Origin of the sequence: Winogradskyella ludwigii, from assembly GCF_013403985.1 — a bacterium.
Classification (GTDB): Bacteria; Bacteroidota; Bacteroidia; order Flavobacteriales; family Flavobacteriaceae; genus Winogradskyella; species Winogradskyella ludwigii.
This window is the reverse complement of sequence record NZ_JABFDF010000006.1, coordinates 230,686-288,356: the sequence shown is the minus strand read 5'-3', so window position 1 is coordinate 288,356 and position 57,671 is coordinate 230,686. Positions and strand designations below refer to the sequence as shown.

The window sequence follows — 57,671 nt, the reverse complement described above, 5'->3', positions numbered from 1 at the left end:
CCAATAAGTGTTATGCGATGGCGCAACAAGCTAGACGTTTACATATTCCGATAACAACTTTTATGATTGCTGAAGATCCGTATTTAATGCAATTTATTAGAAAATTTACGCAAGCCAATAGAGGTAAAGCATTCTACACAGGATTGAAAGGTTTGGGTGAAATGATTTTTGAAGATTACGAGAATAACAGAAAGAAGAGAATTAAAGGATAATTGAAAAAGAAAAAAGAATAGAGAGATAAGAATTAGAGAGCATATAGGTAGCTAAGTCTATTTTCTTTTATCTATAATCTCTTCTCTAAAAAATAAACATGAAAAAAGAAAACATAAGTACACTCGGAGAACTAAAAAAAGCAGGATATCAATCAAAATCTATAAAAGATGAATTGAGAGATAATCTTATTGAAAATATAAAAAATAAGAAAACCACGTTTGAAGGGATTCACGGTTATGAAAATACCGTAATTCCAGAATTAGAACGTGCTATTTTGTCGAGACATAATATTAATTTATTAGGATTAAGAGGACAGGCAAAAACACGTTTAGCAAGAATGATGGTGAATCTATTGGATGAAAATATTCCAGTCGTAGAAGGTTCTGAAATTAATGACGATCCATTAGCTCCAATTTCTAGGTTTGCAGTAGAACTGATTGCAGAAAAAGGAGATGATACTCCAATTACGTGGTTACACAGAAGTGATCGTTTTGCCGAGAAATTAGCAACACCAGATGTTACTGTTGCTGATATTATTGGAGATGTAGATCCGATAAAAGCAGCCAATTTAAAATTAAGTTATGCAGATGATCGCGTGATTCATTACGGAATGATTCCACGTGCCAATCGTTGCATTTTTGTAATTAATGAATTGCCTGATTTACAAGCTCGAATTCAAGTCGCCTTATTTAATATTTTACAGGAAGGAGATATTCAAATTAGAGGATTCAAATTACGTTTACCTTTAGATATGCAATTTGTGTTTACCGCAAACCCTGAAGATTATACCAATAGAGGAAGCATTGTAACTCCTTTGAAGGATAGAATTGGTTCTCAGATTTTAACGCATTATCCTGAAGATGTAGAAACGGCAAGAACAATTACAGCACAAGAGGCGAAGTTAGATTCTAGACAATCAGAATCTGTTTATGTCCCAGAATTAGCAAAAGATTTACTAGAACAAATTAGTTTTGAAGCTAGAGAAAGTGAATATGTAGATGTTAAAAGTGGAGTAAGTGCACGTATGAGTATTACGGCTTTCCAAAATTTATTAAGTACCGCTGAACGACGTGCTTTAATTGCAGGAGATGATGCAACGGCAGTCCGATTGGCGGATTTTACAGGAGTGATTCCTGCAATTACAGGAAAAGTAGAATTGGTTTATGAAGGAGAACAAGAAGGTGCCGATTTTGTGGCTAACGCTTTATTGGAAGCCGCAGTGAAAACGTTATTTCCTAAATATTTTCCTAAAGTTGAAAAACTAGAAAAACAAGGAGATGAAACTCCATATGATGATTTAATCTCATGGTTTTTCAATGGAGACGGTTTTGAATTGTTAAATGAATATGACGATAAAGCTTACAAAGCAAAATTAGATGAGGTTACTCCTTTAGATGCTTTAATTGCAGATTATCAACCAGAAATTGATCCAAGAGATGTCTATTTTGAAAAAGAGTTTATTCTTTGGGGATTAACCCAATTTAAAAAACTGAGTAAGTATAGTTATTCTGAAGGTATGCAGTTTAAAGATCCTTACGGAAGTTATATCAGTGGCCTATAAGTGAAATAAATATTTAATTTCAGACCTGTCAAGTTTTTTAAACTTGACAGGTCTTTTTTTTGTCAAATTTCAATGATTTTGGCATCGTGTAATGCTTACTTACTAAGCGTCTTATTTTTCTTAATTTGTTTTGGTTTCAGCCATAGCCAAAAACCACTCAGAGAAATAAATAATAAACCCAACGCAATTAAGGTAGAGTAGAAGAGTTTTGTTGGTGTTCCGTTTGAATTGAAAAGAAAGTCGATAATAGAACCATCATGAATCATTTCAATAATATCTGCCGTTCTTGTTTTTTGAGAGATAATTTTACCTGTGTAACAATCGATTTGTAATTCTGTAAAATGATTTTCAAACCGTACTTTTGCTATACCTTTTCTTGGTCTATAATCAACTCTATTAATTTCATTTGAAAGTTTTAAGCTGTCAATATAATTTATAGCTCTTGTTTCAATTTCCGATAGAGGAATTAGTTGTCTTCCATTTGAGTCAATAGTTGTGGTTGAAGGTTTTAATTGTAATTCATCTTTCCAAGTTAAGAGCAGTCCAGTAACACTCATTACAATTATAAAAAGTAAAAGCGGAATAGCCACAAAGCGGTGTGCTTTACGATACCATCTTGCAGATTTAGCTAAGGCTTTATTTTTTTCTTTCACAGTGTAAGTTGAAAATACGAATCTAAATAATTTTATCTAACATCACGACTTTTAATATTAGCATCACATAGTTTAATTATCTCTGCGATTCTTTTTTGTTGCGTAGTTTCTCTTTTTGCTTGATTTAACCAATACAAATAGCTTTTTCTATAGCTAGGAGCAAAGTTGAGGTAGTTCTTAAAAGCATTTTTGTTGGCATCAAAAGCGTGTTGAAGATTGTTAGGAATAACTCCGTTTTCTACATCATCTAATGCTATCCAACTACCATTCTCTTTGGCTATTTTAATAGATTGATGTCCGCTTTTGTGGATTAAGTTTTCTTTATGTAATTCGATAATATAATTTTTGTTAACAGCACTCCAAACACTTTTTGCTTTTCTTGGACAGAAATATTGTCTGCGTTTTCCATCTCCTAAACTTTTAACGGTAGAATCTATCCATCCAAAACAAAGTGCCACTTTTACGGCTTCTTCCCAACGCATAGAATCATTTTTATGATCTACTTTGTAGAATATTAAATAGATACCATTGAAAGAGTCGTGATTTACTAATAACCATTCTCGCCAATCCGTGTCTGTTTTAAAATAAAGTTCGGGTAAATCCATATTCACTTCCCGAGAAAGCGGGAATCTTTTATTTTTAGATTTGATAGATTTTTTTAAATTTTGTTTGAATTAACGTAAAAATCTCTATCGATTTTGAAGTCTTTAGAATTTACTTTTTTAGTCTGCCATTCCGTTTTAGGGAATAACCATTTGGGTTTACCATCTATTTCAACTTGAATAGGCATATCAAAATGATCAACAATGTCTGTCCAACGATACTTTAGTTCTCCCTTTTTTATTTCATATTCCAAGGTCGGAATCTTAGTCGTTCTTAAATACTGATTAAAAAATGCCGTTAAATCAATACCAGATTGTTCACTTAAGTAATCTTCAATCTGTTTTGTAGTTACCGTTTGATGATAAAATTTGGAATTTAAACCTCTTAAAATTTGTCTCCATTTTTCATCATCTTTAACTAATTGACGAAGTGTATGTAACATGTTTTCACCTTTGTAATACATATCGCTAGAGCCTTCGTTATTTACATTGTATTCTCCAATTAAAGGTTTATCGTTTTGAATGTTTGAACGCGTTCCAATGACATAATCTGCAGAGGCTTCTTTACCATAATAGTAATCTAGAAATAGGTTTTCTGAGTATGATGTGAAAGCTTCGTGAATCCACATATCTGCAATATCTTTATTGGTAATGTTATTGGCAAACCATTCGTGTCCAGCTTCATGTATAATAATAAAATCGAATTTTAAACCCCATCCTGAGCCAGATAAATCTCTACCTAAATAGCCTTGTTTATACTGATTACCATAAGTGACAGAACTTTGGTGTTCCATGCCTAAATAAGGGACTTCAACCAATTTAAAACTATCCTCGTAAAATGGATAAGGTCCAAACCAATATTCAAAAGCTTCCATCATTTTTGGTGCATCTTTAAAATGTTCTTTGGCTTTTTCGAGATTACTTTTTAGAACATAATAATTCATGTCTAAATCGCCTTTTTCACCTTTATAAACTTCAAAGAAATTGGCATAATCTCCAATATTCACATTAACCCCATAATTATTAATTGGGTTACTAACAAACCAATGTGACGTGACTGTATTATTGTCGTTTTCTACTAACGCTCTAAGACGACCGTTAGATACATTCGTTAAACCTTTAGGGTTCGTAACACTAATAAGCATACTATCCACTTCGTCATACATGTGGTCTTTGTTTGGCCACCAAACGCTAGCACCTAAACCTTGGCAAGATGTGGCAATAAAATGCTTCCCGTTTTGATCTTTTTTCCATGAAAATCCACCATCCCAAGGAGCGCGTTTAGCTTCTTTTGGATGACCGTTGTAATAGACGTCTATTGAATTGATATCTCCAATAGTTTGATTTTTTAAAAGCGTAATATAATGCGCATTGCCTTCATGTTGTATTTTTAATTCTTTATCATCTTGAAGCACTTTGATGATTTCTAAGGGGTCTTGCAAATCAATTTGCATCACCTGAAACGGTTTCAAAACTTTATATTGGATGGTGTTTTTACCTGAAATAAATTTGTCTTCAGGTTTTACTTCAATATCTAAATGATAATAGGTTAAATCCCACCATTCGCGTTCCGGAGTAATGCTTCCTCTAAGTGTATCTTGTTGGGTGAATTCTCCCTTATCTTGAAGCAATTGGGCTTGTATGGTCGAAAATGTCAATACAAATAGTACGAGTAACTTAGTTTTCAATTTTAATTCGTTTTTAATTTCAAGTATTTATAAAACATAAATCCTGCCAATATTAAATTTAATCCAAGATATAAGGAGCCAAAAATAATAAGGTTGTTATAATTTTGATTAGCGACTTCAAATTCTGATAATTCTGAAACCAAAGCTAATACCATAAATAAGGTAAGCATCATAACCACAGCAGAAATAACTAATCCAAGTATTGCATTTTTTTTGATAATTTGATAAATAAGAAGTGCTAATAAACCCATAGCAATTGGATTTAAAAGATTAGGGGTTAAAACCCAATAATATATAACGGAAGCCATTAAAAATAATTCTGGTATTATTGGTTTAAGCTGACTGATTTTCATTGGTGTTTATCTTAGAATTTTATTTGGAAAAACAACAACACTTTCATGGCCATTTGCACCAACAGCTGCAACTCCAAAATAGAAATTATCTATAACAATGCCTTCTAAAGTAAACTCATTAATATCTTCTATATAACGACTGTGATCCCAAGTTGAAGAGGTTGTATCTCTCCAATAAATTTTATAACCTTTAGCTCCTTCAACTTTACTCCATTTTAATTTTACAGAAGCTTCTACAATACCTCCAATACTAACTTCTGTTGGAGATGGTGGAGCAGAAGCAAGGTTGGCCATGGTAATGGCGTTGACAGTTGTTAGTTTTTTGCAATATGGAAAGTTAACATGTTCAAAGGTATCTCCATAATCAATTCCATTTTCCGTTCTAATATCTTGATGTTGTTGTGTGTAATTTTCATGCGCTTCCATAATTCTAATACCAGCAAAGCCAGCATCATTAAAAGGTTTATGATGTCCTCCTCGACCAAAACGGTCTAAACGATACACCATCATAGGATTCATTTCGGGCATGTAAGTTTTAGTAGTTTTATAAATATAACGCGCTAATTGACGCGAGATACCATCAACTTCTCCTCCGTAAAAACGTCTGGCTGTTGTTTGGCTTGCTAATTTTTCAGGATCAGTAATGGATGTTGTAATCGGTTCTGAAAATATTCGGAAAGTTCTATTGTCAATCACACCATCAACACCAGTAATATTTCCAATCATATCATTATTTAAAACTCCAATGATGTCCCAATTATTGTCTTTTGCATATTTTGCCAATCCTTTTCCTCCAAATAAGCCTTGTTCTTCACCTGAAAGTCCAACGTAAATAATACTATTTTCAAATTGATATTTTGATAATACTCTTGCGGTTTCTAATGCACCTGCCATTCCTGTCGCATTATCATTAGCTCCTGGAGCATCTGAAGTAAAATCATTAGACCCCGTTACTCTAGAGTCTATATCACCACTCATTATAATAAAACGATTTGGATATTTTGTGCCTTTTTGTATCGCTACCACATTCACCACCATCACATCTTTAACGATACGTTGGTTTTCTCCTTTTTTTACAAAATCTTTTTGATAGAAAACCTCTAAGCAATCGTCACAATCTTTAGAGATGGTTTCAAATTCCGATTTTATCCAACGTCGAGCCGCACCAATTCCCCTTGTTTCAGAAATAGTGTCACTAAGTGTATGTCGTGTTCCAAAATTAACAAGTGTTTGTACATCTTTACGTAAATTACCTTCAGAAACGGCCGCTATGATATCATAGATCTTTTGGTCAGTTTGAGCATAAGTTGTTGATGTAAAAAGGATTATAAAAAGTAAAAATAGATATCTCATAATTTTTTAAAAGCTAAGTTTTAAAGTTCCGAAAATATTGGCATCAATCCAACCGCGATTTTTATCTTCCCCTTCTACAAAGACAGAACCAATAAAATTTTCTCGCGTTTTACTAGTATCATTATCGCAATAGGCTAAAGCGAATCCCATAACTTTGCCAATTTCTAATTTTAGTGGTGTATTTTCAGCATCGTCTTTGTAAGTATCATTGAATAACGAAATTTTAACTTCCCAAAGTGTTGTGTTCCCTTTTGTAATATGTTTCGATTCTATATGGGAATTGTACAATTTTCCTGTTTTTTCAGTAGACATATCTACAACATTGCCATCTAAAGCTATATGATAAGCAAAGGCATTGTGGTTAAATTGGTGTTCTCCGCCACTATTATCTTCATCTATAAAAACCTCTAAACAATCATCGTCCCACCATGCGACTAATGGATCTGGATTATTGTCAATAAGTATATCATCTTTAATTTCAGCTAAGAGATAGAGACCATCCTCTGCCCAAGATAATTTATATCGGCCAGAATAGTCATCTATGGTATAAGCTTCGCCTAGCCATAATTCATTTAATGGAAGCCAAATAGTACGAGACCAAATGTCATCATCAGCTTTTCCATCTACAATAGGTTTAGTTTTTGCTCGTTTAACGTGGATGAACTGATTAATTTGCTTGGGTTTTACAATTGTTTTTTTGTAGTTGAAAGTAACGGTTTCTATTTTGCCTTTGTCTTCAATATCTACATAGACATTCATTTCTGTAGCACTGACTTTTTCAAAAGACATGCCTTCAAAAACGACTTTATTTTCTGTGATTTCTTTAAGCGGAAAATCAACGGTTTCTTCTTTGGTTTCCCAACCTTTTAGGTTTGGACCGAAATGTTTTAATTGAAGTATTAATGAATTTTCGACTTCTCGGATCACTTCGATTTCGTAGAAGGTAACTTTACCGTCGTTAATTAATTTAAACGTTGCCATCATGGAACCAGCAGAGGGTTCACTCCATATTTCTTCTGTAATGCCACCAAAGGCTTCTCCATGCCATGTGCCTGCAATCCAAGCTATATTTTCTAGTTTTGGAGCTAGTGTTTTTTCGTTTTGCGCTTGGGTTACGGTAAATGCTAAAAGGAATACAATTAAATACTTCATGTTACTGAGGACTAATAGTTACTTAAATTATGAATGCTTATTAGGCCAATAAAGATATAATTTTTAAGATGGATTTGTGCATTAAATTTTTATTACTACATTTGTAGTATTAAAACTATAATTGTGGATATAAAACAACTTAATAAATCAGAATTGCAGATAATGAAGTATTTATGGTTGCTTGAAAAAGGATTTATGAAAGATATTGTCGAAAAATTCCCTGAACCAAGACCAGCATATACTACCATTTCTACTTTATTAAAACGCATGGTAGATAAGGAATATATAGGGTTTGAACGTTTGGGTAGAGACAAAGCCTATTTTCCGCTTCTTAAAAAGAATGATTATTTTACGAAACAAGTTAACGGGATGATTCAGCATTTTTTTAACGACTCTAAAGCACAATTTGCATCATTTTTTACAAAAAACGCAGATTTATCAATGCAAGAGTTAGAAGAGCTTCAGGCTTTATTAAAGCAAAAAATGGATCAAAAGAAAGCCAATGATTAGTTATTTCATTTATACCATAATTAGTTTAGGCTGCTCTTATGCGGTTTATGTCTTGTTACTTAGAAAGCAAAAAACATTTCAGTTTAATCGTTTTTTTCTAATAGGTTCATTGTTACTATGTTTGGTGGCACCATTTTTAGAGTTTGAAATGTTTAATGCTGTGCCGAAAATAGCAGAACTTCCTATTCAAAAAATAACGGAATCTATTGTTGTACCACAACACATAGAAGCGGTGACTTTTGGTGATGTTGAAACCATAAATGAATCACAGAAAAGTCCATTGTTCTATATGTATTTAACTGTAGCAATCTTCCTAGTTTTTCGTTTCTTTAAAAATATTTTTCAACTCTTCAGGTTAACAAGACAAAGTTACGAACCCTTTGGGAAGCTTAAATTAATAAAACATCAGGATTCTGAAATGGTGTCGAGCTTTTTCAATTATCTATTTATTAACGAAAAATATAATAAAGAAAATAAGGCCTATTTTAATATTATAAAACACGAAACTGTGCATTTCGAAGAGCGACATACGTTAGATATTATTCTCGTAGAGCTTTTGATTTGTGTATTTTGGTTTAACCCTTTTATTTGGCTTTACAAAAAAGCTATACTTCAAAATCACGAATATATTGCAGATCACAAAACGATCTCTTCTGGTATTGACATTGAAGATTACTCAAATACCATTATAAACTTAGGACAAAAGGAATACCGAGTTCCTCTAACTAGCGGATTTAATTTCATTCAAATCAAAAATCGAATCATTATGTTACATCAATCAAAATCATCAGTATTAAACCGAACTTTAAAAATAACATCTGTTATTTTACTTTTTACAGGCATCTTTGCATTTAGTTCTTGTAAAGAAGACATTGAAGACTCACTAGTACAAGATACACTAATTGTTGTTATTGATGCAGGACATGGAGGTAAGGATTCAGGAAACTTAAATAATGAGAAAGATGAAAAATTTATTGTTCTCCAAATTTCAAATGCACTTGCGTCTTTAAGTGATGACAGAGTTGAAATAATACAAACAAGAACGCAAGATGAATTTCTCAGTCTAAAGGAACGTGCAACATTTATAAATACTAAACAACCAGATTTGTTTTTAAGTTTACATTGTAATGCACATAATGATGCTTCAATAAGTGGCACAGAAGCTTATTATAATCCAAAACTAGAAAATTCAGAATCAAGTCTTAATCACGCTAGTGTTTTAGTAAAGCACCAACTAGATAATTTTTCTAGTAGAGGTGTTAAAGAAGCATCAGGATTTTATCTTTTAAAGAATACAACAGTTCCTGGAGTATATTTAGAGTTAGGTTTTCTTACCAACGAAAGAGATAGGGGAGTGCTTACCGATAAAAGTGAACAATTAAAAATTGCAAAATCTATATACGAAGGTCTATTAGAAATTAGAAATAGTAACTAAACTAAAAAAGCCAATTCAATCCAAATTTTATATTGGAAGAATTGGCTTTATAATTAGAAATATTTGAGTTAGTCTAATTATTGTTTTATTAGAAACAGTATTTGTTTTCTGCTTTTACTTTTTCTGCAATCTCAATACGTAAATCAACAATATCTGGATAGTTTTGATATTTAGTAAAACGTTTAAGTCCCATTAACATCATACGTTGCTCATCTCCTTCAGCAAAAGAAATAATACTTTCTTTTCCTTTTTCTTCTACGATATCTACAGCGTGATATAAATATAATTTAGCCATTGCGATTTGTGCAGATTGTTCTGCTTCGCTAGTACGCTTCACGTTTTTCTCTGTTCTTAAAATTGCAGATTCTGCCATATAGATTTCAATTAAGATATCTGCAGCAGCAATTAACAATTGTTGATGTTCTTCTAGTTGAGGTCCGAATTTTTGAACGGCTCCACCAGCAACCATTAAGAATGTTTTCTTAAGTTTTGCAATCATTTGCTTTTCTTCTGAAAATAATTCAGAATAATCTGGAGTTTCAAAAGAAGGAATACCCATTAATTCTTCTTGTACTTTAGAAGCAGGGCCTAATAAATCTACATGACCTTTCATGGCTTTCTTTACTAACATACCAACAGCTAGCATTCTGTTAATTTCGTTAGTTCCTTCGTAAATACGAGCAATCCTAGCATCTCTCCAAGCAGATTCCATAGGTGTTTCTTCGGAGAATCCCATTCCTCCAAAAATTTGGATGCCTTCATCAGCAGCACTTTGTACATCTTCAGAAACAGCTACTTTAAGAATAGAACATTCAATTGCGTATTCTTCTACACCTTTTAATTCTGCTTCTTGATGCGAATTCCCTGCAGCTTCACGCATGGCAATTCTATCTTCAATATTTTTAGCAGCTCTATATGTTGCAGATTCACCAGCATAGGCACTTGCAGCCATTTCAGCTAACTTCGTTTTAATTGCTCCAAAGTTTGCAATAGGTGTTTTAAATTGTTTACGCTCTGTTGCATAATTTACAGCTGTGGTTAAAATTCTACGCTGAGAATCTAAACAAGCTGCAGCCAATTTAATACGTCCAACATTAAGTGCATTCATGGCAATTTTGAATCCTTCACCACGACCAGCTAACATATTTTCTGCAGGAACCACACAGTCACTAAAAAATACTTGACGTGTAGAAGAAGCACGAATACCTAATTTATGTTCTTCTTCACCTAAAGTAATTCCGTTTGGATTTTTACCATCATATTCTACAATGAAACCTGTAATATTTTTATCATCTTCAATACGTGCAAAAACGATCATCAAACTACAGAAACCTGCGTTTGAAATCCACATTTTTTGACCGTTGATTTTGTAAGATTTTCCATCTTCTGAAAGTGTCGCCGTAGTTTTACCCGAATTGGCATCAGATCCTGCTCCAGGTTCTGTTAAGCAATACGCTCCAAACCATTCTCCTGAGGCTAACTTAGGTACGTATTTGTTTTTTTGGTCGTCAGTTCCGTACAAGGTGATTGGCATAGTTCCAATTCCTGTATGCGCACCAAAAGCAGTACTGAAAGACCCTGTTCCAGAAGAAATATAATCACATGTTAAAACAGTAGATACAAATCCCATTCCCATACCACCATAAGCTTCAGGAACAGCAACACTTAAAAAGCCCATATCACCAGCTTTACGCATCACTTCTTCTGTTAATGCATAATCTTTAGCTTCAAAACGTGCTTTATGAGGAATAATTTCACGATCATTAAATTCCATTACGGATTCCTTCATCATGGTTTGTTCTTCTGAAAAATCTTCAGGAGTAAACACATCTTCACAATTTGTTTCTTTTACCAAGAATTGACCACCTCTTAAGATGTCTTTTTCAGTTGCTTCCATTTTATAGTATTGTATTAAGTTCTTTAATTAATAATTGTTTGTTCGAGCGCAGTCGAGAACTGTTTTTGAAACTATCCGATTAATATGGTTTCGACTACGCTCGACCGGACAGAATCTATTTTTTTTAGTTTAAAAATTCGAATATTCCACAAGCCCCTTGACCTGTACCAACACACATGGTTACTGCTCCATATTTACCTTGCATGTTCTGCTTACGCATTTCATCAAATAATTGTACTGAAAGTTTTGCGCCTGTACAACCTAATGGATGACCAAGTGCAATAGCGCCGCCATTTACGTTAATAATATCTGGATTTAAATTTAACTCTCTAATTACTGCTAAAGATTGAGAAGCAAAGGCTTCATTCAATTCAATTAAGCTTAAATCGTCTTGTTTTAAACCAGCTTGTTTTAAAGCTTTTGGAATTGCTTTTACAGGTCCAATTCCCATAATGCGAGGTTCTACGCCTGCAGCAGCATAGTTTACCATTCTTGCAATAGGCTCTAATCCTAATTCCTTCACCATATCTTCACTCATGACCATTACAAAAGCAGCTCCATCACTCATTTGTGAGGAGTTACCAGCAGTAACACTTCCTCCAGCAGCAAATACAGCTCTTAATTTTGCTAAAGCTTCTTTACTTGTTCCTGCACGAGGTCCTTCATCTTTAGTTACTGTATAAGATTTGGTTGCCTTTTTTCCGTTAGCATCAATATAAGTTTGTTCAACTGTAATAGGTACTATTTGATCTTGAAAACGATTCTCAGCTTGTGCTCGTAATGCTTTCATATGAGAATTGTATGCAAACTCATCCTGATCTTCACGAGATACTTTAAATTGGTTGGCTACAGCTTCTGCAGTGTTTCCCATTCCCCAATAGTAATCTTCGTGACCTCCTTTTACAATTTCATCGTAATTTAATTCGGGTTTAAAACCTGTCATCGGTACACTACTCATGCTTTCTGCTCCACCTGCAATAATACAATCTGCCATTCCGGCTTGGATTTTAGCAGTTGCCATACCAATTGTTTCTACTCCAGAGGAGCAAAAACGGTTTACAGTGACACCAGGAACATCAACAATTTCTAATCCCATTAAAGAGATTAGACGTGCCATATTTAACCCTTGCGCACCTTCTGGCATTGCGTTACCAACAATAACATCATCAATACGTTTTGGATCTAAAGTAGGTAGTTCTTTCATCATATATTTGATGGTTTCTGCTGCCAATTCATCTGTTCTTTTAAAACGGAACACGCCTTTTGGTGCTTTACCAACTGCGGTTCTATATGCTTTTACTATATATGCTGTTTTCATCTTTTTAGATTTTTTTAGATAATTAGATTTTTAGACATTTTAGATTTCTAATACTCTAGAAATCTGAGAATCTAAGTTGTCTAATTTCTTAACGGTTTCCCTTTGGTTAACATGTGTTGAATACGTTCTAATGTTTTACGCTCTGTACATAAACTTAAGAAAGCTTCACGCTCTAAATCCAATAAGTATTGTTCACTTACCAATGTTGGTTCAGATAAATCTCCACCAGCCATTACATAGGCTAATTTATTGGCTATTTTCATGTCGTGCTCACTTATGTACTTAGAGTCTTTCATAGAATCTGTACCTACCATAAACATCCCTAAAGCTTGTTTACCAAGAACTTTTACATCTGTACGTTTTACAGGTTGTGTATAACCCATATCTGCCATTAACATGGCGTGTTGCTTAGCAACAGCGATCTGACGGTCTTTATTAACAACGACAACATCTTTTCCTTTTTGAAGAATACCTAAATCGAAAGCTTCATAAGCAGAGGTTGCTACTTTTGCCATTCCAATCGTTAAGAAATAATCTTGAAGTGTATTTAATTGCACATCACCTTTTCTAAACGTATCTGATGCTCTTAAGGCCATTTCTTTAGAACCTCCACCACCAGGAATCACACCAACACCAAACTCTACCAATCCGATATATGTTTCTGCTGCTGCAACTACTTTATCTGCATGCATTGAAAGTTCGCATCCACCACCAAGTGCCATTCCGTGAGGTGCAGCAATTGTTGGAATAGAAGAATAACGCATACGCATCATACTATCTTGGAAATATTTGATAGCCATGTTAAGTTCATCATACTCTTGTTCTGCAGCCATCATAAAAATCATGCCGATATTTGCACCAACAGAGAAGTTTGCGGCTTGATTACCAACTACTAATCCTGCGAAATCTTTTTCGGCAATATCAATGGCTTTATTTAATCCGGCTAGCACATCACCGCCAATCGTATTCATTTTGGATTGGAATTCTAAATTTAAAATACCATCTCCTAAATCTTCAACAACAACACCTGAGTTTTTAAATACTTCAGTGGTTTTTCTAATGTTATCCAGTATGATAAAACTGTCTTGACCAGGAATTTTTACTTGTGATTTCTTTGGAATATCATAAGCATAAGTTGCTCCTTCTTTAATAGTATAGAAAGAAGAGCCTCCAGATGCTAACATTTCAGTTACCCAAGCATTAGGTTCTAAACCCTCTGCTTTCATCATTTCTATTCCTTTTTCGACACCGATTGCATCCCAAATTTGAAAAGGACCATGTTCCCAACCAAATCCAGCTTTCATAGCATCGTCAATCTTGTATAAATCGTCTGTAATTTCAGGAATACGGTTTGAAACGTAAGCAAATAAGGCAGCGAAACTTTTTCTGTAGAATTCACCTGCTTTATCTTTTCCTTTTACTAATATTTTAAAACGGTCTACAACTTTGTCTACTGTTTTTGTTAATTCTAAAGTGGCAAATTTTGCACGTTTAGAATCACGATATTCTAAAGTGTTTAAATCTAAAGTTAAAATCTCTTTTTTGCCTTCAGCAGACACTTGCTTTTTGTAGAAACCTTGACCTGTTTTACTTCCTAACCATTTATTATCCATCATCTTATTGATGAAATCTGGTAATTTAAAAAGCTCTAAACGTTCATCTTTTGGACAGTTTTCACTAATACCGTTAGCCACGTGAACTAAAGTATCTAACCCAACAACATCAACTGTACGGAAGGTTGCCGATTTTGGACGACCAATGACTGGTCCAGTTAATTTATCGACTTCTTCTACTGTTAAATCTAAATCTTTAACGGCATGAAATAAACTTTGAATACTGAAAATTCCAATTCGGTTTCCAATAAATGCAGGAGTGTCTTTAGCTATAACAGATGTTTTGCCTAAGAATTTTTCACCATACCCATTTAAGAATTCTAAAACCGAAGCATCTGTTTTTGGTCCAGGAATAATTTCGAATAATTTTAAGTAACGTGCAGGGTTAAAGAAGTGTGTTCCGCAGAAATGTTTCTGGAAATCTTCACTACGACCTTCGCTCATAAACTTAATAGGAATACCAGATGTATTTGAGGTTATTAATGTGCCTGGTGTTCGGTATTGTTCAAGTTTTTCAAAAACTTGTTGTTTTATGTCTAGTCGTTCTACAACCACTTCCATAATCCAATCTACATCTTTAACCTTTGCGATATCATCTTCAAGGTTTCCAGTGGTGATTCGATTAGCAAAAGACCCATGATAAAGTGGTGCAGGTTTAGATTTAATAGACGCTGTTAAAGCATCATTAACTAATCTATTTCTAACTACTTTGTCTTCTAAAGTTAAACCTTTTGCTTTCTCTTTAGCATTGAGTTCTCTTGGTACGATGTCTAATAATAAAACATCAACACCAATATTGGCAAAATGACAAGCGATACCGCTTCCCATAATTCCTGAACCAATAATTGCGATTTTTTTAATTCTACGTTTATTCATCTTGTTTTAAAGTGTGTTCTTTTTGTTGTATATCTGTTTGTTGGAAATCATATTATTTATGACGTCTGCAACTTTATGAAAATTTGCGAGTTCTTCTGCTGTTACGTTCTTTTGAATCGTTTCATTAAACGTCAGTACTTTTTCTTTAGAGTACGCTCTTTTTTCTTTCCCGAAAGCCGTTAAAAAAATGAGAACACCACGACCATCTTCCGGATTTGGTTTGCGTTCAATTAATCCATTAGCTTCCATGGTTTTTAATGTTCTTGAAAGACTTGTAGCTTCCATTCCCATTTTTGGTCCTAACGAGGTAGAAGGTGTACCTTTTTCAGGATCAATACTTAATAAAGCAAAACCTGTAGCCATAGTTGTCCCAAATTGAGACGCTTCTTCATTGTACATTTTATTAACTGCTAACCATGTGGTTCTAAGTACGTAATCAATGGTTTTGTCTTTCATGAAAATTGTTTGGAATTCAAATATACAAAAATATACTATGCACGCATAATAAATTACGATAAATTTATTATATATATAACAGAAAAGGGTGTCTCTAATTGAGACACCCTAAATATTTAGCTATGTTTATTGTTGAATTCTTAAATTTTGGACTTATGGTCTGTATATTTTTTCGTAGAGTGTATTGTATTTTTTAAGAATAATAGCACGTTTCATTTTTAAGGTAGGAGTAAGGTGTCCCGCATCAATTGACCAAACGTCTGGTGTGAGTTCAAAACGTTTAATTTGTTCCCATTTGCCAAAGTGTTTATTATACTTATCTATTTCGAGTTGAATTCTATCGATAACAATTTGAGATTTTGAAATTTCGTCATCAGACTTACCAACATTATGTTTTTTAAGATCAATCCAGTCGCGAATAAAATCGAAATTAGGTTGAATTAATGCTGCTGGCATTTTCTCGCCTTCACCAACCACCATAATCTGTTCTATAAACATAGACTGTTTCATGTCGTTTTCTAAAAGCGGCGGAATTACATATTTACCACCAGAAGTTTTAAACATTTCTTTTTTACGACCAGTTATTTTTAAGAAACCATCGGCATCAATTTCTCCTTTATCTCCGGTATGAAAATAATCGCCTGTCATAACTTCAGCCGTTTTTACTGGATCTTTATAATAACCCATCATTACATTTGGGCCTTTAATTAAGAGTTCTCCATCATCGGCAATTTTTACGTGTACATTATCTATGGTTTTTCCAACGGTTCCAACTCTGTAATGATTATTGTTATACATGCCTACAGCAACAACAGGTGAGGTTTCTGTTAAACCATAACCTTCCATAACTTTCATTTCTGCGGCTCCAAAGATTCTAGCGAGTCTTGGTTGTAATGCAGCACTACCTGAAACCATTGTGCTTAATTCTCCTCCAAGCGCATCTCTCCACTTACTAAAAATAAGTTTATTTGCTATTTTTAATTTTAACTCATACCATGCTCCATTTGCACCATAAGGTTCCCATTGTTCTGCTAATCTAACAGCCCAAAAGAATAATCCTTTTTTTATGCCAGTTAACTCGTCTCCTTTGTGCATTATTTTATCGAAAACTTTTTCGAGTAATCGAGGCACCACACTCATTAAATGCGGTTTAATCTCTTTGGCATTATCACCAATTTTATCTATGCCTTCTGCGAAGTAAATAGACATTCCCGCATATTGATAAACATAAATTAAGACGCGTTCAAAAACATGACAAATAGGTAAGAAGCTTAATACTCTATTTTCGCCTTCTACAAGTGGTACTCTTGGCGAACTGTCTAATGCATTACTAGTAATATTGTGATGAGAAAGCATAACACCTTTTGGTGTTCCTGTAGTACCAGAGGTATAAATTATAGTTGCTAAATCTTCTGGTTTTACCGCGTCTTTACGTGCTTCAACTTCTGGTTGATTACTGTTGTCTTTTCCTAGTTCGAATAATTCTGAATAATGTTTACAACCTTCAATATGATTAAAAGAATAGACTTCTTTAATTTTTGTATTGGCTTGTACTTTTCTGACTTTTTCTAATACGTCTGCATCTGAAACAAAACAATATATAGATTCACTATGATTTAAAACATACTCATAATCTTCTGCTGAAATAGTAGGATAAATTGGAATATTTTGCGCTCCAGTTTGAAGAATCCCAATATCCATGATATTCCATTCTGTTCTATTTGTCGTTGAAATAACTGCAATTTTATCATCTTTTTGAATACCCAAACGTAATAATGCCCTACTTACAGCATTAGATTTATCTATGTATTCTTGCGTAGAAATCGCTTCCCATTCACCATTGTATTTAGTAACCAAAGCTTTAGCGTTGGGTTTATGTTGTAATTGGTAATAAGGAAAATCAAAAAGGCGTGTTACTTCTGTCATATTCATCAGAACATATTATTTGTAAGATATTACGAAAATATGAAAATTAAGTCTATAATTTACAAATATGAAAAAAACAGACCGTCATTTTGATGTAAAGTTATAGATTCTCAATCCATTCTCTCGCATTTGTAAAAGCTTCTAACCAAGGTGAGACTTTATCATCTTTTCTATCTTTTGGGTAATTAGCCCAATTCCATTGAAAAATTGATCGCTCAATATGTGGCATGGTTACTAAATGGCGTCCTGTTTTATCACATAACATAGCTGTGTTAAAATCTGAGCCATTTGGATTTGCAGGATATGCAGCGTAACCATATTTAGCAACAATTTGATATTTGTCTTCTGAATATGGTAATTTGAATTTACCTTCTCCATGAGAAATCCATACACCTAAAGTGCTTCCTGCTAAACTAGATAACATTACAGAATTATTTTCCTGAATCTTTACTGATGTAAAGCCGCTTTCATGTTTATGAGAATCGTTATAAGTTAGTTTTCCATGTGTGTCGTGTTCTGGGTTTACTAAATCTAATTCCATCCAAAGTTGCGCACCATTACAAATGCCGACAGAAAGTGTATCTTCTCTTTTAAAGAAGTCATTGATTACTTTATTGGCTTGGTCATTATATTTTATAGCTCCAGCCCAACCTTTAGCAGAACCTAAAACATCAGAATTACTAAAGCCTCCAACAGCTCCTAAAAACTGAATATCTTCTAAGGTTTCCCTGCCAGAAATTAAATCTGTCATATGAACATCCTTCACATCAAAACCAGCTAAATACATAGCATTTGCCATTTCGCGTTCTGAGTTTGATCCTTTTTCTCTTAAAATAGCGGCTTTAGGTCGTGAGTGTTCTGTGCTTAAATTATCTTTTAATTTTCCTGTGAAATGCTTTGGAAATTTAAAATCTAATGCTTGATTTTTATAGTTGTCAAATCGATCTTTTGCTAATCCGTTAGCCGTTTGTTTTTGATCGAGTAGGAAAGAGGTTTCAAACCACTTATCTCTTAATCTCGATATTGTGATGTTAAAAACTTGATTGTCATTAATCAGGTTTAGCGTGTCGCTTTCGGTAACGTGTCCTAATTTATGAAATTCAATATTAGCTTTTGATAATTCAGCTTCAATAGCATCATCTTTAGATTGAAAAACAATACCAGCATTTTCAGCAAATAAAACTTTGAATGCATCTTTTTCGCCAATACTTGTGATATCTAATTCGGCTCCGATATTATTATCTGCAAAACATAATTCTAGTAAAGTCGTTATTAATCCGCCTGAAGCCACATCATGTCCAGCAACAATTTGATCATCTTTAATTAAATCTTGAATGGTATTAAAGACTGTTTTTACGTAAGCTGCACTTTTAATATTAGGAGTTGTATTTCCTATTTTATTATTGATTTGCGCAAAAGAACTTCCACCTAATTCATAAGTGTCTTGAGAGATATTGATATAATATATAGATCCTTTGTTTTTTTGAAATACAGGCTCAACGACCTTAGTAATATCATTACAGTTTCCTGCCGCTGAAATTATCACTGTACCAGGAGAAATAACATCTCCATCAGGATATTTCTGCTTCATAGATAATGAATCTTTTCCTGTAGGTACGTTTACACCTAAATCAATTGAAAATTCAGAAATCGCTTTTACAGCTTCGTACAAACGTGCATCTTCACCTTCATTTTTGCAAGGCCACATCCAATTTGCAGATAATGAAACACTTTTTAGTCCATCTTTAAGTGGTGCCCAAATAATATTGGTTAAAGCTTCTGTAATTGAATTACGACTTCCAGCTTCAGGATTAATTAATCCAGAAATAGGTGAGTGGCCAATACTTGTAGCAATTCCTTCTTTGCCTTTAAAATCTAGTGCCATAACACCAACATTATTTAAGGGGATTTGTAAAGGACCAACACATTGTTGTTTAGCAACTTTTCCACCAACACAACGGTCTACTTTATTTGTTAACCAATCTTTACAAGCTACAGCTTCAAGCTGCATCACTTGGTCTAAATAATCGTAAAAGTTCTTTGTATTATAAGAAATGCCAGAATATTGTTTTTCAACTGTAACATCATTCATTATGGTTTTTGGAGAGCTTCCAAACATATCTTCTAAGGCTAAATCCATTGGCTTTTCACCTGTAGTTTTAGACTCGAATGTAAATCGGTGCTTACCTGTAACTTCACCAACATCGTAAATTGGAGACCGTTCTCTATCTGCGATTTTATGCAATGTTTTTAAATGCTCTTCTGCGATAACTAATCCCATGCGCTCTTGAGATTCGTTACCAATAATTTCTTTGGCAGATAATGTAGGATCACCAACAGGCAACTTATCTAAATCGATTTTTCCACCTGTATCTTCTACTAACTCTGATAAACAATTTAAATGGCCTCCAGCTCCATGATCGTGAATAGAAACAATAAAGTTTTCGTCACTTTCTACCATACCACGAACCGCATTGGCAGCACGTTTTTGCATTTCAGGATTAGAACGTTGAACGGCATTTAATTCTATACCAGAATCTAGAGCGCCTGTGTCTGCAGAAGAAACGGCAGCTCCTCCCATTCCTATTCTATAATTATCTCCACCAAGAATAACAATTTTATCTCCTTCTTTCGGGATGTCTTTGATGGCTTGGTCTGCTTTTGCATAACCAATACCTCCAGCTTGCATAATAACTTTGTCGTAACCTATTTTTCCGTTAATATCGTTATGCTCAAAGGTTAAAACGGATCCACAGATTAAGGGTTGTCCAAATTTATTTCCAAAATCAGACGCTCCATTACTAGCTTTTATTAAAATGTCCATTGGAGTTTGGTACAACCATTGACGTTCTGGAAATGCTTTTTCCCATGCTCTATCTTCGTTTAATCTTGAATAAGATGTCATGTAAACCGCAGTACCTGCTAATGGTAATGAGCCTTTTCCTCCAGCAAGTCTATCTCTAATTTCTCCACCAGATCCGGTTGCAGCTCCGTTAAAAGGCTCAACTGTTGTTGGGAAATTATGCGTCTCTGCTTTAAGAGAGATTACAGATTCGTAATTTTTTGTGGTATAATAATCTGGAATATCAGCTCGTTTTGGTGCGAACTGTTCTACAATTGGTCCTTTTATAAAAGCAACATTATCTTTATAAGCAGAAACAATATTATCTGGATTTTGTTTAGATGTTTCTTTTATAAGTTTGAATAAAGAAGTTTCTTTTTCTACTCCATCAATTATAAACGTACCGTTAAATATTTTATGACGACAATGTTCTGAATTAACCTGTGAAAATCCAAACACTTCAGAATCCGTTAATGGTCGTCCTATTTTAGTCGCAACACTTTCAAGATAATCAACTTCTTCATCACTAAGAGACAATCCTTCTTGTTGGTTGTAGGCAGAAATGTCTTTGATATTAACAATTGCTTTAGGTTGAATATCAATTTTGAAAATCTCTTGATTCAAACCTTGATATTTTTCAGAAATCATAGGATCAAAATCTTTAAAGTCTTCAATTATTGAATTGAATTCCTCAATTCTAATAATATCAGAAATTCCCATGTTTTGTGTGATTTCAACTGCATTTGTACTCCAAGGAGTAATCATTGCTGCTCTTGGACCAATAAAAAAAGCATCTAATGATGCTTGCTCTATTTTTGACTGGTTGCCAAATAACCATGTCAATTTAGAAATGGTAGCTGTTGATAATTCTTTTGTGGCTTGAACAGCATAGATTTTACTGTTTTGGTTTCCGAAGAAATGAATCATTTATATCTTGTATTTGAGTTGTGTTATGTAAAATGTAAAATTACTTTTTTTTAATGTGAATAAACTAATAATATAGGATTGAAAATTTAGAGTTATTCACGATGTTTTAAACATAAAAAAAAGCGACTCATTGAGTCGCTTTTTTTTTATGTAAAATTATAATTACTGTTTAATTAATCGCTTAGTTTGACTTCCAACTTCTGAATTTAATCTAACTAAATATATGCCTTTAGATAATCCTGAAATATTTAATGTCTTTTGCTCTGGTGTTATCGTTTGAACTTTTACTTTTTTACCTAAGATATCATAGACTTCTGCAATAATAGATTTGTTAGATATAATAGTAACTTCATTTCCATTTACTGGATTGGGGAATAATTTAACATCATTTTTTTCTACATCTACGACAGAAAGATCTTCCCATCTATTTTGAGCATCTGGTCCTCCCCAAATTACGGTAGCCAAATATGGGTTGTCTATAAAAGGGTTTCTATTTCCTTGTGCATAATCATTATCTGTATTGCCGTGATATGTATTTCTTACATCTTCTAACCCTCCATCTACAACAGGATCTTCTGCATTCCATTTTAAAAATAAATCAATCATATCATCAGGAGTCGCAGAGCTACTTCCAACACCAACATTAGTTGGTATACAACGATCACCATAACGTAAGTACATATACATAATAATTCTTGCACAATCTCCTTTCCATTCGTCTCCAGGATACCATCCTCCGTTTGTTGCTCCAGATTCTCCGTTAGAAAATTGTCCAACAGTTTTATCTGCGAACAATAAACTTCCACGTTGTCCATTTCTTTGAACATCACTTGGTCTTAGCATTTGTGCATCAGATCCTGGACCTGAAGTTCCTAAATTCGGATTACCACGAGACTTCGGATATACGTGTTCTCTATTCCAATCTCCAACACCTCCACCATTATCAAACTTATTTCGTGTACGATCCGTAGTGATTTCTCCGTCTGTGTCATTGTAACCATACAGTAATAAAACGTTACTTGATCCTGCAGATTCTAAATCGGTGACTTGTGAAGCATCCCAAACATCACCATAGCTTAAGAAATTAACATGCTTATCTATGGTTACATCTTCTAAGTCTTCTTTTAATGCGACACCAGTTGTATTGAAATCTACTGAGGTGTAATACGATTGTAACGTTGCAGGTGGTACTATTTGTGCAAACGTAAAAGACGTTACAAATGCAAATAGTAAAGTGTAAAATTGTTTCATTCTTTTATTTTAATTAAAATCTGAGGGCTTAAGATTTATAGGTTAATACGATTTACGCGTTTGTAAAAGTAAGGATTTTTATAGCTTCTATTTTTTTTTAACATATTCTAGACTCTAAATGTATTGAGTACCATATTAAATGTGCTATTTCTCGATGTAGATTTGAAAGGCTTTAAAAGCTTAAAGTTTAAAGGATGGTATGCCTTAACAAAAAAAAGCAACCTAATAGGTTGCTTTTTTTACTTCGTTTTATTGAATGCTATAGATTATTGTTTTAACAATTTCTTTGTAATTACTGAATTACCTTGAGTAAGCTTTACAATATAAATTCCTGTTTTTAATGCTTGAAGATTTAAGTTACTCGTTTTAGAAATTGTGTTGTTATAAACGCGCTTTCCAAGAATATCAAAAATTTCAATCTCAGTATTTATATTAGATTTTAAATCTACAGTTAAATTATTTTTAATAGGGTTTGGGTGTAGTTTTATGTTTTCTATACTATAGTCGGTTACAGAAAGTAAACCACACGTCCAAGATAAATTATCAAACATCACTCTATCTGATGTTTCACTATTGTTATTAATAACTAATGATGTTACTGGATTTACATTTATGGTAACAGTTGTTGTTATTGGATCATCACCATAAGGGATTGCACCTACAACATTTCCGTTTACCACTAAATCAAAAGTTCCAGAACCTCCTCCAAAAACTCTTTGAGTAGTTACGGTTAATTTATCTATAAAGGCAATATTGTTAAAATTTGTTGGTCCTAATATGCCATTTCTAATTGTTATAGCTCTGTTATCGAGAGTTTGATCCGTTCTGGCATCTGTTGCATTCCAAGTAAGACCGCCAAAACCTGTCCAAGTAACATCTGAGTAAGATCCAGAAGACGTTCCAATGTTCTCAAAAGTTTCTTCTATACAATTTGGGTCTTCATTATCACCAGTATCTGTTGTAGTTTCACATGATTGATTACTAAAACCGGATTCATTTCCTGCCGCATCCTTTGCTTTTACTGTAAAACAAAAGTTTATGTTTGGAATTAAATTTGTTTTGGTTGCAGACGTATTGTTAGAGCTAAAAGCATAATTTCCATCCATGTAAATATCGTAAGTGGTAACACCTATGTTATCTGTGGCTGCAGTCCAAGCTAAATCAATAGAACTATTTGTAGGATTAGAAGCTACTAAATTTGTAGGATTTGAAGGTGCCTCAGTGTCAGGAGTTGGATTCCAAATTAAATTAGCATATTCTGGGTGATCTACAAAAGGGTTTGCATTACCTTGAAAATCATAGGCTGCATCATTTCTATCACGCTCTCTTTGATCTACAGGATCTACATTGTAGTGCCAGTCTAATAACATATCTATAGCCCAATTTTCTAATGCTTGATTTTCTGTTCCATTAAACATGTCAAAACTATAACCATCAACCGTATCTTCGTAACGTGTTACAAAATAAAGTATCGCTCTCGCAATATCTCCTTTAAACTCATCAATTGGTTCGAATACATTACCTGAATATCCCGATACATTACTTGAACCTCTTTTAGATCCATTTTGAGATGTCCAATTTGCAGAACTTACTGTTCCAAATGGAAGATTTCCTCTTTGACCATTTGTGTAACCATCACTTGGAACAACATGATGTATATCACTATACATTGGAGAGTTTCCATTAAATGTAGATTGTGGAATTGTGTGTTCACGATTGTAACAATCTCCTTCAGAATTATAGTTTCCACATTGGTTAGTACCAAGTGTAAAAGTATAGGCATCTGCTCCATTTGGGTTTTCTGTATAATACATTAAAAGCGTGCCATCGTTTTCGTAACCGCTTTCGTTGGTGTTATCAAGATATACTGTTGCATAGCCAGTATATAAACCACCATAGCCTTGGTCATTATGACCATTAGAGATTATTGTATTTAATTCTGATTTTAAAGTAAAACCAGATAAACCATTTGCACTATCGTAGTAATTTGAAGGGATTTGAGCAAACCCAATGCTTGAAACTAATAAAAATAGAAAGTAGATATGTTTCATATGTCGTTTGGTAATAAATAAATTAATTTATTGTTTCTTTTCTAAAAGCGCCATATAGAATCCGTCAAAACCAGATTTATAAGCCAACACTTTTTTATCCTTTACAAAAGTGAAATCTTTTCCTGCTTCAGAAGTTAAGAATTTCTCAACTTGCTTTTGATTTTCAGAAGGTAAAACAGAACACGTTGCATATACCATTTTGCCTCCAGGTTTTACCATTTTAGAATATTGTTCTAAAACTTCGAGCTGAATTTTCTTAATATTTTCTATGAATTCTGGTTGTAATTTCCACTTTGCATCAGGGTTTCGTCTTAAAACGCCTAAACCAGAACATGGTGCATCAATTAATAATCGATCTGCTTTTCCATGTAATTTCTTAATAGGTTTTGTAGAATCTATGACTTTCATTTCAATGTTATGAGCTCCATTTCTACGCGCTCTAACTTTGAGTTTTCTCAATTTACTTTCGTAAATATCCATAGCAATAATCTGACCTTTGTTTTCCATTAAGGAGGCTAAATGCAAGGTTTTTCCGCCTGCACCTGCACAAACGTCTACAACTTTCATGCCTGGTTTTACATCTAAATAGGCAGCAACCAATTGAGAAGAAGCATCTTGAACTTCAAACCAGCCATTTTTAAAAGCTTCTGTTTTAAAAACGTTAGCTCGCTCTTTTAATTTTAAAGCAGAAGGGTGTTCTGGTAAAAAATCCGTCTCTATTTCTTCAGATTCTAACTTTAGTTGTAAATCTTCTTTAGTTGTTTTTAGCGTGTTGACTCTAAGAATAACATCTGCCTGCTCATTTTGCTTGGCAATTTCTTTAGTCCATTCTGCTTCTCCTAATTCTTTAGAACCCAATTCATCAATCCAATCTGGAATAGATTCTTTGAATTTTCTAATTTTTGATAATTCATCAAAACGACCTTTAATCTTTCTAGAAGGTGTTTCTGTAAAATATTTCCAATCTGGTAATTTTATACCTTTTAATGTTGCCCAAACGGCAAACATTCTCCATAAATCATCTCTGTGATATGGGGCTTTTACATCTGCTATTTCAGCATAAAGCCTTTGGTAACGCACAATACTATAAACAGTTTCAGCTACAAAACCTCTATCGCGACTTCCCCAACGTTTGTCACGCTTTAGTAATTGTTGTATAACTTTATCTGCATATTCTCCTTCATTAAAAATAAGGTGTAATCCGTCTATTACGGCAAAGCATAAATTTCTATGTAATCTCATAAATAAATCTTCAATTTTTCAATCTTCTGTTTACAGAGTTATATGTCTGCAAAAAAGAACATACAAAGGTAATTATAAAGTTTATAAGTATTGGGTTTTATTCAAAAGTGTTACCTTATAAAAATTTTTAATATAAATAGCACAAGTTTTTTTGAGTAATAGCATCTAAACTAAATTAAGCCATAAATACATTTTTGACAGATACTGAGTTTATAAAGGAATTAAAACTGAAAAGCACTAAGGCTTATGCTAAGCTTGTGGACGATTTTCAGCAAAAGGTATTTAGTACCTGTATTTCTTTTGTGCCTAATAGAGAGGATGCAGAAGATATAGCTCAAGAAGTTTTTGTCGAGGTTTTTAATTCTATCAATAAATTTAAAGGAGATTCAAAATTATCGACTTGGATTTACAGAATTACAACAAATAAGTGTTTAGAGTTTATTAGAAAAAAGAACACCAAAAAACGTTTTGCTTTTTTGCAGTCTATAACAGGAAATGCAATTCCTATGGATAAAACAGATTATTTTACAGAAATGAATCATCCAGGGATTCTGTTAGAAAACAAAGAACTAAATGCTACTTTATTTAAAGCCATAAATAGTTTGCCGGAAAGTCAGACAGTGGTATTTACATTGCATAAAATTGATGGAAAAAGCTATCAGGAAGTTGCAGAAATTACTAAACGTAGTTTGTCTTCGGTTGAGTCTATTATGTTTAGAGCAAAGAAGAATTTACAAGGCATATTAGAAAATTATTATAAAAATGAATATTAGCGCAAGTTTTTTAAGATATGCGCATCTAAAGATTTAGTTATAGACCAAAAAATTAAAATCATTAGAGAAAGGTAACTCAATGAGAACATGGTTTGTCTATGACAATATTAAAAACAAAAGATATGAAAACTAATATCGAAATAAATAATAATGTAAAAGCTACTTTTGATTCTATAGAGTCAATTAGTGAGGTTAATGTGTCTCCATTTTTTAAGGAAAACGTGATGCATAAAATACGAAACGCTTCTGAAGAAATTCAGGATTCAACATGGTCTTGGTTTACTCCAAAATTACAATTAGCTACACTTGTTTGTGTTGTAGTTATGAATGTCATGGCATTTAGTAATTTTAAAGCTAACACTTACGATGATAATATTAGCAATTTTACAGAGTCTTACGGATTATCTACAAGTACAGAAAGTTCAATACTTAACTAATTATGAAGAAAAATTCAATTTTATATATTTTACTTATTTTTCTTATTGCTGCTAATGTCTTCTTTTTATATCTATATATGGGTAAGCAGCATGAGAGTATACCAAGTATGCCAGAAAGGAACAAGAATTTCATTGTAAAAGAGCTTGGGTTTAATGCAAGTCAGTTAGAACAATTTAAAGAAAATAGTAAAGGGCATTTTAAAACTATGATGGGGTTGTCTAATGATATTAAAGAACTTAAGGATAATCTATTTGGTACTTTGTCTGATGATTCAGTAAATGAAGCAGCTATTGATTCTATTTCAGCATTAATTTGTGAAAAAGAAACAGAAAAGGAAAAGGAAATTTATTATCATTTTAGAATGATTCGAGATATTGCTAACGACAAGCAAAAGGAAAAATTTGAAGGCATATTATTAGATGCATTACGTCAAGGAGACCAAGGAAACAGACCTCCACCTCCAAATGGACAAGATGCTCAAAGACCTCGTCCGCCTCACCCACCAAAGAATAAGTGATTTACAAACTATTAAAAAGACTCTCAATATTGAGGGTCTTTTTTTTTGTGATTTTTTTAACGAACACCGTCACAAGTTTAAAGCAAGAAGCACATCTAAAAGAATATAACATAATACTTAAAACGTCCATAATAGAATTTGGATATTTAAGAAAATCATGACATGGATATACCATGCAAACATTAAAAATTATATAAAATAAAACACATGAAACGTAACAAATTAAAAACAGTTGTATTAGGATTAGGAATTGCTCTATTTATGTTAAATTATTCTTTTGGACAGTCTCAGGATAGACAAGAAAGAAAAGAGCCACCAACATTTGCCCAACTTTTAAAAGAGATGGATGCTAACGAAGATGGTAAATTAGCAAAAGATGAACTAAAAGGACCTTTAAAAGATGATTTTACTAAAATAGATACTGATGAAGATGGTTTTATTTCAGAAAAAGAATTTAAAAATGCTCCAAAACCAGAACGTAAAGAGCGTAATAAAAAATAGATAGAGTTTGATTGATAGTTTGGTTGTAAAAGCTTCGTGAGAAATTACGAAGCTTTTTTTCTAAAACAACATGAGAGCTTTAAAAACTAAAAATTAAAACCGTTTGTATGAAGCTATTTAGAAAAATTAGAAAAAATTTATTAGTTACTGGAAAAATTAGAACGTACTTAATTTATGCTTTAGGCGAAATATTACTAATTGTGATAGGTGTTTTAATCGCTTGGAAAATTAATAATTTAAACGAATTAAGAAAAAACAGAATTGTAGAATTAAAAATATATCAGTCTCTAAATGAAGAGTTAAATGCAAACATGGTTTTGTTGGATGCTTCTATTGCTAGTTATACTAAAAATACACAAGCCATAGAAAATACGATTGATATTATTATGGCAGAAAAAGAACCTCAATTTGACACTGATGAGAAGATAGGAATCATTAATGTGGCTTATAAACCAACCCAATTACATACAGGTGCTATAAATTCAGTGAACACTACCAATAAGTTTGAGTTTATTGAAAGTGCTTTATTAAAAGATTTAATAACCGCTTATCCAAATGACTTGGATAGTTTTGAAAATCAAGAATCTAAAATTGAAAACATTATTGTAAATCGATTGCAACCTGCAATAGAAAAACATATTTCCTTAATTGATATTCTTACTAAACGCGAGTTTAAAGTGAATAGGGTTCAGACATTTACAGTAGAATCTAACTATGCTGAATTACTTAAAAGTAGAGAATATCAAAACTGTTTAGTGGATCGTTTATTACAAACCGAAATTCAATTAACTAACGCAAAAAGTTTAAGGGAAAAGACGCAAACCATAGCATTTCAATTAAATAAAGAGCTAGTAAATTAATATTTTAATAAGATAAGCACAAGTTTTTATTTGTTACCGCATCTAAAGAGTTATTAAGATGATAATCTCAAAAGAAACAAATGAAAAAAACAATTACTCTAGTGTTAATCTCATTATTATCAATTAATGCATTTTCGCAGGAGTTGTATGATATTAATACCATTCAGACCATAGAAATCGAATTTGCGGAAAGCAATTGGGATGCACTTTTAGATGCAGAAAAAGCAGGTGATAATAATTATACGGAAGCCACTTCGGTAACTATTAACGGAACAGTTTATAGTCAAGTAGGAGTAAAGTATAAAGGGAATAGTTCTTATAGTGCTACTCAAACAAAAAATCCATTTCATATTGAGTTAGATACTTATGTAGATCAAGATCACCAAGGGTATACGGATATTAAATTAGCGAATGTTATGTTTGATCCTTCTTTTGTAAGGGAGACTGTCGCTTATAATATTGTAAATCAGTATATGGATGCGCCACAAGCCAACTATGCTAATGTTTATGTCAATGGGAATTTAATAGGTTTATATACAAATACAGAATCAATTTCAAAGAAATTTGTAAACAAGCATTTCAATTCTAACGATAACGCTTTTTTTAGTTGTAGTCCTCCAGCAGGAGCGGGACCACAAACTACGACATTGCCTAGTTTAGAATATTTAGGAACTAATAGCGCAAGTTATGATGATGCCTACGAAATAAAATCCGATGATGATACAGATCCAACAGTTGCCGTTGCACATTGGGATAATTTAATAGAGCTAACAAATATTTTAAACAATGACATAACCAATATAGAGAATGTATTGGATGTTGATATGGCTATTTGGATGTTAGCTTTTGATAACGTTATGGTTAATATAGACAGTTATATTGGTCAGTTTAAACAAAACTATTATTTATATAAAGATGATAATGGGCAGTTTAAACCTGTGGTTTGGGATTTAAATATGTCTTTTGGGACTTTTAATATGACAGGTGAGTCTAGTACAGGTGGAGGTCCTGGTGGACCAGGAGGTCCTGGTGGTTCAACAGGAACCTTGAATTCAACAACAGAAAAAGCACAATTAGATCATTTGTTACATGATACAGATAATGCTTTTCCTTTAATTTCTAAATTACTAGCCATACCTAAATACAAGAGAATGTATTTAGCACATTTTAAAACCATCTTAACAGAAAATATTAGTAACTCAAACTACTTAACATTAGCTAACGACTATCAGGCAATTATTGATGCATCTGTTTTGGCTGATGCTAATAAATTTTACACGTATACTCAATTTATAGGTAATATAAATACAGATTATAGTGTTGATAATCTTACAGCATCTGGTTTAACAAATGTAATGAGTGCAAGAAGCTCTTACTTATTAGCACAGTCAGATTTTACAAATACGCAGCCAACAATAAATAATTTAGGATCTTCTGTTGCAATACCTACTATAGGTGATGATATTTCAATTACAGCAAATGTTACAGATACAGATAATGTGTATTTAGGATATAGAACAGACGAATCTCTACCATTTACAAAAGTAGAAATGTTTGATGATGGTGCGCATAATGATGGTGCTGCGGGAGATAGTGTATTTGGTACAGAGGTTACAATAGATGATTCTTACATGCAATATTATATTTATGCCGAAAATTCTAATATTGGAGCATTTTCACCTGCTAGAGCAGAATATGAATTTTATACAGTAGATGCTACTTATTCAACGTTAAATGTTGGTGATTTAGTGATAAATGAAATTTTAGCATCTAATGATACTGGTGAAACAGATGAGGAAGGAGAATATGAAGATTGGATTGAGTTATACAATACTACAGATGCAACTATAAGTTTAGATAACTTGTATTTATCGGATGATGCAACAGATCCATTGGTTTATCAGTTCCCTGCAGGAACAACATTAGATGCAGACAGCTATTTAATAGTTTGGTGTGATAAGGATGAAGAGCAAGGCGATTTTCATGCCGACTTCAAATTTTCTTCAGGAGGGGAAACAGCAATTTTATCTTATGCAGATGGTACTATTTTACAGAATATAACATTTGGAGAACAAACTACAGATATGGCTTATGCTAGAAATCCTAATGGTACAGGTGATTTTGTAATTCAAGCTCCAACGTTCAACGCCAATAATGAGAATATTGATGATTATGATGTTTTAAATGTTGGGGATTTAGTAATAAATGAAATCTTAGCGTCTAATGATACAGGTGAAACGGATGAAGCAGGAGAATATGAAGATTGGATAGAATTGTATAATACTACAGATACAACCATAAGCTTAGATAACTTGTATTTATCTGATGATGCAGACGATCCTTTAATCTATCAATTTCCAACAGGCACAACTCTAGATGCAGACAGTTATCTTATTGTGTGGTGTGATAGTGATCCAGATCAAGGTGATTTCCACGCTGATTTTAAATTGTCTAGTGGAGGTGAAACAGCTATTCTATCGTATGCCAATGGTACAATATTAGAGAATATAGTATTTGGAGAACAAACTACAGATATGGCTTATGCAAGAAGTCCTAATGGTACAGGTGATTTTGTAATTCAAGCTCCAACATTTGCATTGAATAATGAAACACTTTCCATAGATGAGGTACTTTTTAATAATGCGCTTAAAGTTTACCCTAATCCAACGTCGAATTATCTTACTGTAGAAAACTCAAATTATAACATAGAGACTGTTGATGTTTATAATCTACAAGGACAACAATTATTTACTAATAAGTTTTCAAACGAAGCTGTTATAACTATTGATTTCTCACCCTTGTCAAAAGGATTATATATTGTTATTGTTAATAAATCAGCAGTGTTAAAAATTTCAAGAAATTAACGAATAAGGAGCTATAATATTAAAAATAAATAAGATGAATTACAGAAAACTTAAAATAGCCATCACAGTTTTTTCAATGCTACTATGTATTCCAATGTTTGCCCAAGGACCTCCTGGTGGAGGTGGTGGAAGACAAGGAGGAGGTAGACCTGCTAAAGGAGAAAAACCAGATGCTTCAGCAATATTGAAATTGTTAGATGCCAATAATGATGATCTTATAGATAAAGATGAAGCTTCAAAAGATGAAAGAGGAAAGATTTCTCAAGATTTTGATACAATAGATAGTAACGAGGATGGATTTATAGATTTAGAAGAATTGGAAGCTTCTTTAGATAGCAGAAAACCTAAAAAAGTATCTGCAGAAAAGCTTTTAAAAGAAGTAGATCAAGATGAAGACGGGTTGTTAAATGAATTAGAAGTGGCAGCAAAAGATAAACGTGATTTAATGGAGCATTTTTCTGATATTGATCTAAATGGTGATAGCCAATTAGATTTAGAAGAGTTGAAAGTGTTTTATTCAAAAAATGAGGACAACAAGAAAAAAGGAAAAAAGAATAACTAGACCTTATCAAGTAATTTTTATTAAATTATAGTTTAATTCAAAAATCAACTTCAAATGAATTATATAAAAGTTTTAAGATTTTCTCAATTATGTATAATTATACTTTTATTAGTGTGTTGTAAACCAGGCACAAAATCTGCCGATGAAAATGTTTCAGACCAACCTCAAGGTCAAGAACAAGGTCCAAGTGTAGAAAGTTTAATAAACGAAATGGATACCAATAAAGATGGGAAATTATCAAAATCTGAAGTTCAAGGACCTCTATCAAATGATTTTTCTAAAATTGATGTCAATGAAGACGGTTTCCTCTCTAAAGAAGAATTAGATAATGCACCAAGACCCCAAAGAAGAGAGCCAAGAGGCAATAATACAAGTAACACTAGTGTTCAAAAAGATTTCGAAGTCACTATAAATGTAGATCCTTCATTATTTATAAAGGAAAGTTTATTAAAAGAAATTACAACAGAAGAACGGACGCTATCTAATGGCACAAAAGCCCTATGTTATGTTATAACAACAGCTTCTCAACCACAAGAGCACAAAATGGGGCCTTGGTGCCCAACACATATTAATGATGGTAAAGATAAAGGCGGAATTTGGTTTAAAGACGATAAAGTATATGATGTAGATGGTCATTTTATAGCCAATCTAAAAGAGTTTTATTCAGATGAGGAATGGGCTTTATTTAGAGAAGATGGTTCAGTTAAAGTGACAACAACTCAAGAGGAATGTGAAGCTGCTGCAAGACCTGATGTTGACGAAAAATACAACAACTATTGCGTAGAGTGTTTGCCAAGTTATTATAAAGAAAAAGTCTCAACTTATATTATTCCTGTTAAACCTATGTATTTAGAGAGTTCAAATACATTAGGAAGAAACGGAATTGGTGTTGCATTTAACGGTGTTAATTTTGAAGCACCTGCACCAACACATGCTATTCTTGCAGCTCATACTTTGGCACCTCTAGATGATGCTGGTGGTCATGTTAATCCTCATCAAGGTTACCATTATCATGCCGTTACAGGTAATACAAAAGAGGTCAAACAAAAAGATGTTCATGCACCAATGATTGGTTATGCTATGGATGGTTTTGGTATTTATGGACATAAAGACAACAGCGGAAAAGAGTATAGTGATCTAGATGATTGTGGAGGACATTATGACGATGTTAGAGGATATCATTACCACGCAGGAGATGCTGGTAGCAATCAAGTTTTAGGTTGTTTGCATGGAGTTAGTGGCTCACTCACAGTTAAAGGATAATAAGAAATGTAACGCAAGTTTTAAATCTAATTGGCATCTAAATACACGATTCAAAAATTTATAAATGAAAAATATATTTAAATTCACAGGTATTCTTGCCTTATGTGTAGTGTTCGGTTGCCAAAGCAAAAAAAACAATACAGAACACAGTCACAATGGAGGCGAAGCGCATTCACATACTACAGAAAGTATAGTTGAGAGCAATAATTATTTTGGAGCGTACAATTTAGAAAATAAGGAGTACGGTACTATAACTAAAATGACACTTACAAAAGACGAGCGCATTATGGTTACTAACGCATTACCAAATCATAAAACAGGAGAATTTCCAAACCCAGGAAATCCAAATACAATTTCTGCTCAGAATAATACTTACAGTTTTCCTTTAAACCCAAAATATACAGGAAAAGCAACTTGGGCAAGAGAGCCAGGTGTCGCTTTAAATGGTATAAAATTTGAACCAGGAACAGCAGAAGTTGTGGTTTGTGATACAGGCGAAAATTATCGTGTAGAAGCACTTCAAGATGTTATAGATTTAGGCTTAGATTTTAATCATGCGCATGTGCAACCAACAGGAGCTTATCATTATCATGGCACACCAACCTCTGTAATTGAAGAATTTGATGCAGGCGAAGATTTAGTACATGTTGGTTTTGCGCACGATGGCTTTCCTATGTATTATTCTAAATCAGGGAAATTCAAACCAAGTTATAAGGCTATAGATGGTAATAGAGAAGGTGAAGATTGCACCTATGAAAATCCGCATCAATCTATCGATATTTCTGTCGGAGGTCATCATGATGGAACATTTACTTCTGACTATGAATATATAGCAGGTTCTGGAGACTTAGATGAATGCAACGGTATCACAATTGATGGAGATTATATGTATTTAGTCACAGCCGAGTTTCCATACATCAGTAGATGTTTAATGGGAGACTATGAAGAAGCTAGACCACAAGGAGGTGGACAAGGACGAGGTAGAGGACAAGGTCAGCAACCAAGCGCAACAGAGTTAATAAGCCAAATGGATGCTAATAAAGACGGTAAGCTATCAAAAGATGAAGTAAAAGGACCTTTGTCTGAAAATTTTTCAAAAATAGATTCAGATAAAGATGGATTTATTTCAATAGAAGAATTAGAAAAAGGGCAACAACAGAACAAGCAAAGGCCAAAAGGCGGAAGAAATTAACAAGAAATCTATTATAATAATTAAATCTTTAAGGGACACTAAAGCCTAAAGGAGAACTACCCAAGTTTAATAATGAAAAACATAATAAAATTATTACTGGTAATCGTATTAGCAGTATTCGCAGCATGCTCAGACAATGATGACAGCACATGTACAGAATTAACTTGGTATCAGGATTTTGATGAGGATAACTTAGGGAATCCAGATGTAAGTGTAGAAGCCTGTGAACAACCAATAGGATATGTCGCTAATAATTCAGATACTGATGATTCTGGTTGCGAATCAGACCAAGTTTTAGATAGTTCAAGAGGAGAGTGTAATCAGACATTAGCATTTACTACGTCATATAACCAAACGATTACAGGAACAAACAGAGTAATTACTTCCAATAGCATACCAGATCATCTTGTTGGAACGTTTGGAATGGGTCCAGGTTCATTAAACCCTAATGCTATTTCGGAGCAAAATGAAAGTTATACTATTACAATAAATCCAACGGAAGCTAATGTTCTTACGGCATTGTTGTCAACAACTGGAGTTGGACCAAATTCAGGACCGCAATATTCATTTGGTATTTTATTAAATGGTGTAGAATTAGATCCGGTTGCTGCAGAACCTTTTCCTCATGAAGGAGCGATGAGTCCAAACGTAAATTGGGAGTGGAATTTAGAGGCTTTAAATGTTAATTTAGGTTTAGATTGTAATAGTGCACACGTACAACCAACAGGTAAATACCATTACCATGGTTCGCCAATATTATTTTTAGAATCATTAAATGTACCAACAAATGCTATGACATTAATTGGCTATGCTGCTGATGGTTTTCCTATTTACTATAAATATGCGTATTCGGATGCATCAAACAACAACTCTTCTGTTATTGTAATGTCTTCAAGTTACCAATTAAAGTCGGGCAATAGAGGAGGAGATGGTGTTACAGCTCCTTGTGGAGATTACGATGGTATTTATTCTAATGATTACGAATATGTTTCAGGTCTTGGTACTTTAGATGAAGCCAATGGTAGAACTGGAGTCACTCCAGAATATCCATCAGGAACTTATTACTATGTTATAACTGACGAATTTCCTAGTATTCCAAGATTCTTTAAAGGAACACCATCTAATGATTTCAAAATAGGAAACAACTAGATGAAATTTTCTAGTTGTATAGTCTTACTTTTTTTTGCCTTTACGAGTTTAGGATTTGCGCATGACGCCAATAAAGCTTTTTTTAATATTCAACAAAAAGATAATCTGGTTGAGGTCAAATCTGAATTTCCATGGAGTATTAGAAATGCCCTTCTAGAAGCCTATCCAGAATTGGAAGACTCAAAAAGAAAAGCCGATTTTGATGCTGCTTTTTTTGATTACGTTAAAACTAATTTTGAATTGAGAAATGGAGATTCAATTTTAAAATTAATTGCTGTTGACGAGGCAACGCATAATGAACATTCACATGCCAATGCTTTTGTCTTTTTGTTTGAAGGAAATGCTTTCGACGCCATTAAAAATACAATGATGTTTAATGTGTATAAAGATCAGGAAAACTATCACGATATTTTTGCTAAAGAAGAGCATTTAAAGTTCGTAACATCACCAGATTCACCTGTAGCTGTAGTACAGTCTATATCAGAAAGGAATGGAGGGAATAGCATTATAACAGGCTTAATTGTAGTCGTTTTTTGTGTTTTTGGCGTCTTTCTTTGGAGTCAGCGGAAGAAACTATAATTCAGAATAACAATCGAGAACCTTTTAAAGCGACACTTTATAATTCCAATATAAGAAACAAGAATTATTCGTTTTTGTAAAGCGATTATAATCAGTTTGTAGTGTTTTTGTTTGAAGCTTTTTTTTTGTTAAATAAATATTAAAAAGAAAAAGCTGCACAAGTTTATTCCTGTTAAGGCATCTAAATATTAAATAACCTTAAAACACTATTACAATGAAAATTTATTTTAAACCTTTAACCTACATTACAATTTTTGCTTTTGTATTATTTGCTTGTAGTAGTGATGACTCGTCTAGCGATGATTCGTCAAGTGACGATAGTGGTGTTATTGATGACGACGACGATGTAGCAGTAACAGAATTACATGCCGCTTTTGCCGCGTTTAATTCAGATGCGGTTACCGCTATTTTATCTGATGATGGTACTGAAGTTTATATCGAAACCACAGGATTTCCAGACCATACTTCAATTTATTGGGAAACGGACAATGTGCTTTATATGGATGAGCCAGGTGTTACAAAAACAACTCAAGATACATACATTGGTGGTGGGCAAGGTGAAGCAGCAAGTTTTACAGTAGATGCAATTCCAAACTTAACAGGCAGTACAGTTACTACACAATTAAACACTATTGGTATCGCAGTAAGTGGAGCATCTATCTTTAATGACCAAGAAGGTGCGGGAGATTTAGATCAAGCTGCTGGAAGCTTAGATTGGGCAGGAGCTCACAAAGGTCCTGGTGTGTATCATTATCATTTAGAGCCTACACCAATCACTAACGATGATGAAAGTTTAGTAGGCATATTACTTGATGGTGTTTTCATTTATGGAAGACAATGTATCTCAACGGGAACATACCCTACAGATTTAGATGCTTCAGGTGGTCACACGTCTACGACACAATATACAGATGGAGCGGAAGAGTATCATTATCATATAATTAATGAAGAGTATCCTGCAGGTAATTATGCATATGACCCAGCGTATGTTCTTTTTGCTGGACCATTTCAAGGCTACTAAATTATAAAGAATATGAAACCAATTTATTTTTTAATTCTTATTGTATTTTCAATAACGAGTTGTAAAGAAACGTCAACGCGTAAAAGTGATATTACTGTTGCTATTGAAGAACAACCTATCATTATAGATTCTGTTGAAGTGTTAAAAAGTGAATTGGTTCTTAATGGAAATAAAGGCAAATGGTATTATAAAGGAGAACCGTACAATGGGTATTCTTTAAAGCTTTACCCTAATGGTGCTTTAGAAGAAAAATGGGGTTTTATTAATGGAAAAAGAGAAGGTGTTGCGAGACGATGGACTAAAAATGAAATCCTTCAATTGGAATCTTATTATAAAAATAATAGGTTAGTAGGTGTCTATAAAACATGGTGGGAAAATGGGGTGTTATCAGGTGAAACGTATTATGAGAACGGAGTGAAGCACGGTGAGGAAAGAAAGTGGTATTCCGATGGGCAATTGTTTAAATTAAGACATTATGTTGATGGAAAAGAACATGGTTTTCAAAAAGCTTGGTTAGCCAACGGTAAGTTATATGTTAATTATGAAGCCAGAAATGGGCGAATTTTTGGTATGAGAAGAGCAAATTCATGTGTTAGATTAGAAGATGAATTCGTTATTAGAAAAAAAATAATTTTATGAAATACCTATATATTATAGTACTGTTTGTTTTTACAAGCTGTCACGAGGATGTGAAAAAAGAAACTATTAAAGTTATTGAAAACAGCAGAGTAGAGTATTTGCCGTATTACAATGATGACTCTTTTACTCCACATTGGTTAACGCCAAATACGGAAGAAGAAAAAGCGTTTCATAAAATTCCAGACTTTTCATTAACAAATCAATTAGGAGAAGCAGTTACTCAAAATACGTTTGAAGATAAATTATATGTAACCGATTTCTTTTTTACAACCTGTCCTGGTATTTGTCCTAAAATGACTGGTAATATGTCTAAAGTTCAGGAAGAATTTAAAAACGACAAGGACGTCTTATTGTTATCTCATTCGGTAATGCCGAGTACAGATTCAGTTGCTGTTTTAAAGGCTTATGCTAAAAATAATGATGTCATAGATCATAAATGGCATTTAGTAACGGGTGATAGAAATGAAATATATGGGCTTGGAAGAGATCATTATTTTGTTGAAAGTGATTTAGGAGAAGTAAAAACAGATGATGATTTTCTGCATACCGAAAACTTTCTACTAATTGATAAAAACAAACACATAAGAGGCATCTACAACGGATTAAACAGAGCTTCAATAGCACAATTAATTGTAGATATTAAAGCATTAAAAAAAGAAAGCTAGAGTGATGATCTAGTTTTTATTTGATTGATAGATTATTGTTGATTTGAAGAGCTTTGTGATATTATATCGCAAAGCTTTTCTATTTTTAGGGAAAATATTATATATGAGATTATTTGTTGTTGTACTTTGTTTTATAATGTTTAATTCTTGTAAAAAAGAATATAAAAGATCAATAAACGTAACTAAAGTTAATATTGAACCTGTTTTTGTCGATTCGACATTAAGTGTAAGAGCTATAGACTTTAATGATGAATATTTGTATTATGGGAGTTCCGATCATATTGGAAAGCGAGGATTAAATAAGGAGTTTAAAATTAATCTCAGCGAGTTAAATGTTAGTAGCAATAAAAATCACTTTAAGCACATACTTAACTACGAAGAAAAGGCACTTCATTTTAGGGCAATTAAAGAAGTAGAAGGTAATTTATTTATGATATCAATTGCTAATCCTGCAAGACTTTACAAGATTTATAGAAAATCTAATAAACCAAAATTAGTGTACGAGGAGGTGAATGAAAAGGTTTTCTACGATTCCATGGATTTTTGGAATGACCAAGAGGGTATTGCTATTGGTGATCCAACAGATGATTGTATGAGCATTATCATCACAAGAGATGGTGGAGAGACTTGGACAAAATTATCTTGTAATAATTTACCAAAAGTAATAGAAGGAGAAGCTGCTTTTGCTGCCAGTGATACTAATATATCAATAATTGGAGACCATACTTGGATTGCCACAGGAGGAAAAGCAAGTCGCGTGATGTATTCGCCAGATAAAGGGAAAACTTGGGAAATTTACAATACTCCAATTATTCAAGGGTTAGAAACCACAGGCATATATTCTCTAGATTTTTACGATGAACAAAATGGATTCGCCATAGGTGGAGATTACACTAAACCTAATGACACACTAAAGAATAAAATTAGAACTAGCGATGGTGGTAAAACATGGCAAGTTGTGGCTAACGGTAAAGGTCCTGGTTATAGAAGTTGTGTGCAGTATATTCCAAATTCTAAGGCCAAAGAATTGGTCGCTGTAGGTTTTAAAGGAATAGATTACAGCAATGATTCAGGAGATTCATGGAAACATTTAAGTGATGAAGGGTTTTATACCATTCGGTTCTTAAATGATTCTGTGGCTTATGCAGCAGGAAAGGGAAGAGTTTCTAAACTAACTTTTAAAGAATAAAAAAAAAGGAAGCTGAATAGCTTCCTTTCTTGTTACTTATTAATCACGCTTTTCCTTAGAGTGACGTTTTTTATATTCTTCAAACATCTTTTGTTTAAAAGAACGCTCTGCTTGATAGAGTTTTATTATTTTTTTAGATGGAAGAATAACAAACAATTGATTCAATAATTTAGATTCTAATGCCATTTTTTGTTTTTCAGTTTTTTCCATCTCTAGCAATAGAGATTTGGCTTCACTCTCTGTAAGTGTCTCAATGTCTTTCTCTTTACGTCTGTTTATGGACGCTTCTCTTAATTCATGTTTTGCATCTTCATTCGCGTTATAAATAGGCCAAAACTTCTGAGCTTCAGTTTCTGTTAAATCTAACTGTTCTGTAATATGAGCAATTTTTAATGCTTTAATTTTTTCTTTATCTTGTTTTTGTGCAAAAGCACTTAACGAAACAAATAAGGTAAGTAATACTATTTGTAATGTTTTCATAATATTTAATCTAAATTAAGGTCTTCAGTGTCTATGTTGTCTATGTATTGATCTATATAGTCGTCTGAAATAATAATATCTATAAAATCGGTTTCTGACATATTATCCGTTTTAAACAGATTTGCCAAATCATCATTGCTATAATCTTCTTGATATAAATAGTTCTCAATACTTGCTGTATCAATAGTATTAATGTTAAGACTTTCGTTAGTGTTATTAAATACCAAACTCACTAATAATACTAAACTTGCTGCAATACCAGCAACATAATAAAATGTACGTCTTGGTTTTAACGTAATCACTGGTTGTTCTGGTTTAACTGCAAGTTTTTCAAAAACCATACTTTCAACAGAGTTAAAGTAATCTTTTGGTACAGTAAAACCGGTAGTTTTAGAACCACTTATCATTTCTTTTTCAGATATGCGTTCTAGGATTTGAGCATCTAAAGATTCAAAATAATTATCCGGTGTTTTAAAACCTGATGATGTGATGTTATGTATGTTTTCTTTTTTCATTTTATATGCTGAACTTGTTTCAACTTCTTAGAAATCTTTTTATCTGTGTTCTAAGTATAAGACTCTAAATTTGTACAATGGTTTAATCTGAAGTTAAAAAGGCTTCAATTTTTTTAGCTGCAATATGGTATGATGATTTTAAAGCTCCTTCACTCGTCTCTAAAATCTCTGCCATGTCTTTGTATTTTAAATCGTCAAAATAGCGCATGTTAAATACTATTTGTTGTTTGTTTGGCAAAGTTGCAATGGCTTGTTGTAATTTAAGTTGAATAACTTCTCCTTCAAAATAGACATCAGCGGTTAAATTGTTAATCGCTTTAGTTTGGTGTTCTTCGTTTGTGATTTGTAGCCGTTTTGCGCTTTTATTAAGGTGTGTAATGGATTCATTGGTTGCGATACGATATATCCAAGAGAAAAGTTTACTGTCTCCTTTAAACTTATCGATACTGCGATAGACTTTAATAAACGTATTTTGAAGCACATCATCTGCATCTTCATGATTCAATACAATTTTCCGTATATGCCAATACAAGCGCTCTTTATAGAGTTGTAATAATTCTCTAAAAGCAACTTCTTTAGATTCAGGATCTTGTAAGCGGATTATAAATTCGGTTTCGTTATTCAACTAATTCACTTTAATACTTAGACTTATTAATTTACGAAAAGTTTAATTGATTATAGATGTAATATTTTACTAATAGATCGTCTTATTGATAATCAGTGCTTTAGAGTGTGTATTGACGTTTAAGTGTGTAAAATACCGACAAAACGCACTATTTTCTTGTTTTATACTTTAATTTAGTATATGTTTGACGTAGCTTAACCTATTAACGTTATCAGTTCCCCAAATCTGATAGCTAATGTTAAAAAAGGATGTATAATTATATACATCCTTTTTTGTTTTATATAGTGCTTTTGGAACTCAATTTCAAGTCTATAATTGACTCTTAATTTTTATTACTAAATAGAGTTAAAGTGAGCAGATAGTGTAATAATTAATTTTTATAATTCAAAAATTATTCAAAACTCTGCATGTCTACTAACTTCTTGTAAACACCATTCTTAGCAATAAGCTCGCTATGTGTACCTTGCTCTGCAATTTCACCTTTATTCATAACTATAATTTCATTAGCATTTTGAATTGTAGATAATCTATGCGCAATGATAATAGAGGTTCTGTTTTTCATCATATTCTCTAGAGCATCTTGAACTAAACGTTCACTTTCAGTATCTAACGCTGAGGTTGCTTCGTCTAAAATCATGATTGGCGGGTTTTTAAGCACAGCTCTCGCAATACTTAAACGCTGTTTCTGTCCTCCAGATAATTTACCTCCAGAGTCTCCAATATTTGTATCAACTCCATTCGGTAAGTCTTTTACAAATTCCCAAGCATTGGCAATTTTTAAGGCTTCGATTATTTCTTCATCTGTAGCATTTTCTTTACCAACTTTAAGATTATTTGCTACAGTGTCATTAAACAAAATAGAATCTTGGGTTACTAAGCCCATTAAACTTCGAAGTGATTTTTTGGTTATATCTTTAATATCATCTCCATCAATAGTAATATTACCTTCGTTAACATCATAAAATCGTGTTACTAAATTTGCAATAGTACTTTTTCCACTACCAGATTGTCCAACTAAAGCTACACTTTTGCCTTTAGGAACATTCAATGAAAAGTTTTTTAGAACCAGATCATCTGCATACTTAAAGGAAATATTATTTAATTTAAGTTCAGATTGAAAGTCTGTTTTGGCTTTACTGTCTATTGGATCTTTTATAGTAGATTCTGTATTTAGAATTTCTAATACACGGTCTGCAGAAGCATTTGCAGATTTTACTTTATAGGTGGCTTTACTTATAGCTTTTGCTGGTGTTAATATATTATAAGCAAGAGCCATATAGGTAATAAATTCATCAGATGTTAAAGTCTGTTCTACTAACACCATTTGTCCTCCATATAGCAAAATAACCGAGATAACAACGATACCTAAAAACTCGGAGGTAGGTGAAGCTAAATTCTGTCTATGGGCTAAATCATTAGCAAATTTGAATAATCTTGATGTCGATTTTTTAAATGTTGAATTAAACTTATCTTCAGCATTAAATCCTTTAATCACTTTTAATCCGTTCAAGGTTTCATCTAAAACAGAAAGAAATGCTCCGTTTTCTTCTTGCACACGCTTAGAACGTTTTTTTAAACTTTTACCAATTCGAGAAATAATGATACCTGAAATTGGTATAAATATGAACACAAAAATGGTGAGTTTAATACTTATCGTAAACATCACAACTATTGTAAAAATAATGGTTAGTGGTTCCCTAACAAGTAATTCTAAAATAGCTAATAATGAATTTTGAATTTCATTTACATCTCCTGATATTCTTGCTATAATATCTCCTTTTCTTTTTTCTGAAAAATAAGACAAAGGAAGGCTAACCGTTTTATTATATAGCTCATTTCTAATATCTTTTAAAATACCATTTCTTAAATAGGCAAGAAAGAAATTAGAGAAGTATCCAGCTGCATTTTTTAGTAAAAAAGTAGCGATTACAAAACAGATCATGATAATCAAGACACTATATTGACCGTCTGCTTCTATCTTTTGGGTAATGAAAAAGTTTAACGAATCTTCTAAATAATCTTTATATTCTAGAATTCCATCATAATTAGCTTTCAGCGGTTTTATAGCAATGGGCTCCGCTGTTTTTAGCAAAACCCTCAACATAGGCATTAATGAAACAAATGATAATGTTCCGAAAAGTGCGTATAAAATGTTGAAGAAAATATTTAAATATGCATATTTCTTATACGGAACAATAAACCTAGATAACTTTTTTATATAATCCATTAATTACAAATTCATATCCTTGAGGATATCGTCAATTCTATTTTCCAACAACTGTTCCGTTGCTGCAAAGTCTGACGAATTGTCTAATTCTGTGTTAACGCTAATATAGAATTTTATTTTAGGCTCAGTACCACTAGGTCTTAAAGCTATTTTACTTCCATTTTCTGTATAGTAAATTAATACATTAGATTTAGGAATATCGATAGTCGTTTCTTCATCACTTTGAAGATTTTTAGAAATGGATAATTGGTAGTCTTCAATTAAAACCACTTTTTCACCATTAATTTCTTTTAACGGATTTTCTCTGGCATCAACCATCATTTGTTTGATTTCTTGCGCACCTTCAATTCCTTTTTTAGTTAAAGACACTAAACGTTCTTTAAAAAAGCCATGCTCAACGTATAAATCAATTAACTCTTGGTACATGGTTTTGCCTTTTTCTTTTGCTTGTGCAGCAATTTCTATAGCTAAAAGGGTAGAAGTAACAGCATCTTTATCACGAACAAAATCGCCAACCATAAAACCAAAACTTTCTTCTCCACCACCAATAAAGTCCATGGTTGGGAAATCTTTAATCATTTTAGCAATCCATTTAAAACCGGTTAAACCAATTTTACATTCTACATCATATGCATTTGCTAAAACCGTCATCATTGGAGTAGACACAATTGTAGAACCTACAAATTGATTACCATTTATGTTTCCTGATTTTTTCCATTGTTTTAATAAAAAGTTAGTCATTAAAATCATGGTTTGGTTTCCGTTAAGAATTACCAATTCATTTTCTAAATTTCTAACTACAACACCTAAACGGTCACAATCCGGATCTGTACCAATTACGATATCTCCATCTACTTTTTTTGCCAATTCAATAGCCATTTTTAAAGCTTCAGGCTCTTCTGGGTTTGGAGATACTACAGTTGGGAAATCTCCATTAGGTACACGTTGTTCTTCAACAATATTAACATTTGTATAACCAGCACGTTTTAAGGTTTCTGGTATCGCTGTAATTGATGTTCCGTGTAAAGATGTAAACACAATGTTTAAAGCTTGTCTAGCCGCTTCAGACGTGTCAAAACTTCCATTTTTTACAGACGCATCAATAAAGACATCATCAACATCTTTTCCTATATATTGAATTAAATCTGAATTTGCTTCAAACTTAATTTCTGAGTAATCTAATCTATTTATTTCACCAATAACACCTGAATCTTGAGGCGGAACTAATTGTCCTCCATCTTGCCAGTATACTTTATATCCATTGTATTCTGGTGGGTTATGAGATGCTGTTAGTACAATACCACAATGGCAGTTTAAATGTTTTAATGCAAATGATAATTCTGGTGTAGGTCTTAATTCTTCAAATAAGTAAACTTTAATACCATTAGCAGAAAACACATCGGCAACTAATTTACCAAAAGTGCTACTGTTGTGTCTACAATCGTAAGCAATGGCCACTTTTAATTCTTCGTTAGGAAATGATTCTTTTAAGTAGTTACTTAAACCTTGTGTGTTTTTTCCTAGTGTATATTTGTTAATGCGGTTAGTACCCAATCCCATAACACCACGCATTCCACCAGTTCCAAATTCTAGATCTTTATAAAAACTTTCCTCTAGCTCTTTTGGGTTAGAAGCGATCATATCTTTTATTTGTTGCTGAGAGTCTGCATCAAAAGTTGGAGTTAACCAAGCATTTACACGCTCTAAAATTTCTGGCTTTATATGTATCATGGGTATATGTATTTGTAGTCAATAAAAATGTTAAACAAAAATAAACAATTCGAAATTTGAAACCGACTAACTAGACTATAAATTCTAGGAGTTAAGCTAAATTCAAATTTTCTTTAATAAAATAACGTTGCTGCTGTCGGTTTGATCGTAAAATAAGTTCTCCTAAAAAGCCAGCAATGAAGAATTGCGAGCCTATAATCATGGTAGATAGTGCAATGTAAAATTGTGGTCTATCTGTAATAAGGCGTCCTGTTGGATTTAAAAATAATTTATCTATGCCTAAATAAAACGAAAAACCGAAGCCAATAATAAACATAATGACTCCAAGGGCGCCAAATAAATGCATTGGTCTTTTTCCAAAATGAGAAATAAACCAAATGGTAATAAGGTCTAAAAAACCGTTTACAAAACGATTCATACCAAATTTTGTATGGCCATATTTACGTGCTTGGTGTTGTACTACTTTTTCGCCAATATTGGTGAATCCTGCATTTTTAGCTAAAACAGGAATGTAGCGATGCATTTCGCCATAGACATCAATATGTTTTACAACGGTATTGCTGTAAGCTTTTAAGCCGCAATTAAAATCATTTAGTGTAACACCAGATGTGCGTCTTGCTGCCCAATTAAACAATTTTGAAGGTAAATTTTTAGAAAAATAAGAATCGTAACGTTTCTTTTTCCAACCAGAAACAAGATCGTATTTTTCTTCGTTAATCATTCTGAAGAGTTCTGGGATTTCTTCAGGATTATCCTGTAAATCTGCATCCATGGTAATAACCACATCACCTTCTGCTTTTGCAAAACCAGCATGTAAAGCTTGAGATTTCCCAAAGTTTTTTAAGAATCTAATGCCTTTAACTTTTGGATTTATGTCTCCAAGTTCAGAAATAATTTGCCAAGATTTATCAGTGCTTCCATCGTCTATAAACAAGATTTCATAAGAAAATTGATTGGATAGCATCACAGACACAATCCAATCATGTAATTCTTTTAAAGAGTCGCGTTCGTTAAGTAGTGGTATTACTACTGATATATCCATAGAGTTTTGGTGTAATTTCTAAATTTCAAAAATAGAGAAATTATTTAAGCTGCGTTAGGATCATTTCTTCTTAATATTAAAGAGCTAATTAGTCCAAATATGCAATAAATAACGAGTCTTACAAAGTAAGATTGTATTTGTGTGCCAAAAGAGAAGTTATCTATTTCTGCAGCTTTCTGGATACTTTCATCAATAACAGATTGAGACATTCCTAAACTTTCTAGTGTTTCTATACTCATTTCTATTAATCTTTCATTTAAAAATTGCCCAGTTTCTACATCAATAACTGAAAATAATAAAGCGGTTAATAGTATAGCAAATAAACTTCCAATCGCTACTGTTATAAAATAAGCTGCAAAAGCATCTTTCAAAGATATAAAGCCTTTGAGAATTGATTTTGCTTTTATTGATGCTATAATTCCGAATACAATGGTCATGAAAAATAATATTATTCCGAGCCATGGTGCAAGAAATAATTCTGGATTCATGGTATATATTGCTACTAGAACGGCTGAGTTTATGACACCTAGCATTACACCATAATTGATAGCTGTAGATTTTAAAGATTTTTCCATAATTTTGATTGGTTTTTCTAATTAGTAGTCAAAGTTAAGGAAATGTTACATACATTCGTTAAATAAAAAACACCAAAAAGATTGTAGATTTATAAAAAATGATTAAATTTGCACCTCGAAAAATCGAATACATTTAAAGCATTTAGTGATGAAAGCAGGAACACATCCAGAAAATTATAGAGTAGTAGCATTTAAAGATATGTCTAACGAAGACGTTTTTTTAACAAAGTCTACAGCAGATACAAATGAAACTATCGATGTAGATGGTACTGAATATCCATTAGTAAAATTGGAGATTTCTAGAACCTCTCATCCTTTTTACACTGGTAAATCTAAATTAGTAGATACAGCTGGTCGTATTGACAAGTTCAAAAACAAATATGCTAAGTTTAAAAAATAAACTTTGCGTCTTAATACATATTAAAAGCCTTTCTGTTATCAGAAAGGCTTTTTTATTTTAGGCATTTATGCTATTTTTGATATTATAAAAAATGTTGAATTTTAGAAGATAATCTTCTAGCTGCAAACTTTAATTCTAGATATAATGAACTATATATTATTTGATGGTCCTTCTCGTAATAACTTATTGCCATTTACTTTTACAAGACCTGTTGCAGATATTAGAGTTGGTATTTTAACCATTCGTCAAAAATGGGAGTCTTATCTAGAATACACTACAACAACGGTTACAGAAGATTATCTAGCAGATAAGTTTCCTATGGTAGAAATGGAGGAGAACATTATGATTAATGCGTCTTTTTTACCTAATGTTGAAGTGATAGCGTTTGTGAAAAATTTAAGCCATAATCAAGCACTTTTTAAAGGTGAAGATGTTATTGCTTTTTTTATCAAAGAAGGAGAAGAAGTTAGCGACTTTTCAACATTTGAAGCCATAGAGTTTGACAATGATATTTTAAAAATAGAACATACTTGGGATATTTTCTCTAAGAATGGTGAAGCTATTATTGACGATTTTAACTTAATAACAAAAGACAGGCAGTCAGAGCCAATTCCAGCAACCATAAATACTATTAATCCTGAACATATTTTTATAGAGAAAGGAGCCACCTTAAACTTTGCCACCTTAAACGCGAGTTCAGGACCTATTTATATTGGTAGAAATGCAGAAGTTATGGAAGGCTCTATTGTTAGAGGACCTTTTGCACTGTGTAATAATGCAACCCTTAAAATGGCTAGTAAAATCTATGGACCAACTACTATTGGGCCTCATAGTAAAGTGGGAGGAGAAGTTAATAATGCTGTTATTTTTGGATATTCTAATAAAGGGCATGATGGGTTTTTAGGAAATTCAGTTATTGGTGAATGGTGTAATCTTGGCGCAGATACTAACAATAGTAATTTAAAAAACAATTATGCAGAAGTGAGACTTTGGGACTATAATACGGAAGGTTTTGCTAGAACAGGATTGCAGTTTTGTGGCTTAATGATGGGAGATCACAGTAAATGCGGAATTAATACCATGTTTAACACAGGTACAGTTGTTGGTGTAAGTGCTAATATTTTTGGAAGCGGTTTTCCTAGAAATTTTGTACCAAGCTTTTCTTGGGGAGGCAGTAAAGGATTTGTAACGTATAAAACAAATAAAGCTTTTGAGGTTGCCAAGGTGGTTATGGCAAGACGTAAAGAAGAGTTTACAGCTAATGATATTGCTATTTTAGAGCATGTCTTTGAAGAAACAAAACAATACAGAAGAAATTAACTTAGGTTTTTAATCCTTCTTAACAGATTTTATTTCTAATAAATTTGTTGCGTTAATACCTAATCCGTTTACATTTTTTCTAGTAAATCTTACCACTTCATCATAAAAAAGAGGTGCAATTGGTGCAGAATCCATAATTAACGAATCCATTTTAGTATAAAGTTGGGCTCTTAAAATAGGATCGGTTTCCAAATAAGCTGCTTCATACATTTGGTCGAATTTGTCACTTTTAAAATGTGTGTAGTTTGGACCGTTAGGAGCAAAATTCTTACTGTAATATAAAGATAAATAATTTTCAGCATCAGGATAATCTGCAATCCAACTCGCTCTAAAAAAATCGACTTGGCCATTGGCTTTAGCATCTTTAAGACTTGATGGAGGTATAACATCGACATTAACCACTAAACCTGTTTTTTGAAGTTCACGTTGAATAAATTCACAGAAACTTAGATAGTTACTTGTTGTTGTGAGCGTGATTTTAGGATTTTTAATCCCTGTTTCGGCTTTAAATTCAGCTACTAATTGTTTGGCTAATTCGGGTTGGTAGTGAAACCCAATAGTAGCATCATAACCAGGTAATCCTTTTGGTATAAATCCGCCGTTTGCAGGAATACCAATCCCATTTCGTAAATACGTCATCATTTTATTTCGATCAAAGCCAACATTAATCGCCTTCCTTAATTTTAAGGATTGAATAGTATTGACTGAAGATTCCATGAAAAAAGCCAAATATTCGGTGTTTAAATAAGGACCACGAATCATTTTAACGTCTTCTGCGTATTTAGGTTTTAATTTTCCATCTGTAGTTAAAATTTCATCCTTGTAAGAGCCATCTAACCCAGAAACAAAATCAATATTACCTTGAGCAAATTGAAGAAATTCACTTTGTTTATCTGGTAAAAATGTAATAGCAATAGCTTCTAGATATGGTAATTGTTGTCCTTTAGAGTCTGTTTCGAAATAAGTATTGTTTCGTCTAAAAACGAGTTTTAAATTTTCTTCCCAACGCTTAAATTTAAAAGGACCAGTGCCAATTGGGTGAGATCTAAAGTCATTACCATAATGTGTTACAATTTCTTTTGGAACAACAGAACAATATTTCATGGTCAATAAACCTAAAAACGCAGGAAAAGGTTGTTTTAATTCAATTTGAAAAACAGAATCATTAACCGCATAAAAACGGTCTACTTTATTTAAAACCCAGCTTCCAGGTGATGCTACAGTTTTATCAATTAACCTTTTAAAACTGTATTCGAAATCTAATGCATTAGCAATTCTGGTAGAATCTTTGCCAAACAGTTCATGTTTATGGAAAAATACATCTTTTCTAAGATTAAAAGTATATGTTTTTGCACTATCTGTAATGGTCCATGATTTTGCAATAGACGGTTTAACATTTAGCTGATCGTCCATCTGAACTAAACCGTTAAACAATTGGTGTGTAGCCCAAATATCTGCCAAATCTTTAGAAAAGGCCGGATCTAATGAGCCTATATTTTTGTGTTCGTTATATTTAAAGACGAGATGATTTGATTGAGAATTGTCATTTGAAGTACAAGATAGTACCATCAAAATTAATGATCCGTAAAGTAGCCTTTGGAATAAGAATGGTGTGAGTTTTAGCATATAACTTATATGTTGTAAATTTGCCAACTTGGTAAAAGTACAAGAATGAATCCAACAAAAAAAGTCGCATTTTATACACTTGGTTGTAAACTTAATTTTTCTGAAACCTCTACAATAGCAAGAGGTTTTACAGAAGAAGGGTTCGATCGTGTAGATTTTAAAGAACCAGCAGACATTTATGTCATAAATACATGTTCTGTTACCGAAAATGCAGATAAGCGTTTTAAAAGGATTGTAAAGCAGGCTCAGAAAAGTAATCCTGATGCTTTTGTGGCTGCAATTGGTTGTTATGCCCAATTAAAACCTGAAGAATTAGCAGATGTTAATGGTGTGGATTTGGTTTTAGGAGCCACAGAAAAATTTAAGATAACAGATTACTTAAACGATCTTACTAAAAATGATTTTGGCGAAGTGCATTCTTGTGAAATTGAAGAAGCCGATTTCTATGTTGGTAGTTATTCGATTGGAGACAGAACAAGAGCATTTTTAAAGGTTCAAGACGGTTGCGATTATAAATGTACCTATTGTACTATTCCATTGGCAAGAGGAATTTCTCGTAGTGATACTATGACTAATGTTTTACAGAATGCGAAGGAAATAGCAGAACAAGGTATCAAGGAAATTGTACTTACAGGTGTTAATATTGGAGATTACGGAAAAGGTGAATTCGGAAATAAAAAACATGAACATACCTTTTTAGATTTAGTTACAGAACTCGATAAAGTTGAAGGTATAGAACGTTTAAGAATTTCTTCTATAGAACCCAATCTCTTAAAAAACGACACTATAGATTTAGTCTCTAAATCGAGAGCATTTGTACCACATTTTCATATTCCTTTACAGAGCGGAAGTAATGAGATTCTTAAAAAGATGAAACGTCGTTACATGAAAGAATTGTATGTAGATCGTGTTTCAAAAATTAAAGAAGTTATGCCACATGCTTGTATTGGTGTAGATGTTATTGTTGGTTTCCCTGGTGAAACTAATGAGATCTTTCTTGAGACTTATAACTTTTTAAATGAGTTAGATATTTCATATTTACATGTGTTTACATATTCTGAACGTGATAATACAGAGGCAGCAGCAATGGATGATGTTGTGCCCAACCATGTAAGAGCTAAACGTAGTAAAATGTTAAGAGGTTTATCTGCAAAAAAACGTCGTGCATTTTATGAAACCCAATTAGATACGCAGCGTACAGTTTTGTTTGAAGGAGAAAATAAAGAGGGTTACATTCATGGCTTCACAGAAAACTATGTTAAAGTAAAAGCACCTTGGAATCCAGAATTGGTAAATACCTTGCAGAACGTAACCTTAACCAAGATTGACGAAGACGGCTTAGTTAGATTTAAATAGCCTTAAGGTGTTACTAATCTTATTTATAGTCTTTATAACGTGAAAATTTTCTATTTAGTGATTTCGTTTTATATTTGAGTGATGGAATTTCTTACAAATAAAAATTTAACTATAACTTATCTCCTTCTGTGTTTGTTGGTGTTTACAACATCATGCTCGGAAAGTGCTGAATATGATATTGTTGGTGTTTGGGGTTTAACAACACGAACTGCAGATATTCCATTTGATGTGAATGAAGACGGAGTCTTTAATACTAATTTGATTCAGGAAATAAACTGCAATACGCTAGAAACGCTAACATTTGAAAGTAATGGAACTGTTTTTTCCGGAAATGAATTTTCTACTTCAGTCACTTACTTTAAAGATGAAGTTACAAACACTTACTGGATTGATGTTGATTGTGATAAGGATGGTATTATCAGTTTTGCCTCAGAATATAATGTTATAGAAGACAATAAAATAAAAATCTCTCAACGTAATTATACATTAAACAGTGATACCTTAACTACTGTTTATGAGAATGCTGTTAAGATTTATAATAGTGATCTTACAGAAATTATTGAAACTAAAAATCTAACTCTTATTTATACTAAACAATAAATAGTTATAAATCTATTCCATAAAAAAACCGAAACTTTTAAAGTTTCGGTTTTTTTATGGAATAGATTTCTCATGTTATATTCGGATACCTACTGGAAGCATACGTTTATATTTTCTATTTCGTCTTACAAACTTAGCAATTTCAGGACTTGTTGGTACAACACTAATATTTCGTTCTTTTATGTTTGAAAAAACCAAGTCAATAAATTCTAATTCAAATTCGTCTGTCCTTAAAGCATCTGGGATAATCATTTTTGTTAAGAATATCTTTCGTTCTTGTAAAGAATATTCAATAATAGCCATTTCGTTCTCAACATTTAATTCAAATTGACGCAGGAAGTCATTGTCAATTAATTCAGCAGTTTCTGTCATAATTTCTTGTTATTAAATTCAGCGGTTGGCGTGTAGATACTATAAATTATATAGTTTTGCTGTGCAAAAGTACAAAAAATCGAGCAATGTTTTAGATTGTCGCTGTTAAAACCTTAAATTGTAATTAATTAAGTCGTTCCAAATAAATAGATTTTCGTCCTATGAATTCTAAAATAATCCATGTTTATTTAATGCCTGGTATGGCAGCAAACCCTTCGATATTTGAATATATTAAATTACCAGAAGAGGAGTATGAAATTCATTGGTTAGAATGGCAAATTCCTACAAAAAACGAAACCTTAGAAGAATACGCTCAACGTATGTGTAAGTTTATAGAGCATGATAATTCGGTATTGTTAGGTGTATCTTTTGGAGGGATTTTGGTGCAAGAAATGAGTAAGTTTCTCAACCTAAAAAAGTTAATTGTAGTTTCTAGTGTTAAGTCTCACCACGAGTTACCAAAACGATTAAAACTATTAAAAGTAACTAAAGCGTACAAGGTTTTACCAACGCAATTGGTTAGTAATATCGATTTATTAGCTAAATACGCATTTGGTGAAACGATTAAAAAGCGTGTAGATTTATATAAAAAGTATCTTTCTGTAAATGATAAATCTTATTTAGATTGGGCGATAGAACAAGTGGTTTGTTGGGATCAAGAAGAAGCACATCCTGATGCTGTTTATATCCATGGAGATAATGATGTTGTTTTTAATAATTCTTGTGGCGGAAATTGTATTGTTATTAAAGGTGGTACACACATCATGATTATTAATAAATATAAATGGTTTAACGAAAATTTGGCAAAACTTATTACGGGCTGAAGTTGAATCGTATTATTAGTTTGCTTACATTTATAAAAAAGAAAAGTTATAAAGTATACGTGTTAAAAACTTGTTACTTATTAAGTTAAAATCACGTATTTCTCAATTGCTATTGGGATAAAATTAAAAAACTACATATGAAAATTATAAAAAATAGTTTAGCGTTAATAGGTGTTGTTTGTATATCAGGCTTATTTATTTTCTCAATGCAAAAATCACCAGATGATAAAGCGACTCCTGATCATTTGTTAGGAAAAGAAGATCCTATTGTAAATAGTTACAATGTTTATGCTTTAGAAATGCCTGAAAATTTAAACTTTGCAGGTGAATTGGTTCCTGTAGAAGATCCAGATATCTATGAGCGCATGGATAGAGAATTGTTAGTAAATACCTATTGGCAATCTAATGGACTTTTAATGTTTAAGAGAGCTCAAAAATATTTTCCGATTATAGAACCTATATTAAAGAAAAACGGTGTTCCTGACGATTTTAAATACTTAGCTGTTATAGAAAGTGGATTGGTACAAACTGCAAAATCTCCAGCAGGCGCAAGTGGTGTTTGGCAAATTATGTCTGCAACAGGACGAGAAAACGGGTTGGAAGTTAACTCTAATGTAGATGAACGTTATAATTTAGAAAAAGCAACAGAAGTAGCTTGTGATTATTTGATAAAAGCAAAGAACAATTTAGGATCATGGACTAAAGCAGCTGCAGCATACAACGCAGGAAATGCAGGAGTGTCAAGACGATTAAAAGAACAAGATGTTAATGGCTATTACGATTTGTTATTAGGAGAAGAAACAGGGCGTTATGTATTTAGAATTGTAGCTTTGAAAGAAATACTTTCTAATCCTGATAAATACGGATTCAATTTTAATAAAAGCCATTTATATAAAGCTGTGCCAACATATAAAGTAAAAGTGGATACTGCTGTAACCGATTTTGCTCAGTTTGCTAAAAACTTCGGAATTAACTATAAAATTCTAAAACGTCATAACCCATGGTTAAGAGAATCTCATTTAAATAACAAATCGAGAAAATCTTATGCTATAGAAATTCCAGAAAAAGGATTTTATAACGCTAAACCTTAAGTTTTGGAATATGTAAAAAACCATTTTTGGCAAATCTTAATTTTTTTCAATTATGTGATTGCATTATCGGCGGTTTTAACTATTCTGCATAAAAAACTCAATCCAACAAAAGCATTAAGTTATATTATTGGTTTGTTAGCTTTGCCCTTTTTGGGTTTAATTGTCTATTATCTTTTTGGACAAGAATATCGAAAAACTAAACTTTTTAGCCGAAAAAATGTTTTAAATCAATCGATTGTAAAAAAGATTCAATCTCAGTTAGAACTTGATACCAAGGAAATTAATGAGGTTGATGAGTTACTGGATCAAAAATCGAAACTCATACCTTTATTATACAATAGTGAAAAATCGAAACTTACCATAAACAATAAGGTTACACTGATCAAGAATGGTGATGATAAGTTTAAGCTGTTATTTAAAGATATAGAAGAAGCAAAAACACATATTCATCTCGAATATTTTATAATAAAAGATGATAAGATAGGCACAGAATTACTCAACCTTTTGTGTAAAAAAGCCAAATCAGGATTAGAAGTTAGAATAGCTATTGATGATGTTGGAAGTTCTATTTCGTCTCAAATGAAAAAGAAACTTAAGGATTGCGGAATTGAAATGTTTCCTTTTATGCCTGTTCGGTTTTCTAATTTAACAGGTAAAATGAATTATCGTAATCACCGTAAAATCGTTGTTATTGACGGAAAGATAGGTTACGTTGGCGGAATTAATGTTTCAGATAGTTATGTTAATGCTAATAATGATCGCTATTGGAGAGATACACATATTCGTATTGTTGGCGAAGCTGTAAAGCCTTTACAAATCTTATTTTTTACCACTTGGGATTTTGTAAGCGATGGTGAGTTAGAAATTGCTAAAACATATTTTCCAGATCATGATTATAAAGAAAATGTACCACTTCAAATTGCAGCAAGTGGTCCAGATACGGATTGGTCTAACATAATGGAGGCTATTTTTGTAGCAATTACTAATGCTGAAGATCACGTATATATTACAACTCCTTATTTTATTCCTAATCCTGAGATTCTTACAGCACTTCAAGTTATAGCCAGAAGTAATATTACCGTAAAGATTATTGTACCAAAAACGTCTGATTCTTGGATTGCAGAATATGCGACTAATTCTTATTTAGAAATGCTTTTAGAAGCAGGAGTAGAGGTATACCATTACACAAAAGGGTTTATACATGCTAAAACAATGGTGGTTGATGGTGTTTTTAGTACGGTTGGAACCACGAATATGGATTATAGAAGTTTCAATATTAACTTTGAAGTGAATGCATTGATCTACAACAAGAAGATTGGTAGTGAGCTCACAACTTTCTTTAACGATGATTTAAAAGATTGTGAAAAGCTAGATTTAAAATCTTGGCAACAGCGATCTAAACGCACAAAACTTATTGAATCTACAGCACGTCTTATGGCTCCTTTGCTGTAATTAACTATACCTATTATTTCATATTATAATAATGAGTTAAAGTTTAAATCAGGTTTAATTATATTAATATCTTTGCCGACTTAAAATAAATTATCAAGAATCTCAAAAGGAGATAGCAACCTGCATTAACAAGCAAGGTGCTAAAAGGATAAGCCAATATTTTGGAAAAAATGTTAATCTAGTTTTTCTTTCTTATTTGCTTTCTGCCTTCTTTTTAAGACATAAAAGAATGAAAAAGTCTACATCAAATTTTACGGCATTAATCCCATTATTAGTTTTTGTAATTACCTTTTTAGGCATCGGTATTTATAAAGATGATTTTTACTTATTACCCGCTCCAATAGCAGTTATTGTTGGTATTGTCGTTGCTTTTCTAATTTTTAAACAATCTATTAATGATAAGATAGCAATACTTTTAAAAGGTTGTGGAGACAGTAAAATACTAACCATGTGTCTAATTTATTTGTTAGCAGGTGCTTTTGCTGCTATTACCAAATCTACAGGAAGTGTAGATGCTATTGTTAATCTAGGTATGGACTATATTGCTATTCAGTATATTTATTTAGGTGTTTTTCTAATAGCCGCCTTTTTATCCATCTCAACAGGGACTTCCGTTGGCGCTATTGTAACGCTTGCACCAATTGTAGTTGGGTTTTCAGGACAAGGTGATATATCTTTAGGAGTGCTTTGTGGTGCTTTATTAGGTGGATCTATGTTTGGCGATAATTTATCCATAATATCAGATACAACTATTGCAGCAACGCAGTCTTTAGATTGTAAAATGAGTGATAAATTTAAAGAGAATATTAAAATAGCGCTTCCTGCTGCCTTAATAACTTTGGTTATTTTAACAGTACAAGGTCTAGATCTAAGTTCTAATGTTTTAGAAGCTGGTAATTACGAGTATTCAGTCATGAAAATCGTTCCTTATATACTAGTGATTTTCCTGTCTGTAGTAGGTGTAAATGTATTTGTAACACTATTTTTTGGAATTATTTCAGCTGTAATTCTAGGTGTTTTCGATGGGGATTTTACAATAATGGAGTCTACAAGAATTGCATACACAGGTTTTACAAATATGACAGAAATTTTCTTACTGTCTTTATTAACTGGTGGTTTGGCTGCTTTAGTAGAGAGAAATGGAGGTATAGACTATATTCTAAATAAAATTAAAGTTCTTATTAAAAGCAAAAGGTCTGCTCAATTTGGTATCGCAGCTTTAGTAAGTACTATAAACATGGCTATTGCTAATAACACGGTATCTATAATTATATCGGGTTCAATAGCTAAAACGATAAATGATG

The 57,671-nt window shown here is 32.6% G+C and carries 51 protein-coding genes and 1 riboswitch (2 of these 52 only partly in view); of the genes, 27 read left to right on the top strand and 24 right to left on the bottom strand.

What is annotated here, in order from left to right:
- Together HM981_RS15120 and HM981_RS15115 are read left to right on the top strand one after the other, a co-directional pair.
- Positions 1–212, top strand: partial view of a vWA domain-containing protein gene (locus tag HM981_RS15120; protein WP_179339639.1) — the end only. Its footprint begins 919 nt before the window's first position; 212 of the gene's 1,131 nt are visible here — the last part of the coding sequence; the start codon falls outside the window, past its left edge; it ends in the stop codon at positions 210–212.
- Between the two features lie 98 nt (positions 213–310).
- Positions 311–1,774, top strand: coding sequence for a MoxR family ATPase (locus HM981_RS15115; RefSeq protein ID WP_179339638.1), 1,464 nt, complete (start codon positions 311–313; stop codon positions 1,772–1,774).
- 95 nt (positions 1,775–1,869) lie between these two features.
- On the opposite strand, the gene HM981_RS15110 is transcribed toward HM981_RS15115, so the two are convergent.
- The 6 genes from HM981_RS15110 to HM981_RS15085 are packed head-to-tail and all read right to left on the bottom strand — an operon-like array spanning position 1,870 to position 7,575.
- Complete coding sequence (locus HM981_RS15110; RefSeq protein ID WP_179339637.1) at positions 1,870–2,427, bottom strand: PepSY domain-containing protein; 558 nt, start codon at positions 2,425–2,427, stop codon at positions 1,870–1,872.
- Positions 2,428–2,459: 32 nt separating this feature from the next.
- Complete coding sequence (locus HM981_RS15105; protein WP_179339636.1) at positions 2,460–3,032, bottom strand: YdeI/OmpD-associated family protein; 573 nt, start codon at positions 3,030–3,032, stop codon at positions 2,460–2,462.
- A gap of 53 nt (positions 3,033–3,085) precedes the next feature.
- Positions 3,086–4,717, bottom strand: a complete 1,632-nt coding sequence (locus tag HM981_RS15100; RefSeq protein WP_394351713.1) for a M1 family metallopeptidase — start codon at positions 4,715–4,717, stop codon at positions 3,086–3,088.
- Between the two features lie 2 nt (positions 4,718–4,719).
- Complete coding sequence (locus tag HM981_RS15095; protein WP_179339635.1) at positions 4,720–5,070, bottom strand: hypothetical protein; 351 nt, start codon at positions 5,068–5,070, stop codon at positions 4,720–4,722.
- A 6-nt stretch (positions 5,071–5,076) separates the two neighbouring features.
- A complete protein-coding gene (locus HM981_RS15090; RefSeq protein ID WP_179339634.1) occupies positions 5,077–6,423 on the bottom strand; it encodes a M28 family peptidase in 1,347 nt (448 codons plus the stop codon).
- 6 nt (positions 6,424–6,429) lie between these two features.
- The gene (locus tag HM981_RS15085; RefSeq protein WP_246286295.1) at positions 6,430–7,575 is read right to left on the bottom strand and encodes a DUF6265 family protein; all 1,146 of its coding nucleotides are present in this window, start codon (positions 7,573–7,575) and stop codon (positions 6,430–6,432) included.
- A 123-nt stretch (positions 7,576–7,698) separates the two neighbouring features.
- Here HM981_RS15085 and HM981_RS15080 point away from each other — a divergent pair, with 123 nt between their 5' ends.
- Positions 7,699–8,085: a BlaI/MecI/CopY family transcriptional regulator gene (locus HM981_RS15080; protein ID WP_179339633.1), complete on the top strand. Its 387-nt coding sequence runs from the start codon at positions 7,699–7,701 to the stop codon at positions 8,083–8,085.
- Positions 8,078–9,520 (top strand): M56/M15 family metallopeptidase, encoded by a 1,443-nt coding sequence (locus HM981_RS15075; protein WP_179339632.1) that lies wholly within the window; start codon positions 8,078–8,080, stop codon positions 9,518–9,520. Before HM981_RS15080 ends, HM981_RS15075 begins: the two co-directional genes overlap by 8 nt.
- Positions 9,521–9,608: 88 nt before the next feature.
- Here the strand turns inward: HM981_RS15075 and HM981_RS15070 are convergent, their stop codons facing one another.
- The 9 genes from HM981_RS15070 to HM981_RS15030 form a co-directional block, all read right to left on the bottom strand.
- Positions 9,609–11,417: an acyl-CoA dehydrogenase family protein gene (locus HM981_RS15070; protein ID WP_179339631.1), complete on the bottom strand. Its 1,809-nt coding sequence runs from the start codon at positions 11,415–11,417 to the stop codon at positions 9,609–9,611.
- A 124-nt stretch (positions 11,418–11,541) separates the two neighbouring features.
- The gene (locus HM981_RS15065) at positions 11,542–12,735 is read right to left on the bottom strand and encodes an acetyl-CoA C-acyltransferase (RefSeq protein WP_179339630.1); all 1,194 of its coding nucleotides are present in this window, start codon (positions 12,733–12,735) and stop codon (positions 11,542–11,544) included.
- 80 nt (positions 12,736–12,815) lie between these two features.
- Complete coding sequence (locus HM981_RS15060; RefSeq protein ID WP_179339629.1) at positions 12,816–15,224, bottom strand: 3-hydroxyacyl-CoA dehydrogenase/enoyl-CoA hydratase family protein; 2,409 nt, start codon at positions 15,222–15,224, stop codon at positions 12,816–12,818.
- Positions 15,225–15,230: 6 nt separating this feature from the next.
- The gene (locus HM981_RS15055; RefSeq protein ID WP_179339628.1) at positions 15,231–15,680 is read right to left on the bottom strand and encodes a MarR family winged helix-turn-helix transcriptional regulator; all 450 of its coding nucleotides are present in this window, start codon (positions 15,678–15,680) and stop codon (positions 15,231–15,233) included.
- Between the two features lie 153 nt (positions 15,681–15,833).
- Positions 15,834–17,606, bottom strand: a complete 1,773-nt coding sequence (locus HM981_RS15050; RefSeq protein ID WP_179339627.1) for an AMP-dependent synthetase/ligase — start codon at positions 17,604–17,606, stop codon at positions 15,834–15,836.
- Between the two features lie 100 nt (positions 17,607–17,706).
- Positions 17,707–21,375 (bottom strand): phosphoribosylformylglycinamidine synthase, encoded by a 3,669-nt coding sequence (gene purL, locus HM981_RS15045; protein WP_179339626.1) that lies wholly within the window; start codon positions 21,373–21,375, stop codon positions 17,707–17,709.
- Between the two features lie 162 nt (positions 21,376–21,537).
- Positions 21,538–22,626 (bottom strand): endonuclease, encoded by a 1,089-nt coding sequence (locus HM981_RS15040; protein ID WP_179339625.1) that lies wholly within the window; start codon positions 22,624–22,626, stop codon positions 21,538–21,540.
- Positions 22,627–22,892: 266 nt separating this feature from the next.
- Positions 22,893–24,677, bottom strand: a complete 1,785-nt coding sequence (locus HM981_RS15035; protein WP_179339624.1) for an endonuclease — start codon at positions 24,675–24,677, stop codon at positions 22,893–22,895.
- 27 nt (positions 24,678–24,704) lie between these two features.
- A complete protein-coding gene (locus HM981_RS15030; RefSeq protein ID WP_179339623.1) occupies positions 24,705–25,919 on the bottom strand; it encodes an RsmB/NOP family class I SAM-dependent RNA methyltransferase in 1,215 nt (404 codons plus the stop codon).
- A 194-nt stretch (positions 25,920–26,113) separates the two neighbouring features.
- Between HM981_RS15030 and HM981_RS15025 the strand changes: the two genes are divergently transcribed.
- The 15 genes from HM981_RS15025 to HM981_RS14950 all read left to right on the top strand — a co-directional run bounded on the left by HM981_RS15025 (position 26,114) and on the right by HM981_RS14950 (position 40,131).
- Entirely contained in the window at positions 26,114–26,692 is a 579-nt protein-coding gene (locus tag HM981_RS15025) for an RNA polymerase sigma factor (protein WP_179339622.1), read from the top strand.
- 122 nt (positions 26,693–26,814) lie between these two features.
- Positions 26,815–27,129, top strand: coding sequence for a hypothetical protein (locus HM981_RS15020; RefSeq protein ID WP_179339621.1), 315 nt, complete (start codon positions 26,815–26,817; stop codon positions 27,127–27,129).
- A 2-nt stretch (positions 27,130–27,131) separates the two neighbouring features.
- On the top strand, positions 27,132–27,647 hold the full coding sequence (locus HM981_RS15015) for a hypothetical protein (RefSeq protein WP_179339620.1): 516 nt from the start codon (positions 27,132–27,134) through the stop codon (positions 27,645–27,647).
- 207 nt (positions 27,648–27,854) lie between these two features.
- Positions 27,855–28,148: a CREC-EF hand family protein gene (locus tag HM981_RS15010; protein ID WP_179339619.1), complete on the top strand. Its 294-nt coding sequence runs from the start codon at positions 27,855–27,857 to the stop codon at positions 28,146–28,148.
- A gap of 107 nt (positions 28,149–28,255) precedes the next feature.
- Complete coding sequence (locus HM981_RS15005; protein ID WP_179339618.1) at positions 28,256–29,008, top strand: hypothetical protein; 753 nt, start codon at positions 28,256–28,258, stop codon at positions 29,006–29,008.
- Positions 29,009–29,088: 80 nt separating this feature from the next.
- Positions 29,089–31,872: a CotH kinase family protein gene (locus tag HM981_RS15000; RefSeq protein WP_179339617.1), complete on the top strand. Its 2,784-nt coding sequence runs from the start codon at positions 29,089–29,091 to the stop codon at positions 31,870–31,872.
- A gap of 34 nt (positions 31,873–31,906) precedes the next feature.
- Positions 31,907–32,434, top strand: a complete 528-nt coding sequence (locus tag HM981_RS14995) for an EF-hand domain-containing protein (protein ID WP_179339616.1) — start codon at positions 31,907–31,909, stop codon at positions 32,432–32,434.
- Positions 32,435–32,488: 54 nt separating this feature from the next.
- On the top strand, positions 32,489–33,697 hold the full coding sequence (locus HM981_RS17510) for a YHYH protein (protein WP_246286293.1): 1,209 nt from the start codon (positions 32,489–32,491) through the stop codon (positions 33,695–33,697).
- Positions 33,698–33,761: 64 nt separating this feature from the next.
- Complete coding sequence (locus HM981_RS14980; RefSeq protein ID WP_179339615.1) at positions 33,762–34,889, top strand: YHYH protein; 1,128 nt, start codon at positions 33,762–33,764, stop codon at positions 34,887–34,889.
- Positions 34,890–34,961: 72 nt separating this feature from the next.
- Positions 34,962–36,038 (top strand): YHYH protein, encoded by a 1,077-nt coding sequence (locus tag HM981_RS14975; protein ID WP_179339614.1) that lies wholly within the window; start codon positions 34,962–34,964, stop codon positions 36,036–36,038.
- Positions 36,039–36,617, top strand: coding sequence for a hypothetical protein (locus tag HM981_RS14970; protein ID WP_179339613.1), 579 nt, complete (start codon positions 36,039–36,041; stop codon positions 36,615–36,617).
- A 214-nt stretch (positions 36,618–36,831) separates the two neighbouring features.
- The gene (locus HM981_RS14965) at positions 36,832–37,638 is read left to right on the top strand and encodes a YHYH protein (RefSeq protein ID WP_179339612.1); all 807 of its coding nucleotides are present in this window, start codon (positions 36,832–36,834) and stop codon (positions 37,636–37,638) included.
- A gap of 12 nt (positions 37,639–37,650) precedes the next feature.
- Positions 37,651–38,277, top strand: a complete 627-nt coding sequence (locus tag HM981_RS14960) for a toxin-antitoxin system YwqK family antitoxin (RefSeq protein WP_179339611.1) — start codon at positions 37,651–37,653, stop codon at positions 38,275–38,277.
- On the top strand, positions 38,274–38,942 hold the full coding sequence (locus HM981_RS14955) for an SCO family protein (RefSeq protein WP_179339610.1): 669 nt from the start codon (positions 38,274–38,276) through the stop codon (positions 38,940–38,942). The genes HM981_RS14960 and HM981_RS14955 overlap by 4 nt, the downstream gene beginning before the upstream one ends.
- A gap of 103 nt (positions 38,943–39,045) precedes the next feature.
- Complete coding sequence (locus HM981_RS14950; RefSeq protein WP_179339609.1) at positions 39,046–40,131, top strand: WD40/YVTN/BNR-like repeat-containing protein; 1,086 nt, start codon at positions 39,046–39,048, stop codon at positions 40,129–40,131.
- A 39-nt stretch (positions 40,132–40,170) separates the two neighbouring features.
- Here the strand turns inward: HM981_RS14950 and HM981_RS14945 are convergent, their stop codons facing one another.
- The 7 genes from HM981_RS14945 to HM981_RS14915 form a co-directional block, all read right to left on the bottom strand.
- Positions 40,171–40,611 (bottom strand): sensor of ECF-type sigma factor, encoded by a 441-nt coding sequence (locus HM981_RS14945; protein ID WP_179339608.1) that lies wholly within the window; start codon positions 40,609–40,611, stop codon positions 40,171–40,173.
- Between the two features lie 5 nt (positions 40,612–40,616).
- Positions 40,617–41,126, bottom strand: a complete 510-nt coding sequence (locus tag HM981_RS14940; RefSeq protein WP_179339607.1) for a hypothetical protein — start codon at positions 41,124–41,126, stop codon at positions 40,617–40,619.
- Between the two features lie 82 nt (positions 41,127–41,208).
- Complete coding sequence (locus HM981_RS14935) at positions 41,209–41,751, bottom strand: RNA polymerase sigma factor (RefSeq protein ID WP_179339606.1); 543 nt, start codon at positions 41,749–41,751, stop codon at positions 41,209–41,211.
- Between the two features lie 391 nt (positions 41,752–42,142).
- Positions 42,143–43,978, bottom strand: a complete 1,836-nt coding sequence (locus HM981_RS14930) for an ABC transporter ATP-binding protein (protein WP_179339605.1) — start codon at positions 43,976–43,978, stop codon at positions 42,143–42,145.
- Positions 43,979–43,981: 3 nt separating this feature from the next.
- Positions 43,982–45,709 (bottom strand): phospho-sugar mutase, encoded by a 1,728-nt coding sequence (locus tag HM981_RS14925; RefSeq protein ID WP_179339604.1) that lies wholly within the window; start codon positions 45,707–45,709, stop codon positions 43,982–43,984.
- Between the two features lie 91 nt (positions 45,710–45,800).
- A complete protein-coding gene (locus HM981_RS14920) occupies positions 45,801–46,751 on the bottom strand; it encodes a glycosyltransferase family 2 protein (RefSeq protein WP_179339603.1) in 951 nt (316 codons plus the stop codon).
- 44 nt (positions 46,752–46,795) lie between these two features.
- On the bottom strand, positions 46,796–47,326 hold the full coding sequence (locus HM981_RS14915) for a DUF4199 domain-containing protein (RefSeq protein ID WP_179339602.1): 531 nt from the start codon (positions 47,324–47,326) through the stop codon (positions 46,796–46,798).
- 148 nt (positions 47,327–47,474) lie between these two features.
- Between HM981_RS14915 and HM981_RS14910 the strand changes: the two genes are divergently transcribed.
- On the top strand, positions 47,475–47,726 hold the full coding sequence (locus HM981_RS14910) for a type B 50S ribosomal protein L31 (protein ID WP_179339601.1): 252 nt from the start codon (positions 47,475–47,477) through the stop codon (positions 47,724–47,726).
- A gap of 144 nt (positions 47,727–47,870) precedes the next feature.
- Positions 47,871–49,046, top strand: a complete 1,176-nt coding sequence (locus HM981_RS14905; protein ID WP_179339600.1) for a GlmU family protein — start codon at positions 47,871–47,873, stop codon at positions 49,044–49,046.
- A gap of 9 nt (positions 49,047–49,055) precedes the next feature.
- On the opposite strand, the gene HM981_RS14900 is transcribed toward HM981_RS14905, so the two are convergent.
- Positions 49,056–50,672, bottom strand: coding sequence for an ABC transporter substrate-binding protein (locus HM981_RS14900; RefSeq protein ID WP_179339599.1), 1,617 nt, complete (start codon positions 50,670–50,672; stop codon positions 49,056–49,058).
- A gap of 45 nt (positions 50,673–50,717) precedes the next feature.
- Between HM981_RS14900 and mtaB the strand changes: the two genes are divergently transcribed.
- Positions 50,718–52,028 (top strand): tRNA (N(6)-L-threonylcarbamoyladenosine(37)-C(2))-methylthiotransferase MtaB, encoded by a 1,311-nt coding sequence (gene mtaB, locus HM981_RS14895; RefSeq protein WP_179339598.1) that lies wholly within the window; start codon positions 50,718–50,720, stop codon positions 52,026–52,028.
- Positions 52,029–52,109: 81 nt separating this feature from the next.
- On the top strand, positions 52,110–52,628 hold the full coding sequence (locus tag HM981_RS14890; protein ID WP_179339597.1) for a hypothetical protein: 519 nt from the start codon (positions 52,110–52,112) through the stop codon (positions 52,626–52,628).
- Between the two features lie 75 nt (positions 52,629–52,703).
- Here the strand turns inward: HM981_RS14890 and HM981_RS14885 are convergent, their stop codons facing one another.
- Entirely contained in the window at positions 52,704–53,000 is a 297-nt protein-coding gene (locus tag HM981_RS14885) for an N-acetyltransferase (RefSeq protein WP_179339596.1), read from the bottom strand.
- A 161-nt stretch (positions 53,001–53,161) separates the two neighbouring features.
- Between HM981_RS14885 and HM981_RS14880 the strand changes: the two genes are divergently transcribed.
- The 4 genes from HM981_RS14880 to HM981_RS14865 form a co-directional block, all read left to right on the top strand.
- Positions 53,162–53,824 carry an alpha/beta hydrolase gene (locus tag HM981_RS14880; protein WP_179339595.1) on the top strand — a complete coding sequence of 221 codons (663 nt, stop codon included), beginning with the start codon at positions 53,162–53,164 and terminating at the stop codon, positions 53,822–53,824.
- A 137-nt stretch (positions 53,825–53,961) separates the two neighbouring features.
- Positions 53,962–54,915 (top strand): lytic transglycosylase domain-containing protein, encoded by a 954-nt coding sequence (locus tag HM981_RS14875; protein WP_179339594.1) that lies wholly within the window; start codon positions 53,962–53,964, stop codon positions 54,913–54,915.
- Between the two features lie 3 nt (positions 54,916–54,918).
- Positions 54,919–56,367 carry a cardiolipin synthase gene (cls, locus tag HM981_RS14870; protein WP_179339593.1) on the top strand — a complete coding sequence of 483 codons (1,449 nt, stop codon included), beginning with the start codon at positions 54,919–54,921 and terminating at the stop codon, positions 56,365–56,367.
- Between the two features lie 85 nt (positions 56,368–56,452).
- Positions 56,453–56,548, top strand: a riboswitch (SAM-I-IV-variant riboswitch).
- Positions 56,549–56,596: 48 nt separating this feature from the next.
- On the top strand, positions 56,597–57,671 hold the 5' portion of the coding sequence (locus HM981_RS14865) for a Na+/H+ antiporter NhaC family protein (RefSeq protein WP_179339592.1). It continues 230 nt past the right edge of the window; 1,075 of the gene's 1,305 nt are visible here — the first part of the coding sequence; it begins with the start codon at positions 56,597–56,599; the stop codon falls past the right edge of the window.

What these genes read in the sequence shown, in the direction of transcription:
- HM981_RS15115 (WP_179339638.1), top strand. Translation starts at nt 311, where the DNA reads ATGAAAAAAGAAAACATAAGTACACTCGGAGAACTAAAAAAAGCAGGA.
- HM981_RS15105 (WP_179339636.1), bottom strand. Translation starts at nt 3,032, where the DNA reads ATGGATTTACCCGAACTTTATTTTAAAACAGACACGGATTGGCGAGAA.
- HM981_RS15095 (WP_179339635.1), bottom strand. Translation starts at nt 5,070, where the DNA reads ATGAAAATCAGTCAGCTTAAACCAATAATACCAGAATTATTTTTAATG.
- HM981_RS15090 (WP_179339634.1), bottom strand. Translation starts at nt 6,423, where the DNA reads ATGAGATATCTATTTTTACTTTTTATAATCCTTTTTACATCAACAACT.
- HM981_RS15085 (WP_246286295.1), bottom strand. Translation starts at nt 7,575, where the DNA reads ATGAAGTATTTAATTGTATTCCTTTTAGCATTTACCGTAACCCAAGCG.
- HM981_RS15075 (WP_179339632.1), top strand. Translation starts at nt 8,078, where the DNA reads ATGATTAGTTATTTCATTTATACCATAATTAGTTTAGGCTGCTCTTAT.
- HM981_RS15070 (WP_179339631.1), bottom strand. Translation starts at nt 11,417, where the DNA reads ATGGAAGCAACTGAAAAAGACATCTTAAGAGGTGGTCAATTCTTGGTA.
- HM981_RS15065 (WP_179339630.1), bottom strand. Translation starts at nt 12,735, where the DNA reads ATGAAAACAGCATATATAGTAAAAGCATATAGAACCGCAGTTGGTAAA.
- HM981_RS15060 (WP_179339629.1), bottom strand. Translation starts at nt 15,224, where the DNA reads ATGAATAAACGTAGAATTAAAAAAATCGCAATTATTGGTTCAGGAATT.
- HM981_RS15055 (WP_179339628.1), bottom strand. Translation starts at nt 15,680, where the DNA reads ATGAAAGACAAAACCATTGATTACGTACTTAGAACCACATGGTTAGCA.
- HM981_RS15050 (WP_179339627.1), bottom strand. Translation starts at nt 17,606, where the DNA reads ATGACAGAAGTAACACGCCTTTTTGATTTTCCTTATTACCAATTACAA.
- purL (WP_179339626.1), bottom strand. Translation starts at nt 21,375, where the DNA reads ATGATTCATTTCTTCGGAAACCAAAACAGTAAAATCTATGCTGTTCAA.
- HM981_RS15040 (WP_179339625.1), bottom strand. Translation starts at nt 22,626, where the DNA reads ATGAAACAATTTTACACTTTACTATTTGCATTTGTAACGTCTTTTACG.
- HM981_RS15035 (WP_179339624.1), bottom strand. Translation starts at nt 24,677, where the DNA reads ATGAAACATATCTACTTTCTATTTTTATTAGTTTCAAGCATTGGGTTT.
- HM981_RS15030 (WP_179339623.1), bottom strand. Translation starts at nt 25,919, where the DNA reads ATGAGATTACATAGAAATTTATGCTTTGCCGTAATAGACGGATTACAC.
- HM981_RS15020 (WP_179339621.1), top strand. Translation starts at nt 26,815, where the DNA reads ATGAAAACTAATATCGAAATAAATAATAATGTAAAAGCTACTTTTGAT.
- HM981_RS15015 (WP_179339620.1), top strand. Translation starts at nt 27,132, where the DNA reads ATGAAGAAAAATTCAATTTTATATATTTTACTTATTTTTCTTATTGCT.
- HM981_RS15010 (WP_179339619.1), top strand. Translation starts at nt 27,855, where the DNA reads ATGAAACGTAACAAATTAAAAACAGTTGTATTAGGATTAGGAATTGCT.
- HM981_RS15005 (WP_179339618.1), top strand. Translation starts at nt 28,256, where the DNA reads ATGAAGCTATTTAGAAAAATTAGAAAAAATTTATTAGTTACTGGAAAA.
- HM981_RS15000 (WP_179339617.1), top strand. Translation starts at nt 29,089, where the DNA reads ATGAAAAAAACAATTACTCTAGTGTTAATCTCATTATTATCAATTAAT.
- HM981_RS14995 (WP_179339616.1), top strand. Translation starts at nt 31,907, where the DNA reads ATGAATTACAGAAAACTTAAAATAGCCATCACAGTTTTTTCAATGCTA.
- HM981_RS17510 (WP_246286293.1), top strand. Translation starts at nt 32,489, where the DNA reads ATGAATTATATAAAAGTTTTAAGATTTTCTCAATTATGTATAATTATA.
- HM981_RS14980 (WP_179339615.1), top strand. Translation starts at nt 33,762, where the DNA reads ATGAAAAATATATTTAAATTCACAGGTATTCTTGCCTTATGTGTAGTG.
- HM981_RS14975 (WP_179339614.1), top strand. Translation starts at nt 34,962, where the DNA reads ATGAAAAACATAATAAAATTATTACTGGTAATCGTATTAGCAGTATTC.
- HM981_RS14970 (WP_179339613.1), top strand. Translation starts at nt 36,039, where the DNA reads ATGAAATTTTCTAGTTGTATAGTCTTACTTTTTTTTGCCTTTACGAGT.
- HM981_RS14965 (WP_179339612.1), top strand. Translation starts at nt 36,832, where the DNA reads ATGAAAATTTATTTTAAACCTTTAACCTACATTACAATTTTTGCTTTT.
- HM981_RS14960 (WP_179339611.1), top strand. Translation starts at nt 37,651, where the DNA reads ATGAAACCAATTTATTTTTTAATTCTTATTGTATTTTCAATAACGAGT.
- HM981_RS14955 (WP_179339610.1), top strand. Translation starts at nt 38,274, where the DNA reads ATGAAATACCTATATATTATAGTACTGTTTGTTTTTACAAGCTGTCAC.
- HM981_RS14950 (WP_179339609.1), top strand. Translation starts at nt 39,046, where the DNA reads ATGAGATTATTTGTTGTTGTACTTTGTTTTATAATGTTTAATTCTTGT.
- HM981_RS14945 (WP_179339608.1), bottom strand. Translation starts at nt 40,611, where the DNA reads ATGAAAACATTACAAATAGTATTACTTACCTTATTTGTTTCGTTAAGT.
- HM981_RS14940 (WP_179339607.1), bottom strand. Translation starts at nt 41,126, where the DNA reads ATGAAAAAAGAAAACATACATAACATCACATCATCAGGTTTTAAAACA.
- HM981_RS14930 (WP_179339605.1), bottom strand. Translation starts at nt 43,978, where the DNA reads ATGGATTATATAAAAAAGTTATCTAGGTTTATTGTTCCGTATAAGAAA.
- HM981_RS14925 (WP_179339604.1), bottom strand. Translation starts at nt 45,709, where the DNA reads ATGATACATATAAAGCCAGAAATTTTAGAGCGTGTAAATGCTTGGTTA.
- HM981_RS14920 (WP_179339603.1), bottom strand. Translation starts at nt 46,751, where the DNA reads ATGGATATATCAGTAGTAATACCACTACTTAACGAACGCGACTCTTTA.
- HM981_RS14915 (WP_179339602.1), bottom strand. Translation starts at nt 47,326, where the DNA reads ATGGAAAAATCTTTAAAATCTACAGCTATCAATTATGGTGTAATGCTA.
- HM981_RS14910 (WP_179339601.1), top strand. Translation starts at nt 47,475, where the DNA reads ATGAAAGCAGGAACACATCCAGAAAATTATAGAGTAGTAGCATTTAAA.
- HM981_RS14905 (WP_179339600.1), top strand. Translation starts at nt 47,871, where the DNA reads ATGAACTATATATTATTTGATGGTCCTTCTCGTAATAACTTATTGCCA.
- HM981_RS14900 (WP_179339599.1), bottom strand. Translation starts at nt 50,672, where the DNA reads ATGCTAAAACTCACACCATTCTTATTCCAAAGGCTACTTTACGGATCA.
- mtaB (WP_179339598.1), top strand. Translation starts at nt 50,718, where the DNA reads ATGAATCCAACAAAAAAAGTCGCATTTTATACACTTGGTTGTAAACTT.
- HM981_RS14890 (WP_179339597.1), top strand. Translation starts at nt 52,110, where the DNA reads ATGGAATTTCTTACAAATAAAAATTTAACTATAACTTATCTCCTTCTG.
- HM981_RS14885 (WP_179339596.1), bottom strand. Translation starts at nt 53,000, where the DNA reads ATGACAGAAACTGCTGAATTAATTGACAATGACTTCCTGCGTCAATTT.
- HM981_RS14880 (WP_179339595.1), top strand. Translation starts at nt 53,162, where the DNA reads ATGAATTCTAAAATAATCCATGTTTATTTAATGCCTGGTATGGCAGCA.
- HM981_RS14875 (WP_179339594.1), top strand. Translation starts at nt 53,962, where the DNA reads ATGAAAATTATAAAAAATAGTTTAGCGTTAATAGGTGTTGTTTGTATA.